52 protein-coding genes, 1 tRNA gene and 1 pseudogene (2 of these 54 running past the window's edge) are annotated in these 56,613 nt (G+C 62.4%); 23 read left to right on the top strand and 31 right to left on the bottom strand.

Annotated features, from left to right (window positions below; translation table 11 throughout):
* The 7 genes from KY465_RS03500 to KY465_RS03530 form a co-directional block, all read left to right on the top strand.
* On the top strand, positions 1–104 hold the end of the coding sequence (locus KY465_RS03500; protein ID WP_219158479.1) for a phage holin family protein. 295 nt of this gene lie to the left of the window's left edge; only the last 104 of its 399 coding nucleotides appear in the window; the start codon falls outside the window, past its left edge; the stop codon is at positions 102–104.
* Positions 94–1,257: a DUF3618 domain-containing protein gene (locus KY465_RS03505; RefSeq protein ID WP_219158481.1), complete on the top strand. Its 1,164-nt coding sequence runs from the start codon at positions 94–96 to the stop codon at positions 1,255–1,257. The genes KY465_RS03500 and KY465_RS03505 overlap by 11 nt, the downstream gene beginning before the upstream one ends.
* Positions 1,258–1,335: 78 nt before the next feature.
* A complete protein-coding gene (locus KY465_RS03510; protein ID WP_219158483.1) occupies positions 1,336–2,205 on the top strand; it encodes a YihY/virulence factor BrkB family protein in 870 nt (289 codons plus the stop codon).
* Between the two features lie 247 nt (positions 2,206–2,452).
* The gene (locus KY465_RS03515) at positions 2,453–2,758 is read left to right on the top strand and encodes a BufA1 family periplasmic bufferin-type metallophore (protein ID WP_219158485.1); all 306 of its coding nucleotides are present in this window, start codon (positions 2,453–2,455) and stop codon (positions 2,756–2,758) included.
* A gap of 98 nt (positions 2,759–2,856) precedes the next feature.
* Positions 2,857–3,792: an MNIO family bufferin maturase gene (bufB, locus tag KY465_RS03520; protein WP_428982921.1), complete on the top strand. Its 936-nt coding sequence runs from the start codon at positions 2,857–2,859 to the stop codon at positions 3,790–3,792.
* Positions 3,793–3,796: 4 nt separating this feature from the next.
* Complete coding sequence (locus KY465_RS03525) at positions 3,797–4,711, top strand: HvfC/BufC N-terminal domain-containing protein (RefSeq protein WP_219158487.1); 915 nt, start codon at positions 3,797–3,799, stop codon at positions 4,709–4,711.
* Positions 4,687–5,283, top strand: a complete 597-nt coding sequence (locus tag KY465_RS03530) for a DoxX family protein (protein ID WP_219158490.1) — start codon at positions 4,687–4,689, stop codon at positions 5,281–5,283. The genes KY465_RS03525 and KY465_RS03530 overlap by 25 nt, the downstream gene beginning before the upstream one ends.
* A gap of 63 nt (positions 5,284–5,346) precedes the next feature.
* Here the strand turns inward: KY465_RS03530 and KY465_RS03535 are convergent, their stop codons facing one another.
* Entirely contained in the window at positions 5,347–5,811 is a 465-nt protein-coding gene (locus tag KY465_RS03535; protein ID WP_219158492.1) for an Hsp20 family protein, read from the bottom strand.
* A 273-nt stretch (positions 5,812–6,084) separates the two neighbouring features.
* On the opposite strand from KY465_RS03535, the pseudogene KY465_RS03540 reads away from it, so the two are divergent.
* Positions 6,085–7,038: pseudogene (locus KY465_RS03540) on the top strand (alpha/beta fold hydrolase); the annotation flags it as partial.
* Positions 7,039–7,456: 418 nt separating this feature from the next.
* On the opposite strand, the gene hisN reads toward KY465_RS03540, so the two are convergent.
* Both hisN and KY465_RS03550 read right to left on the bottom strand, forming a co-directional pair.
* A complete protein-coding gene (gene hisN / locus KY465_RS03545) occupies positions 7,457–8,242 on the bottom strand; it encodes a histidinol-phosphatase (protein ID WP_219158496.1) in 786 nt (261 codons plus the stop codon).
* A gap of 70 nt (positions 8,243–8,312) precedes the next feature.
* On the bottom strand, positions 8,313–9,191 hold the full coding sequence (locus KY465_RS03550; RefSeq protein ID WP_219200756.1) for an N-formylglutamate amidohydrolase: 879 nt from the start codon (positions 9,189–9,191) through the stop codon (positions 8,313–8,315).
* Positions 9,192–9,506: 315 nt separating this feature from the next.
* Between KY465_RS03550 and cpdR the strand changes: the two genes are divergently transcribed.
* From cpdR to KY465_RS03570, 4 genes are all read left to right on the top strand, one after another.
* Positions 9,507–9,872 (top strand): cell cycle two-component system response regulator CpdR, encoded by a 366-nt coding sequence (cpdR, locus tag KY465_RS03555; protein ID WP_219158498.1) that lies wholly within the window; start codon positions 9,507–9,509, stop codon positions 9,870–9,872.
* Positions 9,873–9,955: 83 nt separating this feature from the next.
* Positions 9,956–10,030 (top strand) — tRNA-Val (locus KY465_RS03560).
* Between the two features lie 296 nt (positions 10,031–10,326).
* On the top strand, positions 10,327–11,961 hold the full coding sequence (locus tag KY465_RS03565; RefSeq protein ID WP_219158501.1) for an alpha-D-glucose phosphate-specific phosphoglucomutase: 1,635 nt from the start codon (positions 10,327–10,329) through the stop codon (positions 11,959–11,961).
* Positions 11,962–12,105: 144 nt separating this feature from the next.
* Positions 12,106–12,594 (top strand): MaoC family dehydratase, encoded by a 489-nt coding sequence (locus KY465_RS03570; RefSeq protein ID WP_219158503.1) that lies wholly within the window; start codon positions 12,106–12,108, stop codon positions 12,592–12,594.
* Positions 12,595–12,610: 16 nt separating this feature from the next.
* On the opposite strand, the gene KY465_RS03575 is transcribed toward KY465_RS03570, so the two are convergent.
* The 4 genes from KY465_RS03575 to KY465_RS03590 all read right to left on the bottom strand — a co-directional run bounded on the left by KY465_RS03575 (position 12,611) and on the right by KY465_RS03590 (position 17,816).
* Positions 12,611–13,168, bottom strand: coding sequence for a sarcosine oxidase subunit gamma (locus KY465_RS03575; protein WP_255561419.1), 558 nt, complete (start codon positions 13,166–13,168; stop codon positions 12,611–12,613).
* Positions 13,161–16,172, bottom strand: coding sequence for a sarcosine oxidase subunit alpha family protein (locus KY465_RS03580; RefSeq protein WP_219158505.1), 3,012 nt, complete (start codon positions 16,170–16,172; stop codon positions 13,161–13,163). The genes KY465_RS03575 and KY465_RS03580 overlap by 8 nt, the downstream gene beginning before the upstream one ends.
* Positions 16,169–16,492, bottom strand: coding sequence for a sarcosine oxidase subunit delta (locus KY465_RS03585; RefSeq protein ID WP_219200000.1), 324 nt, complete (start codon positions 16,490–16,492; stop codon positions 16,169–16,171). The genes KY465_RS03580 and KY465_RS03585 overlap by 4 nt, the downstream gene beginning before the upstream one ends.
* Before the next feature lie 70 nt (positions 16,493–16,562).
* Complete coding sequence (locus KY465_RS03590; RefSeq protein ID WP_219200001.1) at positions 16,563–17,816, bottom strand: sarcosine oxidase subunit beta family protein; 1,254 nt, start codon at positions 17,814–17,816, stop codon at positions 16,563–16,565.
* A 308-nt stretch (positions 17,817–18,124) separates the two neighbouring features.
* On the opposite strand from KY465_RS03590, the gene rpsU reads away from it, so the two are divergent.
* On the top strand, positions 18,125–18,349 hold the full coding sequence (rpsU, locus tag KY465_RS03595; protein WP_162653110.1) for a 30S ribosomal protein S21: 225 nt from the start codon (positions 18,125–18,127) through the stop codon (positions 18,347–18,349).
* Between the two features lie 157 nt (positions 18,350–18,506).
* On the top strand, positions 18,507–19,367 hold the full coding sequence (locus KY465_RS03600) for a tetratricopeptide repeat protein (RefSeq protein WP_219200003.1): 861 nt from the start codon (positions 18,507–18,509) through the stop codon (positions 19,365–19,367).
* A 63-nt stretch (positions 19,368–19,430) separates the two neighbouring features.
* Here the strand turns inward: KY465_RS03600 and KY465_RS03605 are convergent, their stop codons facing one another.
* The 8 genes from KY465_RS03605 to KY465_RS03640 form a co-directional block, all read right to left on the bottom strand.
* A complete protein-coding gene (locus tag KY465_RS03605; protein WP_219200004.1) occupies positions 19,431–19,802 on the bottom strand; it encodes a hypothetical protein in 372 nt (123 codons plus the stop codon).
* A gap of 538 nt (positions 19,803–20,340) precedes the next feature.
* Entirely contained in the window at positions 20,341–21,735 is a 1,395-nt protein-coding gene (locus tag KY465_RS03610; RefSeq protein WP_219200005.1) for an NAD(P)(+) transhydrogenase (Re/Si-specific) subunit beta, read from the bottom strand.
* Between the two features lie 10 nt (positions 21,736–21,745).
* Positions 21,746–22,171 (bottom strand): NAD(P) transhydrogenase subunit alpha part 2, encoded by a 426-nt coding sequence (locus KY465_RS03615; protein WP_219200006.1) that lies wholly within the window; start codon positions 22,169–22,171, stop codon positions 21,746–21,748.
* The gene (locus KY465_RS03620; RefSeq protein WP_219200007.1) at positions 22,171–23,322 is read right to left on the bottom strand and encodes a Re/Si-specific NAD(P)(+) transhydrogenase subunit alpha; all 1,152 of its coding nucleotides are present in this window, start codon (positions 23,320–23,322) and stop codon (positions 22,171–22,173) included. The genes KY465_RS03615 and KY465_RS03620 overlap by 1 nt, the downstream gene beginning before the upstream one ends.
* Positions 23,323–23,399: 77 nt before the next feature.
* Positions 23,400–23,624 (bottom strand): aa3-type cytochrome c oxidase subunit IV, encoded by a 225-nt coding sequence (locus KY465_RS03625; RefSeq protein ID WP_219200008.1) that lies wholly within the window; start codon positions 23,622–23,624, stop codon positions 23,400–23,402.
* 169 nt (positions 23,625–23,793) lie between these two features.
* The gene (locus tag KY465_RS03630) at positions 23,794–24,528 is read right to left on the bottom strand and encodes an N-acyl amino acid synthase FeeM domain-containing protein (protein WP_219200009.1); all 735 of its coding nucleotides are present in this window, start codon (positions 24,526–24,528) and stop codon (positions 23,794–23,796) included.
* A gap of 193 nt (positions 24,529–24,721) precedes the next feature.
* Positions 24,722–27,043, bottom strand: a complete 2,322-nt coding sequence (locus KY465_RS03635) for a putative bifunctional diguanylate cyclase/phosphodiesterase (protein ID WP_219200010.1) — start codon at positions 27,041–27,043, stop codon at positions 24,722–24,724.
* A 282-nt stretch (positions 27,044–27,325) separates the two neighbouring features.
* The gene (locus tag KY465_RS03640) at positions 27,326–28,096 is read right to left on the bottom strand and encodes an SDR family NAD(P)-dependent oxidoreductase (RefSeq protein ID WP_219200011.1); all 771 of its coding nucleotides are present in this window, start codon (positions 28,094–28,096) and stop codon (positions 27,326–27,328) included.
* A 231-nt stretch (positions 28,097–28,327) separates the two neighbouring features.
* Here KY465_RS03640 and KY465_RS03645 point away from each other — a divergent pair, with 231 nt between their 5' ends.
* Together KY465_RS03645 and KY465_RS03650 are read left to right on the top strand one after the other, a co-directional pair.
* A complete protein-coding gene (locus tag KY465_RS03645; RefSeq protein ID WP_219200013.1) occupies positions 28,328–28,912 on the top strand; it encodes a TRAP transporter small permease subunit in 585 nt (194 codons plus the stop codon).
* Positions 28,909–30,759 (top strand): TRAP transporter large permease, encoded by a 1,851-nt coding sequence (locus KY465_RS03650; protein WP_219200015.1) that lies wholly within the window; start codon positions 28,909–28,911, stop codon positions 30,757–30,759. Before KY465_RS03645 ends, KY465_RS03650 begins: the two co-directional genes overlap by 4 nt.
* Before the next feature lie 81 nt (positions 30,760–30,840).
* Here KY465_RS03650 and KY465_RS03655 read toward each other — a convergent pair whose 3' ends face one another.
* Positions 30,841–31,947 carry a TRAP transporter substrate-binding protein gene (locus tag KY465_RS03655; RefSeq protein ID WP_219200017.1) on the bottom strand — a complete coding sequence of 369 codons (1,107 nt, stop codon included), beginning with the start codon at positions 31,945–31,947 and terminating at the stop codon, positions 30,841–30,843.
* A gap of 259 nt (positions 31,948–32,206) precedes the next feature.
* The gene (locus KY465_RS03660) at positions 32,207–33,313 is read right to left on the bottom strand and encodes a TRAP transporter substrate-binding protein (RefSeq protein ID WP_219200019.1); all 1,107 of its coding nucleotides are present in this window, start codon (positions 33,311–33,313) and stop codon (positions 32,207–32,209) included.
* 357 nt (positions 33,314–33,670) lie between these two features.
* Here KY465_RS03660 and KY465_RS03665 point away from each other — a divergent pair, with 357 nt between their 5' ends.
* Entirely contained in the window at positions 33,671–34,441 is a 771-nt protein-coding gene (locus KY465_RS03665; RefSeq protein WP_219200020.1) for a gamma-glutamyl-gamma-aminobutyrate hydrolase family protein, read from the top strand.
* A gap of 61 nt (positions 34,442–34,502) precedes the next feature.
* Here KY465_RS03665 and KY465_RS03670 read toward each other — a convergent pair whose 3' ends face one another.
* From KY465_RS03670 to KY465_RS03680, 3 genes are all read right to left on the bottom strand, one after another.
* Positions 34,503–35,474, bottom strand: a complete 972-nt coding sequence (locus tag KY465_RS03670) for a 2-hydroxyacid dehydrogenase (RefSeq protein ID WP_219200022.1) — start codon at positions 35,472–35,474, stop codon at positions 34,503–34,505.
* A 1-nt stretch (position 35,475) separates the two neighbouring features.
* Positions 35,476–36,495: a LacI family DNA-binding transcriptional regulator gene (locus KY465_RS03675; RefSeq protein WP_346432584.1), complete on the bottom strand. Its 1,020-nt coding sequence runs from the start codon at positions 36,493–36,495 to the stop codon at positions 35,476–35,478.
* A gap of 137 nt (positions 36,496–36,632) precedes the next feature.
* Positions 36,633–37,193 (bottom strand): MarR family winged helix-turn-helix transcriptional regulator, encoded by a 561-nt coding sequence (locus tag KY465_RS03680; protein ID WP_219200024.1) that lies wholly within the window; start codon positions 37,191–37,193, stop codon positions 36,633–36,635.
* Positions 37,194–37,393: 200 nt separating this feature from the next.
* On the opposite strand from KY465_RS03680, the gene KY465_RS03685 reads away from it, so the two are divergent.
* A complete protein-coding gene (locus KY465_RS03685) occupies positions 37,394–38,464 on the top strand; it encodes a CobW family GTP-binding protein (protein ID WP_219200025.1) in 1,071 nt (356 codons plus the stop codon).
* Positions 38,464–39,453 (top strand): WD40 repeat domain-containing protein, encoded by a 990-nt coding sequence (locus KY465_RS03690; RefSeq protein WP_219200026.1) that lies wholly within the window; start codon positions 38,464–38,466, stop codon positions 39,451–39,453. Before KY465_RS03685 ends, KY465_RS03690 begins: the two co-directional genes overlap by 1 nt.
* Before the next feature lie 24 nt (positions 39,454–39,477).
* On the opposite strand, the gene KY465_RS03695 is transcribed toward KY465_RS03690, so the two are convergent.
* Positions 39,478–40,560, bottom strand: coding sequence for a helix-turn-helix domain-containing protein (locus tag KY465_RS03695; protein ID WP_219200027.1), 1,083 nt, complete (start codon positions 40,558–40,560; stop codon positions 39,478–39,480).
* Between the two features lie 251 nt (positions 40,561–40,811).
* Between KY465_RS03695 and KY465_RS03700 the strand changes: the two genes are divergently transcribed.
* Complete coding sequence (locus KY465_RS03700) at positions 40,812–41,057, top strand: hypothetical protein (protein ID WP_219200028.1); 246 nt, start codon at positions 40,812–40,814, stop codon at positions 41,055–41,057.
* Positions 41,058–41,176: 119 nt separating this feature from the next.
* Here the strand turns inward: KY465_RS03700 and odc2 are convergent, their stop codons facing one another.
* Entirely contained in the window at positions 41,177–42,310 is a 1,134-nt protein-coding gene (odc2, locus tag KY465_RS03705; RefSeq protein ID WP_219200029.1) for an ornithine/lysine decarboxylase, read from the bottom strand.
* A gap of 661 nt (positions 42,311–42,971) precedes the next feature.
* On the opposite strand from odc2, the gene KY465_RS03710 reads away from it, so the two are divergent.
* Complete coding sequence (locus KY465_RS03710; protein WP_255561420.1) at positions 42,972–43,631, top strand: DUF1007 family protein; 660 nt, start codon at positions 42,972–42,974, stop codon at positions 43,629–43,631.
* Positions 43,628–44,641 (top strand): nickel/cobalt transporter, encoded by a 1,014-nt coding sequence (locus KY465_RS03715; RefSeq protein WP_428982942.1) that lies wholly within the window; start codon positions 43,628–43,630, stop codon positions 44,639–44,641. Before KY465_RS03710 ends, KY465_RS03715 begins: the two co-directional genes overlap by 4 nt.
* A 14-nt stretch (positions 44,642–44,655) precedes the next feature.
* Here the strand turns inward: KY465_RS03715 and KY465_RS03720 are convergent, their stop codons facing one another.
* Entirely contained in the window at positions 44,656–44,892 is a 237-nt protein-coding gene (locus KY465_RS03720) for a hypothetical protein (protein WP_346432585.1), read from the bottom strand.
* Entirely contained in the window at positions 44,873–45,589 is a 717-nt protein-coding gene (locus KY465_RS03725) for a GNAT family N-acetyltransferase (RefSeq protein WP_219200032.1), read from the bottom strand. The genes KY465_RS03720 and KY465_RS03725 overlap by 20 nt, the downstream gene beginning before the upstream one ends.
* A 102-nt stretch (positions 45,590–45,691) precedes the next feature.
* Here KY465_RS03725 and KY465_RS03730 point away from each other — a divergent pair, with 102 nt between their 5' ends.
* Positions 45,692–46,903 carry a pyridoxal phosphate-dependent aminotransferase gene (locus tag KY465_RS03730; RefSeq protein ID WP_219200034.1) on the top strand — a complete coding sequence of 404 codons (1,212 nt, stop codon included), beginning with the start codon at positions 45,692–45,694 and terminating at the stop codon, positions 46,901–46,903.
* A gap of 260 nt (positions 46,904–47,163) precedes the next feature.
* Here KY465_RS03730 and KY465_RS03735 read toward each other — a convergent pair whose 3' ends face one another.
* The 7 genes from KY465_RS03735 to KY465_RS03765 form a co-directional block, all read right to left on the bottom strand.
* On the bottom strand, positions 47,164–48,939 hold the full coding sequence (locus KY465_RS03735) for an SLC13 family permease (RefSeq protein WP_219200760.1): 1,776 nt from the start codon (positions 48,937–48,939) through the stop codon (positions 47,164–47,166).
* A gap of 89 nt (positions 48,940–49,028) precedes the next feature.
* A complete protein-coding gene (locus KY465_RS03740) occupies positions 49,029–50,642 on the bottom strand; it encodes a TRAP transporter large permease (RefSeq protein WP_219200036.1) in 1,614 nt (537 codons plus the stop codon).
* Between the two features lie 5 nt (positions 50,643–50,647).
* Complete coding sequence (locus KY465_RS03745; RefSeq protein WP_219200038.1) at positions 50,648–51,328, bottom strand: TRAP transporter small permease; 681 nt, start codon at positions 51,326–51,328, stop codon at positions 50,648–50,650.
* 92 nt (positions 51,329–51,420) lie between these two features.
* Entirely contained in the window at positions 51,421–52,422 is a 1,002-nt protein-coding gene (locus KY465_RS03750) for a DctP family TRAP transporter solute-binding subunit (RefSeq protein ID WP_219200040.1), read from the bottom strand.
* A 220-nt stretch (positions 52,423–52,642) separates the two neighbouring features.
* Positions 52,643–54,028, bottom strand: a complete 1,386-nt coding sequence (locus tag KY465_RS03755; protein WP_304650918.1) for a sigma-54-dependent transcriptional regulator — start codon at positions 54,026–54,028, stop codon at positions 52,643–52,645.
* 63 nt (positions 54,029–54,091) lie between these two features.
* Positions 54,092–55,894 (bottom strand): sensor histidine kinase, encoded by a 1,803-nt coding sequence (locus KY465_RS03760; protein ID WP_219200041.1) that lies wholly within the window; start codon positions 55,892–55,894, stop codon positions 54,092–54,094.
* An 84-nt stretch (positions 55,895–55,978) separates the two neighbouring features.
* Positions 55,979–56,613, bottom strand: the 3' portion of a protein-coding gene (locus KY465_RS03765) for a tellurite resistance TerB family protein (RefSeq protein ID WP_219200043.1). 70 nt of this gene lie beyond the right edge of the window; 635 of the gene's 705 nt are visible here — the last part of the coding sequence; its start codon lies beyond the right edge, outside the window — the gene reads right to left on this strand; the stop codon is at positions 55,979–55,981.

Here is a 56,613-nt window from a genome sequence, read left to right on the forward strand (position 1 = left end):
AGGGCGCGAACGATCTCAAGCTGCGCAATCTTGCGCCGAGCCGCACCGTCAAGAACGTGAAGCGCGATGCTTCTGCTGCAAAGGAAGCCTACAATGACCAATAATTCCACCCGAACGTCTTCTGAAATCGAACGCGAGATTGAGCGGGAGCGCTCCGAACTGACAGGCACGCTCGATGATCTGCAGAGCCGACTCTCCGTCGAAGGTGTGGCCCGCCAGGTTTCGCAGCACTTCCGCGACAATGGCGGTGACCTCGCACGCTCGGTCTCCGATGCGGTGAAGGCCAATCCGGTGGCTCTGGCGCTGACCGGTGTCGGGCTGGCCTGGCTGATGATGGGTCAGAAGAACGGTCAGCAGGCCCATTCTGCCCCGCCCCGCGACAATCTGGATTCCCGCCACGACACCGCCCATCACGGCCCCGACGGCATCGGTGATGCCCGGGTGCGTGCGACGACGCCCTATTCCGCGTCGCCGCGGCCGACATCCCAGCCATCCTGGGCTCGCCCGGCGCACGATGACGGGCACTCTGGCGACGATGGCAAGGGCCTCGGGAGCCGCCTGCAGTCCGGCGCCGGTCAGGTCTCGGACAAGGTCTCTGGCGCCGCGTCCTCGGTCGGGGATAGCGCCAGCCGTGCCGGCGCGGCAATTTCCGGCCACACGCGCAAGGCGGGTGAAGCGGTGTCTTCGGCTGCACGTTCAGCGCGCGGTTCGGCCCAGGATGCATACCGCTCCGGCAGCCGTCGCGCCGCCGCGGTCCGGGACCGGATCTATGAGGGTACGGAAGCCTTGAGCAAAGAAGCCCGTGCCCGCGTCATCGCAGCCCGCGAACGGGCCCTCGATGCCCGCGACGCCGCCTACGACTACACCAGCAGAGGCCGCGACAAGGCGGTCGATCTCTACGAGGAAAATCCCCTCATTGCCGGTGCCCTGGCCGTTGCCGTCGGAGCGGCGATCGCCGCTGCTCTGCCGCGCACCCGCGTTGAAGACCGCTATGCCGGTGAATATCGCGATAGTCTGTTTGACGAGGCCGAACGCATCTATGCCGAGGAGAAGGAAAAGCTCGCCCGCGTCTCCAGGGCGGCAACTGATGAAGCGCGCGACATTGCCCGCGAAGTCAAGGCCGACGCTGACGCCTCGGCACCGGCAGACACAGCGTCTGATGCCTTGGTGAACAAGGCGAAAGAGTCCGGCAAGCGGGTGGCCGACGCGGCCAAGGCCGAAGCCGACAAGCAGAACCTCGGCAAGCCGACGGCTTGACCTTGCAGATCGGCGGCCCGCTGTATTAACGGCGGGCCGTTATTTTATCGGCTGACGCGCTTTCACAAGGAGACCAGGATGGCAGCCCCTCTTGACGATTCGTCCCCACGCGAAATTCCACCGCGTGGCTGGAAGGCGATTCTGTGGGAGGTGAAGGACGCCATCGGCGCGGATCGCGTCAGCCTCGTCGCCGCCGGTGTTGCCTTTTATGGCCTGCTTGCGATCTTTCCGGCGATCACCGCCCTGATGGCCCTGGCCGGTCTCATCGTCGAGCCGGCGCAGATTGCGCAACAGATCGAAGCAGCTGCCGACATCATGCCGCAAGACGCGGCGCAGATCGTCATCGACCAGGCGAAAGAGGTGGCCGGCTCAAGTGAGGGTGGTCTCGGCCTGGCCTTCGTCATCGGCCTGGTCCTTGCCCTGTACTCTGCATCCAAGGGCATGGGCAGCCTGATGCAGGGCCTGAACATCGCTTATGGCGAAACCGAGGACCGGGGATTCATCGCCCTTCTGCTCACCCGACTTGGTCTGACTGCCGTTGTGATGATCGGCCTGATTCTGGGTCTCGCTGCGACCCTGGCCGTTCCGGCGGCGCTCGCCCTGATACCGATGCCGGAATGGCTGCGTGGCACGCTGTCGATTGGCGGCTGGCTGATCATCACGGTGCTGACGATCCTCGGTCTCGGCGTGTTGTACCGCTACGGCCCCTCGCGCCCGCCGCGCGCCTGGCGCTGGGTGTCTCCCGGCGCCGTTGCCTCCACGATTTTATGGCTTCTGGCATCCATTGCGTTCTCGATCTATGTGCGCAATTTCGGCAGTTACAGCGAGACCTTCGGCAGCCTTGCCGGTGTCGTGCTGTTGTTGATGTGGATGTGGATTTCGGCGTTTGTCATCCTCTTCGGAGCTGAACTCAACGCTGCAACCGAGGAACGCGCCACCGAAGACTGAGAGGCAGCGTTGCATGCGCCGCAACACGGACGCATCACGCGTCCGTTGCCCCCGCGCCGTACGGAGGCTGCTGCTCCCCCCACGCCAGCGTGAGCCGCTGATCACGTGCCGTCACGCGCATGTGATGTCGATAACGCGTGCTTGATTTCCAGTTTATCAGCGTTTTCGCAAAGCTTGTCTGACCGGGCCGATTGGCTGTTCCGGTCAGAAATCGAAAACACAAGCTTAAGATAAACGGGAGAACATCATGCAACACAAAACAGCAATCAGCGCCTCCGCCCTCGCCGGTGCCGTCGCCCTTGCCCTTTCCGGCAGTGCCCTTGTGGCCTCCACGACGGGCGCCAGCGCAGCCACCGAAAAATGCTATGGCGTCTCGATGGCCGGCAAGAACGATTGCGCAGCCGGTCCGGGAACCACCTGCGCTGGCACCTCGAAGGTCGATTACCAGGGCAACGCCTGGAAAAGTGTGGAAGCCGGCACGTGCGAAACCATGGCCCTTGAAGGTGGCCGCATGGGCTCGCTCGAGCCGCTCGACCGCGATCTTCCCGCCTGATCGACGCGCCGCGCTCGGTCCGCCAGCAGCCTTTGTCGATCTGACACTGCTGCCGGCGGGCCGGCCGCCCGATCTCCGAGACCAACCGGGAGGACCCGATGCCGATCCAACCCCCTGCAAGAGCTTCAGCACGCAAGCCTGGCAGCGCCTCCCCTTTGATGAGCGCCAACCCGCTTCCGCCCCGCGCGGGAGTGGGACTGAAAGCCGGCCATGTCGGCGCCATTCTCGATGATCCGTACCGGGTCGGATTTGTCGAGGTGCATGCCGAGAATTATATGGGCGCCGGCGGTCCTGCCCATCGCGCATTGACGGCGGTACGCGAGCGCTTTCCGCTCTCGGTTCACGGCGTCGGACTGTCGATCGGCGCCGAGGCTGGCCTGAACGCCCATCACCTCGAACGACTGGCCGCCGTTGTCGGGCGCTACCAGCCGGCCCAGGTCTCCGAGCATCTGGCCTGGTCGACCCACAGCGACCACTATCTCAATGACCTTTTGCCACTTCCCTATACGGAAGCGACGCTCGCCCGCATCGTGCGTCACATCGATCAGGTGCAGGAACGCCTCAGCCGCCCAATCCTCATCGAAAACCCGGCCACCTATCTCGCATTCGAGCATTCGACGATGGGCGAGACGGAGTTCATCGCCGAGATGGCCGAGAGGTCGGGATGCGGTCTGCTGCTGGACGTCAACAATGTCTTTGTCTCGGCGGTCAATCAGGACTGGAACGCAACGAAATACATCAACGCCTTTCCGCTCGAAAAAGTGGAGGAAATTCATCTCGCCGGCCATGCCGAGGATTGCGACGATGATGGTGACCTGCTGCTGATCGACGCCCATGACCGGCCGGTCAGCGACGCCGTCTGGACCTTGTTCGAAACGGTGATCGCCCGCACCGGCCCGCTGCCAACGCTCATCGAATGGGACAATGACGTCCCCGACTGGCCGGTGCTGCGCGCCGAGGCCATCGCCGCCGAGGCCATTCTCGAGCGTTTTGATCAGCGCGCCGCGCTCGGCAAGCGCCATGCCGCGGGCTAGAGCCATGGCAAACCTGAAAACCCGTCACCCGCACAAGCCGAACGACCGGGAGCCGGCTGCGCAAGAGATCTTTCAGGACGGTTTCGCCCGTGCACTGCGCCAGCCCGACGCCCCGCTGCCACCGGGCCTCATCGGCCCGCATGGCAAAGCCGCCGTCAAACGCTTTGCGGTATACCGCAACAATGTCACCGTCAGCCTGATCAATGCGGTTGCCGAGATTTTCCCCGCCATTCACGATCTGCTCGGCGAAACGGCCTTCAATGACATCGCCCGCCTGTATCTGCGCGCCGAACCGCCCCGCTCTCCGCTGCTGCACCGCTATGGCGAAACTTTTCCCGCCTTTCTCAATGCGCTTCCCGCACTCTCGCGCTATCCCTTTCTTCCGGATCTCGCCCGCCTGGAGCGGGCCTGGCTGACCGCCTTTCACGCTGCCGACGCCGCGCCCCTGGAGCCGTCCTTGCTGCAGGCACTTCCGCCCGACACCCTGGCGGAAAGGCGGTTTGCGCCGCATCCTGCCACAGCGCTCATTGCCAGCGATTACGCCATTTGCACGCTGTTTACGAAATGTCGGGGGCAACAGCCGCTCGACGGCGTGCAGTTGGCGACGCCGGAAGCCGTTCTGCTTTCCCGCCCCGGCAGCTCGGTGATGGTGCATCGGCTGTCGCCGGGCGAACACACATTCTTTGCCATGCTGCTGGACGGTGAAACCCTTGCGGCAGCCGCTGATGCGGCAGCGGCGGCGGCGCCCTCTTTCGACCTCGCCGCGGCCATCTCCACACTGCTTGCGAGCGGCGCCTTTATCTCCGCTGCAGCAGGCAAATCGGCAGGCCGGGCGGCCGACGATGGAACAAAAGCCCGCGACCGGGGCGACACGCGGCCGGCAAAGGAGGCAGCATGCGACATCTCTTCAACGATATAGCCCACCTGCACCGATCGGTTTTCGCCGCGATCGAGCGCGGGGCGGAAGGCTGGTTTCTTGGCCTCGCGGCCCGCTTTGTCTTCGCGGCCGTATTGTGGATCTATTTCCTCAACTCGGCCCGCACCAAGGTCGGTGACGGTCTAGCCGGGTTCTTCACGCTTACCCCTGGCGCCTATTATCAGATCGCCCTGCCGGCAGTGGAAGCCGCGGGTGGTGATGTCGAGCAGGTCGCCTTTCTGCCCTGGGGCCTCATCGTCACGATGGGCACCTATGCCGAGTTTGTATTGCCGCTGTTGATCGTCATCGGGCTGTTCACGCGGATTGCCGCGCTCGGCATGATCGCCTTCATCGCCGTGCAGACGCTGGTCGACATTACCGTTCATCAGATCGGCGCCGAAGCCATTGGCAGCCTGTTCGACCGGTTTCCCGATGCTGCGATCGCCGATCAACGGCTGCTTTGGCTGTTCGTGCTGATCGTCATCGTCCTCAAGGGTCCGGGATGGATCTCGCTCGACGGTGTGCTGGCCGCCGGCCACCGGGAGCCCGCTGGGCGCTTGCGACCGTCCGCCTGACGCACGAAAAAAGGTGCCCGCAAACAGCGGGCACCTCCTCACTTAGCGAAGACACAGAGCCGATCAGGCGGCCGTCGCTTCGATCTGCTTGGCCTTGGAAGTATCGGAACTGATCTCGATCTTCCGCGGCTTCATGGCTTCGGGGATTTCTCGCACCAGGTCCAGATGCAGCAGACCGTTGCGCAATGAGGCGCCGGTCACTTCCACATGTTCAGCCAGTTGGAAGCGGCGCTCGAACGCCCGCTTGGCAATGCCGCGATACAGGAACTCGCTGTCATTCTGTTCCTGCTCGTCGGCCTTTTCGCCCTTGACGGTCAGCGTGTGCTCGCGGGTTTCGATCGCGATCTCGCTTTCGTCAAAACCGGCAACAGCCATGGTGATGCGATAGGTGTTTTCCCCGGTCCGCTCGATATTGTAGGGCGGATAGGTCTGGGTCTGTTCCGGTTGAGCCAGCGTGTCGAGCATGGTCAAAACGCGGTCGAAACCGACGGTGGAACGGTACAGTGGTGCAAAATCAACGTGACGCATGGAAGTCCTCCTTTGAGCGACGTTAGACACGTTTGGCCTTTTCACGCACCCCGTGTCGGCGGTGCGAAAAGCCAGCAGACCCGGCCATCCGGCGCCTGCGAAATGGATGTGGGAATTCTGCATTTGCGGTTCAAGAGTTTTTTGCGCGAAAGCATGACAATTGCCTGCTGCTTTTGCGATACGCTGAAATCTGGCCGCCCGGCCCGCAGGAAAGCAGGCGGCCCCGCCTGATTTCCTTTGATTTTTCAGGTCTCACGCCCTAATCCCAAAAGCATGAGCGAGGCCTTTCCCGATCATCCGCGCCTGTACACCACCGCCGCCAACCCGATTCCGGAACGGCGGCAGGTCGGCTATTTCACCGGCCGGGATGGCAAGCGCATCCGCTATGCGATTTTTCGCTCCAAGGCGCGGGTTGCCAAGGGCACGGTCGTGCTTCTGCAGGGCCGCAACGAGTTCATCGAGAAATATTTCGAGACCATTCGCCATCTCAACGACCGCGGCTTCTGGGTTGCCACCTTTGACTGGCGGGGTCAGGGCGGATCGGAACGCCTCAGCGACCAGCCCCTCAGGGGTCATGTCGCGCAGTTCAGCGACTATGAAGCCGATCTGTCGGTGTTTCTCGAAACGATCGTCCTGCCCGATACCCGTCTGCCCTTCCTGCTCCTCGGCCATTCAATGGGCGGTCTCGTCGCGCTGTCCGCTGCGCCCGACCTGGCCACCCGCATCGACCGCATGGTGGTCGTCGCCCCTTTTGTCGATCTTTCCGGCCAGCCCCTGAGCCAGGGGGTGATTTACTGGACATGCCGCTTGCTGACCCTGTTTGGTTACGGCGAGACACGTTTTGAAAGCGACCGCTTTCCACGGCCGTTCGATGGCAACATGCTGACCTCCGACCGGGCGCGCTACGATCGCAACCAGGGTGTCTACGAAGCATGGCCCCAGCTGCGTCTCGGCCCGCCGACTGCCGGATGGATCGCCACCGTTCTCAAAGCGATTCGCCGCGTCAACCGCGTCAGTCATCTCAGCCGCATCAAGATCCCGACGCTGCTGATTGCCGCCGGATCCGACCGGATCGTCGAGGAATCCGCAATCGAACGCCTCGCCAACCGGTTTCGCGCCGGCCATCACATCACCATCGATCAGGCCCGGCATGAAATTCTTCAGGAAGTGGACCGCTACCGCCTGCCAGCCCTGGCAGCCATCGATGCATTTTTCCTTCCTGCCGAAACGGCACTTTGTGATGTCGAAGCCGCCAGCGACGACGACCCACCGCAGCAGGAGGACTCCGGCGACCCGGTAGCGGCGAGCAGCCGGCCAGCATCCCCCGAAATCAAACCGGCCGGCAAGAACCGCGCCACGCAAGACAGCGACACCGAAGCACAGGACAGGGGCGCGGCGAAATCCTCCGGCAAGCGCGCGGGAAAGACAAAGGCTTCAAGCAAGAAGACCACGAAGAAGGCGACCGAAAAAAAGGCGGCCGAAAAGAAGATAGGGCGCAAGAAATCCGGTGCGGCGAGGGCGGCGTCCGGTTCCGGCAAGAAGGCCGCAGAGGCGCCGAAGCCAGCCAGCTCCGTGAAGATGCCGCGCGCCGAAACACTCGACTGAGAGAGCCTTCAACACGTCGCGCAGGGCGTCATGGCATGTCTCAGCCGCCGGCGCTTCGCATCTGCGCCAGCGCGGCGGCGTGCAGCTCCGCCGATCCGCAGGCAATGATGTTGCCCCCCTGTTCCGGTCGGTTGCCGTCCCAGTCGGTCACCACGCCGCCGGCGCGCTCGATCGGCGCGATCAACCCTGCAATGTCGTAGGGCTGCAGCCCGGCTTCGATGCAGATATCCACATGCCCGGCCGCCACCATCGCGAAGGCGTAGCAATCACAACCGAAGCGCGACAGCTGCACGGCGCCTTCCAGCGCGGCAAAGGCCGGGCGCTCTTTCGCGCTGAACAAGGATGGCGCGGTGGTCATCAGGATCGCGGCTGAAAGCTCCACCCCCTGCCGGGATCGCATCGGCTGGCGCGCCCCGCCATGGCGCGCGAAGAACGCGCCCTCCGTCCCGGCGACAAACCGTTCGCCGGTGAATGGCTGATCCATCAGCCCCATCACGGCGCGTCCCTCGTGGTACAGCCCGATCAGCGTCCCCCACACCGGCAGCCCGGCAATGAACGCCCTTGTTCCATCGATCGGGTCGATCACCCAGCGGAAGGCGCTGTCCGCATTCTCAAGGCCGTGCTCTTCACCGAGGATGCCGTGGTCGGGAAACCGCGCCGCAATGCGGGCGCGAATGGCCGCCTCGGCGGCGCGGTCGGCTTCCGTCACCGGGTCAAAGCCGTTCGCAAGCTTGTTGCTGATGGTACCTCCGATCCGAAAACGCGGCAGCGTTTCCGCCGCCGCCGCGTCCGCCAACTCGTCGAGAAAATCAAGATCGGGCACCATCAGTCATCTCCGCTCTGCTAGGCAGGCGGTTACGGTGCCCGAGCTGGCCCGTCAAGCGCCGGCACAGGCATTACTGCGCTGCAAGCAGCCCGTCATTCAGCGTGGTGCGCCCATATTCCAGCATCTGATCGGCAAAATGCGTCAGATCGATCTGCAACTGCCGGAACCCAGCGGTCAGTTGCAAACTCGTTTCATCAATATACAGGCCGCGGTTGATCTCGATCTGCAAGGCATGCAGACCGCGCGCCGGCCGACCATAATGCTCGGTGATGAAACCGCCCGCATAGGGCTTGTTGCGCGCCACCCGATAGCCAAGGCCAGACAGCACCGCCACGGCCACGCGTGTCAGTTCATGCGAGGCGCTGGAGCCATAGCGGTCGCCGACAATGAAGTCCGGGCGCGCCTGCCCGCTGCCGGACTTGATGCCGGCTGGCATCGAGTGGCAATCGATCAGCACCGCCTGACCGAAGCGCACATGCGTTTGCGCAATCAACCGGCGCAGACAGGCATGATACGGTCGGTAGACGGTTTCGATCCGCCGCAGCGCTTCCCCCACATCGAGCCGGCCCCGGTAGATGTCGACATTCTCCGCCACGAGGCGAGGAATGGTTCCAAGCCCGCCGGTGACGCGCAGTGACGTGGAATTGACATGCGCGGGCAGCGGCGCATCGAACATGCGCGGATCGAGCTCATAGGGCTCGCGATTGACGTCAAGCCAGGCGCGCGGAAAATGCGCCTTCAGCAGCGGCGCTCCCAGCGCCGTGACGCTGGCAAAAAGGTCATCGACATGGTGATCCTCGGAACGCCGGATCGTCTGCCGGTCGAGCCGTGAGGCGGCCAGAAAGTCATCCGTGTACAATCGACCGGAGTGCGGCGAGTTGAAAACCAGGGGGCCGCTTTGACGATCCGGCTGGACAACCTCGAACAGCGGCCTGCCGCAGGCGGACATGGGAACCGTCTTCTGGCGATCGTGCATGCGTGTCCTTCAATTTCCTGCCATTCGGGTCGTCACGACCTCAAAATCGCAGCCACCGCTATCGTTCCGTTTCGCAACCCGGCTGCAACAATCTGCCACCTGCTCCCACCCCTGTCCAGCGGGTTTTCCCGCATGCAAACGGGGCTCGCGATCGCGCTGCGATAATGCTATGCATCGATCCGCCCTGGCGCCGTGCACGGAATCACAGCTCCATTCACCGGATCTTTACGCCGGATGTGCACGCTGCCCGGCAGATGATGTCAACAGCAACCAAGGGTCCGGATAGGGATGATGCCGAAAATTCTTCTCGCGGAAGACGACAATGATATGCGCCGTTTTCTCGTCAAGGCTCTGGAGAAGGCCGGCTATGAGGTTCGGTCCTTCGACAATGGCGCCTCGGCCTATGACCGGTTGCGCGAAGAGCCGTTCACATTGCTTCTGACCGACATCGTCATGCCGGAAATGGACGGCATCGAACTGGCCCGCCGCGCCACGGAACTCGATCCCGATCTCAAGGTGATGTTCATCACCGGCTTTGCTGCCGTGGCTCTGAACCCCGATTCCAAGGCGCCACGTGATGCCAAGGTGCTCTCCAAACCCTTCCATCTCCGTGACCTTGTCGATGAGGTCAACAGGATGCTGACCGCCGCCTGAGGGCGACAGCGTCACCCCGGGAGCGCGACCGGAATTTCATATTGACGGCGCCCCGCGATTGTGGTGTATGCGCCGCATCGGATGGGCGATTAGCTCAGCGGGAGAGCACTTCGTTGACATCGAAGGGGTCACTGGTTCAATCCCAGTATCGCCCACCATCCGGTTCCTCCCACCATCTTTGCCGAACTCCGTTTTTGAGCCGTTAAGCTTCGCGCGCTCCTGCGCGCTCCTGCACCCTCGGCCCTACCGCTGCAAGCGCTGCCAATCACGCCTTCGCACCGGCTGGAATGGGAACGAATGCCGCCGCTTGCCATTATCGCCATGCCGCTCCGGCCCGCTGACAACGCCGCGCCTCGTTGCGCCCGGCCGCATCTCCTGATTGAGTGGCGCTCTGGCGCATCGGTAATACGGTGATGCCGGACCAGTGCATGATGACAATTCGGGACCTGCAGGCATGACGGCCATCGAGACGATATCCATCCGCCCCTTCGAGGATCAGAAACCCGGCACCTCCGGGTTGCGCAAGAAGGTGCCGGTGTTTCGCCAGCCGGGCTATACCGAGGCCTTTATCCAGGCGATCTTCGACAGCATCGAGGGGCATCGCGGCCAGACCCTGGTGCTGGGCGGCGACGGACGCTTTTACAATCGCACCGTCATTCAGACCGTCCTGCGCATGGCGGCGGCCAACGGTTTCGGCCGCGTTCTCGTCGGCCGGGGCGGCATTCTGTCAACGCCGGCGGCCTCGCACCTGATACGCAAGCATGCAGCCTTGGGCGGCATCATCCTTTCCGCCAGCCACAATCCCGGTGGCCCGAACGAGGATTTCGGAATCAAGTACAATATCGGCAATGGCGGACCGGCGCCGGACAACGTCACCTCGGCAATCTATGCCCGCACTCAGACGATCGAGCGCTATCTGATCGCCGGCAGTCCGGACGTCGATATCGACCAGCTCGGCACCCAGCAGATCGGCGACATGCAGATCGACGTCATCGATCCGGTCGCCGACTATGCCGATCTGATGCAGGACCTGTTCGATTTCGACGCCATCCGCGCCCTGATCGCCACCGGCTTCCAGATCACGTTCGATGCGATGCATGCGGTGACCGGTCCCTATGCGAAGGAGATATTCGTCCGCCGTCTCGGTGTCGATGCGGACTTGATCCGCAACGCCGAGCCAAGCGAGACCTTCGGCGGCCATCACCCTGATCCCAATCTCGTGCATGCCGCCGAGCTGTATCAGCGCATGATGAGCGACGATGCGCCGGATTTCGGCGCCGCCTCCGATGGAGACGGAGACCGCAATCTGATCATCGGCAAGGGAATCTTCGTCACCCCCTCCGATTCGCTCGCCATTCTCGCCGCCAATGCCCACCTCGCTCCCGCCTACCGCGCCGGCATTGTCGGGATCGCGCGTTCCATGCCGACCTCCCAGGCCGCCGACCGGGTTGCCGAGGCGCTTGGCATCGAAATGCATGAGACACCGACGGGCTGGAAATATTTCGGCAACCTGCTCGATGCGGGACGTGTCACCCTGTGCGGTGAGGAAAGCGCCGGCACCGGGTCTGACCATGTGCGCGAGAAGGACGGGTTGTGGGCAGTGCTTCTCTGGCTCAATATTCTCGCGGTCCGCCGACAGAGCGTTCACGACATCGTCACGGAGCACTGGGCGCGCTTTGGCCGGACCTTCTACACCCGCCACGATTATGAAAACCTCGATGCCGCCGCTGCCGCTCAGATCATGGACGGGCTTGGCAACCGGCTCGACAGCCTTGCAGGCCAGACCCTGGGCGGGTTGACCATTCAGCAGGCCGATTCCTTCACCTATCGCGATCCCGTTGACGGCTCTGTCGCGGAAAACCAGGGCCTGCGCATATTTTTTGCCGGTGGCGGCCGCATCGTGTTCCGCCTCTCCGGCACGGGCACGAGTGGTGCCACGCTGCGGGTGTATCTCGAACGCCATGAAGCTGATCCAGCGAACCATGACCGCGACCCCCAGGAGGCGCTTGCGCCGTTGATCGAAGCCGCCGAATCGCTGACCGGGATTGCCACCATCACCGGGCGCACCGCACCCGATGTCGTCACCTGAGGCGATTCGCAAATCACCCTTCCGGTAGACCGCCCGGCCGCGTCGGGGATAACCTTCGCCCGGGGATGCATCGCCCGCAAAAACCCGGTATTTTCCCGTGAAGCTCGTTCTTTCGGGAACCGCAACGCAAGATACGGATCCGCCATGCCGCCTGTCGTCACGATTTCACAAGTGCCCTCGCTGATCGGCACCGAGCTTGGTCTTTCTTCCTGGATGGAGATGCCGCAGTCGCGCATCGACGCATTCGCCAATGTCACCGAAGACCACCAGTTCATCCATGTCGACCCAGAGGCGGCTGCCGACACACCGTTTGGCGGCACCATCGCCCACGGCTTTCTCACCCTGTCGATGCTCTCGAAAATGCATGCCGAGTGCGTTCCGCGCATCAAGGAGCAGGTCCTGGGCGTCAATTACGGCTTCAACCGTCTGCGCTTCATGAATCCGGTGCCGTCCGGCGCGCGCATAAGGGGGCGCTTCGAACTGGCGGATGCGCGCCAGCGCGGTGCGGCATTGATGGTGCTGACGCTGGACGTGACCATCGAGATCGAAGGTGCCCGCAAGCCTGCCTTGACCGCCAGTTGGCTGACCCTGTCACAATTTGATCCTGCCCGCTCGGCGGCTGAGGACGTTTAAGGTCTTGCGAACAGGCTCAGGGCCTGGCTGCAAGTGCCGCCTCACTTAAGAACGTCCAGGCGTAATCGGCAAATGACCGCCAGCATTCCAGGCGGAACCGCTCCGGCCCCTCACGCAGCAGCACCACTTCGATCTTGCCGAGCACCGTGCGCGAGCATGCGGCCACCGGAAAGGCCCGTTCGGCGAGATCCTGCGGGCATCCCGCTTCCAGGGTCGCGCGGGCGCGCCGGCCACTGATCGCAAGCGCGACATTGCGATGCGAGATATCGACCGCCGAATGCACAGCCTTGGCCTTCTCCAGATCGATCATCGGGTCCGCCTCGGCGTCGATGATCAGCCACTCATCGGGCCCGAGCCAGAGGGCCTGGCGGCCGGATTTTCCGATCGCGGAGGATTTCGGCGCCACCGGCAGGCCAACGTCGAGCGCTTGCGACAGAGCGCCCACATCGTCTGGCCCCGCCCGCAGTGACACCCGGAAGGCCGGCGGAAGCGGGGTGATGTCCAGGCCCGGGATGGCAAAGCGATGCTCGTTAATGACGCCGTCTCGCGGCGCGGGTGTCATGCCGTCAACCATTGATCCGCTCCCCTGCCCGGTCGAAAAACACCGTCTCCGTGACTTCGACCGCAAGCACCTCTTCGGCCATCGGCACATACAGCGTCTCGCCGATGCGTTGCCGGCCATTCTCGACCAGCGCCAGGGCGATCGGTCCGCCGCAATTCTCCGACCAATAGGCGGAAGTCACATGCCCGATCATCGTCATCGGCACAGATTGATGCGGATCGGCGACAATCTGCGCGCCCTCTTCGAGAACCGTGCGACCGTCGCGGCTGTGCAGTCCGACCAACTGCTTGCGTCCATCGGCCACCAGATCCGGGCGCTTCAGCCCGCGAATGCCGACGAAGTCCGTCTTCTTTTTCGCCACTGCCCAGCCAAGGCCGGCATCACCCGGCGTCACGGTCCCGTCAGTGTCCTGGCCGACGATGATATAGCCCTTCTCAGCGCGCAGCACATGCATGGTCTCGGTGCCATAGCAGCAGGCACCCAGCGCCCTGGCGCGGGTCCACAGCATGTCCCAAACGCTTTTGCCGTAATCGGCCGGAACATTGACTTCGAACCCGGTCTCGCCGGTAAACGACACCCGGAACAGCCGGGCCGCGACGCCGCAGACTTGTCCCTCCCGAACGCTCATATGCGGCATCGCCTCGGCGGAGATATCAATGCCTTCGACGAAGGGTGCAATGATGTCGCGAGCCTTCGGGCCCTGCACGGCAATCACCGCCCATTGATCGGTGGTCGAGGTCAGCCAGACGCGCAGATCGGGATATTCGGTCTGCAGATAGTCTTCCATATGGTGCAGTACGCGCGGTGCTCCGCCGGTCGTCGTGGTGACATGAAAACGATCATTAGCAATGCGCCCGACCACGCCATCATCGAAAATGAACCCGTCCTCGCGCAGCATGATGCCGTATTTGCAGCGCCCCGGTGACAGCTTGTCCCAGCCATTGGTGTAGACGAGATCGAGGAATTTGGCAGCGTCCGGCCCCACGACCTCGATCTTGCCGAGCGTCGAGGCGTCGAACAGGCCCGCCACCTCCCGCACCGTCCGGCACTCGCGGTTGACCGCCGCGGCCATATCCTCGCCAGCCTGCGGGTAGTACCAGGGCCGCTTCCATTGCCCGACATCTTCGAACTCCGCGCCTTGTTGTTCATGCGCCAGGTGCATCGCCGTGCGCCGCGTCGGATCGAACAGCGGGCCGCGGCCGTGATTGACCAGCGCGCCGAAGCTGACCGGCGTATAGGGATGCCGAAACGTTGTCAGCCCGACCTCCGGGATCGGCCGGTCGAGCATCTCGGCGGCAATCGCCAGGCCGTGCAGGTTCGAGGTCTTGCCCTGATCGGTCGCCATGCCGGTCGTCGTGAAGCGCTTGATATGTTCGATCGAGCGCATGCCTTCACGTACCGCCAGCTCAATATCCTTCGCCGTCACATCGTTCTGGAAATCGACAAAGGCTTTGCCGCCCTTCAGCACCTCGCGGCTGCCCGCACCCAGCAAGGCACCGGCGCGGCTCGTCTGCACCGTCAAGTCCGGCCTGGACTGCGATGGCGTGTCGCTAGATGCACCGTCATGCGCCGCGCGTGCGAGCCGGGCCGCCGCCTTTCCCGCCGCCATTGCCTCGTCCGCCAGCGCCGCCGCCTCGTCGGTCCCGTTGCAGGCGCCGATTGTCACCATGTCCTGCACCGGCGGGCCCGGCAAAAAGCGCTGCGTCGCCGCGTCCCACACCACCTTGCCGCGCGACTGCGAATAAAGATGCACCGACGGCGTCCAGCCCGACGACGTGATCAGCGCATCGATCTTCCATTTGCGTTCCGGGCCGCCGGACCGCGGCCGGGCCCGCATGCCGGAGATCCGCAGCGAACCCGCCGTACCGGTCACACAATGGCCGCAGAGAACATCGATGCCGCGCTGCGCGGCTAGTTCGCGCAGGCCCTCATTGACCTCGTCGCGAAAGTCGATGATCGCCAAGATGTTGATCCCGGCATCGGCCAGATCGAAGGCCGCCGCATAGGCCGAATCATTGGCCGTATACACACCGACATTGGCGCCGACCGCCACACCGAAATGATTGAGATAGGTGCGCGCTGCCGAGGCCAGAAGAACCCCCGGCCGGTCATTGCCGGAAAACACCATCGGCCGCTCGATTGCTCCCGTTGCCACGATCACCTGCTTGGCGCGGACCTGCCACAGGCGCTCGCGCGGCTGGTCGCGGGCCGGCGCCGCCACATGCTCGCTGACGCGCTCGACCAGCGCCACCATGTTCTGCGCCTGATAGGAAAAGGCGGTCGTTCGTGTCAGCACACGCACATTGTCCCGGCCTGACAGCGCCTGCGCCGTGGCCTGCGCCCATTCAAATCCTTCTTCGCCGTCAATGCGCGTGTCGATCTCGTGCCATAGCGCACCGCCCACTGCCGGCTGCTCGTCGCAAAGAATGACATCGGCGCCCGCCTCGGCGGCGGCCTGCGCCGCCAGAAGGCCGGCGAGACCGGCCCCGATCACCAGCACGTCGCAATGGATGTAGCGGTTCGCATAACGGTCCGGGTCCGGCTCCTTCGGTGCCACACCAAGTCCGGCCGCAGCACGGATCACCGGCTCGTAAAATCGCGTCCACGCCGCCTTCGGCCACATGAAGGTCTTGTAGTAAAACCCCGCCGGGAACAGCGGCGACAGGAAATTGTTGATGGCGCCGAGATCGAATGTCAGCGACGGCCAGCGGTTCTGCGACCGCGCCACCAGGCCGTCGAACACCTCCTGCACCGGAGCGCGGACATTCGGCGTGTGGGTGTTGCCGCCGCGCGAAACATCGAGCAGCGCATTCGGCTCTTCCGGCCCCGCCGAAAGAATGCCGCGCGGTCGGTGATATTTGAACGACCGTCCCGTCAGATGCACGCCGTTGGCCAGCAGCGCCGAGGCCAGCGTATCGCCGCACAGTGCTTGCATAGCCTGACCATCGAAGGTGAAACCGACACGCCGCGCCGGCACCAGCCGGCCCTTGCCGGCGATGCGCATGGCGCCACTCATCGCTCTTCTCCCTTGAGCTGATAACCGCCCTCATCGTCGCGGACCACCTCGCGCCGGACTTCGCCGGCCTTGTAGGTGGTGATGAACCTGTCCGAGACCGTATCGCGCACGGCATTGAAAAAGCGCCCGCAGCCGTGCACGTGCCGCCAGCGCTCCCAGATCAGACCCTTCGGATTGTCGCGCAGAAAGAAGAAAGCCTCGAAGGCTGCGTCATCGATCTCGGCAATCGGATCGGGGCGCGCCACATGTGCCTCGCCGGCATGACGGAATTCCAGTTCCGGCCGCTCTTCACCGCAATAGGGACAGGCGATCAGCAACATGACACGGCCACTCCGCTCGTTAGATATCTGCGCGGCGTCAAGCTGCCGGCGCTCCCCTGCCCCGCCCGCATCAATGCGCCACCGCCGCAGCGGCGGCCTCATCAATCAACCGGCCGGTGCGAAACCGCTCGAGGTTGAACGGTGCATTGATCGGATGCGGCGCGTCCTGTGCGATCGTGTGGGCAAACACATGCGCCGAACCCGGCGTCGCCTTGAACCCGCCGGTTCCCCAGCCGCAATTGACATAAAGGCCCGCCACAGGTGTCTTCGACAGGATCGGCGAGCGATCCGGCGTCACGTCGACAATGCCGCCCCACGAGCGCAGCATGCGCATGCGCGAGAATGCCGGGAACATTTCGCAGATCGCATCGAGCGTATGCGTCAATACCGGCAGCCCGCCGGTCTGCGAATAGGAGGTGTACTGGTCGGTTCCCGCGCCGATCACCAGTTCGCCCTTGTCGGACTGCGAGATGTAGGCATGCACCGTGTTCGACATCACCACACAGGGAAACACCGGCTTCACCGGCTCGGAGACCAGCGCCTGCAGGGGATAGCTCTCCAGAGGCATGCGCACGCCGGCCATCTCCATCAGCACCGAGCTGTGGCCGGCGGCCACCACCCCGACCTTGTTCGCCGCAATGAAGCCACGGCCCGTGTCCACTCCTTCAACGGCGCCATTGCTGCCGCGCCTGATACCGGTCACGGCACAGTTTTCAATGATGTCGACGCCGAGTGCCGACGCCGCGCGCGCATAGCCCCAGGCGACTGCATCGTGGCGCGCCGTGCCGCCGCGCCGCTGCAGCGCCGCACCCATCACCGGATAGCGAGCGTTGCGCGCAATGTTCAGCGGCGGGCAATAGGCCTTGGCCTCTTCCGGCGTCAGCCATTCATTGTCGACGCCGTTCAGCCGGTTGGCGTGGATGTGCCGCTGAAACACCTGCACGTCGTGCACATTGTGCGCCAGCATCATCACGCCGCGCGGCGAATACATCACATTGTAGTTCAGCTCCTGCGCCAGCCCTTCCCACAGCTTGACCGCATGGTCGTAGAGCGCCGCGCTCTCGTCATACAGATAGTTCGAGCGGATGATCGTCGTGTTGCGGCCGGTATTGCCACCGCCGAGCCAGCCCTTCTCCAGAACCGCGATGTTGCGGACGCCATGCTCCTTGGCAAGATAATAGGCGGTCCCCAGGCCATGCCCGCCGCCGCCGATGATGATCACGTCATAGCGGGATTTCGGCTCCGGCGAGCGCCATTGCTGCTCCCAGCCGCGATGGCCGCGCAGGGCTTCCCGTGCCAGGGCGAAAATGGAGTAATTGCGCATCCGGTCTCCTGTCACCGCCGTCACACGGCCCGCGCCGCGTCGTCCGCTTGATCACTAGATCATCCCATAGACCATATGTCAGCCGCGCGACTTGATCATTTGCGACGTTTGACGCCGCAGCACATCGCAAACTGACCGTCAGAAAGTCCCATGCCGCCATGCACCTTGTGCGCCGGAAGCGCTGGACTTTGCCCGTAAAAACTGTTAATCACCCGCCCAATCGTGACGTCGGCCGACCGAACGACACCCTTTCTGTTTGCTGGCCGATGCTAATTTTTGCTTCAACCGAACGAAGGAACGGGATCAACGTGCAGGTACTTGTCCGCGACAACAATGTCGATCAGGCGCTCCGCGCTCTCAAGAAGAAGATGCAGCGCGAAGGCATTTTCCGTGAAATGAAGATGCGCGACTTTTACGAAAAGCCCTCGCAGAAGCGGGCACGTGAAAAGGCCGAGGCGGTGCGCCGGGTGCGCAAGCTGGCACGTAAGCGCGCCCAGCGCGAAGGTTTGATCGGCGGTCGCTCGGGACGCTGAGCCTGCCGTTTTATTGCCGATATCGGCATGTTAATACGGGGCGGGGACGATTTGCGTCGCCGCCTTTTTTATTGGCATTCCGGCGGCCGGCAGCGGCCCGGCCGGAGCACGCCGCACCACTGCCGGAGGGCTGCAGTTGACAGGATTTCAGGGATCAATGCTGCGGATGACGCCGCGTCACAGCTCTCACGCGCAATCCGCGCCATGGCGCGCCGTGAGCATCATTGCGTTGACCGGCCTCGGTCTCGCTCTCGCCGGTTGCCAGACAGCAGCACCGATCTCCGCCATATCGATCGATGAATCCCAGGGCAGTGAGCAGAACATTGCATCGCTGACGGCGGTGATTCGCAGCAATCCGGGAAATCCTGAAAGTTACAATGTTCGCGGCGCCGCCTATGGCCGGGCCGGCGAATTCCGCAAGGCGCTGGCGGATTTCGACAAGGCCCTGCAGCTCAATCCGCGTTTCTACCAGGCCTACGCCAACCGTGCGCTGATCCATCGCAACACCGGCGACATCACTGCCGCCGCGGCCGATTACAACAAGGCCCTGCAGATCAACCGCAACTACGATGTCGCCTATATCGGCCGCGGCAACCTGTACCGCCAGGCCGGACGGCTCGACGAGGCGATGCGCGACTACGAGCGCGCCATTGCCCTCGACACCACCGATCCGCGCGCCTATCACAATCGCGGCCTGATCCTGCAATTGCGCGGCCGCCACCGAGAAGCCATCGAAGCCTTCTCGACCTCCATCTCATTGTCCTCGGAATCGCCCGAACCCTACAATGGCCGCGGCATCTCCTATGCAGCGCTGAATGATGATGAGAATGCCTTCGCCGACTTCAATCACGCCATCCAGCTTGACCAGTCGGTCGCTGAATCCTGGTCCAACCAGGCGCTGATCTACGAACGCCGCGGCGAGACCGAAAAGGCGATCCGGTCCTATGCGCGTGCCAGCCAGCTCGATCCGGACTACCAGCCGGCCCGCGATGGCCTGTCGCGCCTGCGCAAGAGCTGATCGCGACCCGCTTCCGCCTGGCAGCAGGCTTCAAGACGGCCACCCTCATAAGTCATCATCAGTTCAACGCGGGGGCAACGATTTGACGTCCAGCGGGACGAAGGTTCCGTTTTCCACCTGTCTGTTGATCGCATCGACATGGTCGCGAATGAGTTTGAGATAGGCGTGCATGTCCGTCGCGCATTCCGAGGCCCCGGCATCGCAAACATACATCTTGGCCAGTTCGGCATTGCTGTGATCTTCTGCGAGAATGCGGTCCAGAAAAGCGACGACCACGCGACCGCGCCGCAAGGTTTCGGGCGAACGACCATCGTCGTCCCCCATTGTCTGATAGAGGATGTTGAACAGAACCGGGAACTCAGGAATCTTTTTGAACGGCTCAAACATCTCGCCGACAAGCAGGGAAAATTCCTCCGGAACCTCGATTTGTGGCATTGTCCCTATCTCCTTCGGCTTTCAGCGGGGATCGGAAATGCAGTCAGGACGGAAAATCCCATGCGGCGCTCGGGACTATGCTTGAGCACCACGCGAACCAGGTACAATGTCTTGAAATACGGCTTTACCGGTCGCCCCGTGACTTCTCCCGGACGCAACCCGGACACATAGCCGTATCCCGTCGGTCAACTAAAAAACTTCTCGATTACCGTTTTCTTGACGCGTCCTGATGCAACGGCTTCCACATACGACCGATTTTCTGCTGCGGACAGCGTATTATTGAAAAATATTTTCGCCTAATGAATATTATTAAGGGTTTTATAGACAAATAGCACAGCAACCGCAGGGCAGCGAATCTCGGGTTGATCGCGCTGGCCTCACCGCGCAGCTCCAGCAATTCCGATCGGATCGACATGCAAGCTCCCGTGATGGCAACCGAAACAGTCTACGAGCGGTGCGACGGGAGTGGATGAGGAGCTGAAAAAGAAAGGCCCGCCGCAAGCGGCGAGCCTTGATCATGCTTTAGCGCAGATTGCGCCTATTCGATTGCCTTGACGATGTCGTCGGTCATCTTCTTGGCATCGCCAAGCAGCATCATCGTGCCGTCCTTGTAAAACAGCGTGTTGTCGATGCCGGCATAGCCCGAGCCGAGCGAGCGCTTGACGAACAGGCAGGTCTTCGCCTTGTCGACGTCGAGGATCGGCATGCCGAAGATCGGCGAGGACGGATCGTCGCGCGCCGCCGGATTGGTCACGTCATTGGCCCCGATGACATAGGCGACATCGGCCTGGGCGAATTCCGAATTGATGTCTTCGAGTTCGAAGACCTCATCATAGGGCACATTCGCTTCGGCCAGCAGCACGTTCATGTGGCCGGGCATGCGGCCCGCCACCGGGTGAATGGCGTATTTCACTTCGACCCCGTTGGCTTTCAGCTTGTCGGCCAGTTCCCGGAGCGCGTGCTGTGCCTGCGCCACGGCCATGCCGTAGCCCGGTACGATGATCACCTTCGATGCGTTGGCCATCAGGAAGGCGGCGTCGTCGGCCGAACCCTGCTTGACCGTGCGGTCGTAGTCATCGCCGCTCGCCGCCGCGGCCTCGCCGCCGAAGCCGCCGAGGATCACCGAGATGAAGGAGCGGTTCATCCCCTTGCACATGATGTAGGACAGGATGGCGCCGGACGAGCCGACCAGCGCGCCGGTGATGATCAGCGCCAGATTGCCGAGTGTGAAGCCGATGCCGGCAGCCGCCCAGCCGGAATAGGAGTTGAGCATCGAAACCACCACCGGCATGTCGGCGCCGCCGATCGGAATGATCAGCAACACGCCGAGCGCCAGCGAAGCCAGGACGATCAGCCAGAACACCGTGTAGCTCTCGCTGCCGACCAGCAAGGCGATCAGCACCACGATGGCCAGGAGCAGGCCGCCATTCACAACATGCCGCATCGGCAGCAGGATCGGCTTGCCGGACATCCGCCCGTCAAGTTTCAGGAACGCGATGATCGAGCCGGTGAACGTGATCGCCCCGATCGCCACGCCAAGCGACATCTCGATCAGGGCCTGGCCGTGGATCTGCCCGACTGCGCCGATGCCGAACGACGAGGGCGAGTAAAGCGCCGCCGCCGCCACCAGCACCGCCGCCAGACCGACCAGTGAATGAAAGCCGGCGACAAGCTGCGGCATCGAGGTCATGGCAATCTTGCGCGCCACATAGGCACCGACGCCGCCACCAATACCCAACCCGATGAGGATCAGCACCAGGCCGCCAAACCCTGGCTTGGCAAGCAGCAGCGTTGTCAGAATGGCGATGCCCATGCCGACCATGCCGTAGACATTGCCCTGCCGGCTGGTCGTCGGATGCGACAGGCCGCGCAGCGCCATGATGAACAGGACGCCGGAGACAAGATAGGCGAAAGCCGCGAAATTCTGTGACATCAGGCGGCCCTCACTTCTCTTTTTTCTTGTACATCGCCAGCATTCGCTGGGTGACCAGGAAGCCGCCGAATATATTCACCGAAGCAAGGATCAGGGCGACGAACCCGAAGCCGCTCGCCAGCCCCGACAACGATGTCGCGACGGCCAGCAATGCTCCGACGACGATCACCGAGGAGATCGCGTTGGTCACCGCCATCAGCGGCGTATGCAGCGCCGGCGTGACCGACCAGACCACGTAATAGCCGACAAAGATCGCCAGCACGAAAATCGCCAGCCGGAAGACGAACGGATCGATGGCGCCGCCGCTGGCGGCATGGGCCGTCGCCGCCGCGGTATCGGCCACTTCTGAGAAACGGTCCGAGACGACCGCGGTGTTCAGCGCCTCGACAGCGTTGTTGAGCTGTTCGAGCGCCGCATCGATAGCGGAACCGGCCATCACGCATCCTCCTTCACGGCTGTGCCACCAAAGCCCGGATGGATCAGGGCACCATCGCGCGACAGCGCCGTGGCCTTGACGAGTTCATCATCGAAATCGACTGAAACGGCACCCGTCTCCTTGTCGATCATGGTCTGCAGGAAAGTCAGAAGGTTCTTGGCATAAAGCAGCGACGCGCTTGCCGCGATACGGCCGGCCATGTTGGCAATGCCGATCACCGTGACATCACCGACCTGCACCGTATCACCGGCCACTGAGCCTTCGACATTGCCGCCGCGTTCCACGGCCAGATCGACGACCACCGAACCGCCGCGCATGGAATTCAGCATGTCGCGCGAAATCAGCCGAGGCGCCGGACGCCCTGGAATCAGGGCCGTGGTGATCACCATGTCCTGCTTGCCGATGTGATCGGCAACAAGCGCCGCCTGTTTGTCCTGATAGTCTTTCGACATCTCCTTGGCATATCCGCCCGATGTCTCGGCCGCCTTGAACTCGTCGTCCTCGACCGCAATGAATTTGGCACCGAGCGAAGCCACCTGCTCCTTTGCGGCCGGCCGCACATCCGTCGCCGAGACCGCCGCACCCAGCCGCCGCGCCGTTGCGATCGCCTGCAGGCCGGCAACACCGGCGCCCATCACGAAGGCCTTGGCCGCGGGAACCGTGCCGGCTGCCGTCATCATCATCGGCATCGCCTTGCCGAATGCGTGCGCTGCCTCGATCACCGCCTGGTAGCCGGCAAGGTTGGCCTGGGATGACAACACATCCATCGACTGCGCCCGCGTAATGCGCGGCATCAGTTCCATGGCAAAGGCGGTAACGCCGGCCTTGGCAAAAGCATCGAGGGCCGCCTCGTTGCCATAGGGATCCATCTGCGTCAGCAACAGAGCGCCGGATTTCATCCGTTTCGCCTCGGCTGTCGAAGGTCGCCGGACGCGCAGAACGATATCCGCCGTGCCGACCGCCTTGGCATCAGCGATTGTCGCCCCCGCCGCCGCGAAGTCGCTATCGGCGATCGACGATCCCGCCCCGGCGCCGCTTTCGACGATCACGTCGAGCCCGAGCGCTTTCATTTTCTTGACCGTTTCCGGCGATGCCGCAACGCGGCTCTCCGCCGACTCGGTCTCCTTGCCGACAAATACCTGATCTGCCAATTCGTCCTCCCCGTCCCGCATGAGACGTTGTTACTCTCTTTGGCGGACGAAATCCGCCGCCCCGCCCGTGCCGAGCGTCAGCGCAGCAGATACACGCCGATGGCGCTGAGAATGATGAGCAGGATCAGACTGGAAAAGAAGCCGGCGCCCGTGAAGAAGAACACCGCCATGGCAATCATCAGGGTAACAAGATGCAAGGTGCCGTATTTCGTGGCAGCCAGAAAACCCGCATAGGTTTTCTCGTGCTCGTGATAATCCATTTGCGCACCGGATTCGACCGGTCCTTCGACGTGCTCAGCCATCGATTTGCCTTTCCTGATCAGACCAATGGCCCGATCGATTACACAATGCCTCTCGGCAGCGCAAGGAAACAAACCCCCCTGAGCTGCGCCAATCCGGAGAATAATATTGCCGCGCGCGACAGCTGAGATCGGAAAGAGCGGGCGTTGAGGTCCGCCCGGCAGCGACGGATCAGTGCGCCCGCGCCATCGCAAATCGCGCCGTTGGCCGAACGGTGAGGACCGGCGTCCGGCCGACCGCTACCGGAGCGAACATCATGCGCCGCTCCATCGCCGTCGAGTTGAAGAACCCGAAGCGCTGATAGATTCTCTGCAATTCGCTGTGGGCATCCGAGCCATACAGCTCGACCATGCTGTCGAACCGCTCGAGATAACGCGGCTTTATCAGTGGCTTGGAGTTGAAGATGCGCTGATAGAAGGCCTTGTGGTTCGGCTTGATCACGGACAGGCAGTAATCCGTGGCAAAATAGTCGGTCGCCATCGTTGCGATCCGCAGGGTCAGATAGGGAATGCCCGGCAGCTCCCGCAGCACTTTCGGATCAGCGGCAAATCGCACCGGATCGATGAAGGTGCGCCCGGCGTCGAGCAGCGGGTCCATGACATCGGGGAAACAGGCGGTCGCCAGTCCGGTCCGTTCCTTCTGCGTCACGTGATGCACGCGGATCGTCGAGACCAGCCGCTCGTCATAATAGATGCCAATGACATGCGCGTTGCTGGCGAAGTCTTCCTCGTCGATCATCACCGTGCCGGTTTTCGGAGCCAGTCCGATCTGGTCATAGGCGTTGTAGCGCACCCGCGCCACGGCCTCGAGATCCTCACGCGATTCAATGCGCCGATACTCGACACTGTCGAGCAACCGCATCAGGCGATTCACAAATCCGGAAGAAACCCGACTCTCATCACGCATGGCACATCCACTTTCACTCGGTTAATACAAGCTTAACCTTAATAAAGAGTGAAGCAAGGTGCGAAATGTTACAGACGGCATCTTTCACAAGACATGGTTAATAAAATGCGTCTAAATATCTAGTAAAATTTACTGGATTTCGCGCGATGTTCGCCCGTCGGCCCTAGCGGACGTCACAGGGGCAGCAGCGCCCTCAGCCGCGGCGCGTCGTCGCCGACACATTCACGACAGTTCCGGAGGCGGCTTTCGAGCCGACCCTGTTGCACAGCTCGATGAAGGCATTGGCCGGCATCGGTGCTCCGAAAATGAAACCCTGGATCAGGTCGGCGCAGTCGTTTTCCAGCAACACGGCAAGCTGCGCCTCGGTCTCGACACCTTCGATGACCACGTCAAGGCCCAGCTCGCGCGACAGCGTGACAACGCCGCGCAGCAGCTTGAGTTTCCGCCGATCGTCCGTGATGTTGGCGACAAAGGAGCGGTCGATCTTGACCTTGTTGAGCGGCAGCATGTCGAGATAGCTCAGGCTCGAATAGCCGGTGCCGAAATCGTCAATGGCGATGGTGATGCCCTTGCCGCGCAGCGTCTCCAGAATGCGGCGAACCGACCGCGGGTCATCGACCAGCGCGCTCTCGGTAATCTCCAGATACAGCCGTTCCGGCGCCAGGCCGTAACGGGCGAGCGCGCGTTCAACGACGGCGATGATTTCCGTACTCGCCAGGTCGTGCGCCGAAAGATTGACGGAGACGAACCTGTTGGCCGGCCATGTCACGCAATCGGCAATGGCCCGGTTGATCATGCAGCGGGTAAGATCCGTGACAATGCCCATTTCCTCGGCGAGCGGAATATAGACGGCAGGGGATACCGGTCCGGTTTCCGGGTGGTTCCAGCGTGACAACGCTTCCGCCCCCATGATGCGCGAGCCATCCGGCAGAAAGATCGGCTGATAGGCGATGCTCATCGATTCAGTGCTGATCGCTTCGCGCAGATCATTCTTCAGCTTCTGGCGTTCCGTATATTTCTGGTCCATCGACTCGACGAACAGGGACCAGCGGTTCTTGTCGCGCCGCTTGGCGTCGTAAAGCGCCAGATCAGCCTTGATCTGCATGCCATCGAGCGCCGCGCCGGAGGCCGGTGAAAGCGCCACGCCGCCGCTCACCGTAATGTGCAACTGATGGCCATCAATCTGATAGGGCCCGGCCATGGCGCGGGTGATACGCGCCATCAGCGCGTCGAGCCGGCTGGTGTTCGGCACCTCGGCAAAAAAGATGACGAACTCGTCGCCGCCGAAGCGCGAAATGAGAATATCGTCATGCTGTTGCTTGTCCAGTCGGGCGGCCACTTCCGCCAGCAGCCTGTCGCCGGCGATATGCCCCATCGTGTCGTTGACATGCTTGAAGTCGTCAAGATCGAACACGGCCAGCGCCACCTGGTCGCTTGCTTCGTTGCGCGACAGCCGCTCAGCCACCAATTCGCTGAACCAGCTGCGGTTCGCCAGACCGGTCAGCGTGTCGTAGCGAGCCATCTGCAGGATCTTTTCCTCCTGGCGGATGCGCGCGCTGACGTCTTCGAATATCAGGACGACGCCCTGCGAGCCGCGCAGCCGGGAGGTGAATTCGAGCCAGGTGTCGTCGGCAAAGCGGATCAGCGCCCGGCGCTCGCGCCCCTTGAGAAGGTTTTCCAGACGCGACGAGATCTCCCTCAGGCTCTCGGCGGGCAGGATCCCGTTGCGTGCGCCCATGCGCAGCGCGAGTTTGAGCGACCGGTTGCGCAGGTCGAGCGCCGGATTGATCCGGAAGATTTCGCGAGCCTTATTGTTGAAGACCTCGATCTGACCATCACCATTCAGCATGAACAGCCCGTGTGACATGTTGTTCAGCGCGATGTCGAAGCGCTCCGCAAGTTGCGCCGTTTTTCTCTCGGCCATCACCGTGTTGAACAGAAATTCACGCACGCCGTTGGCCATCGACCGGGTTGTCAGAAATAAGGGCAGCAGCAACAGCGCCAGAACGACCATGTAGGGATCGCGCAGCACCAGAAATCCGCCAAGCAAGGGCAGGCAGGCCGCAAGAATCATCAGATCGACATTGATCCGCGAGCCGAAATTGCGGCCGACCACCGAAATCATGCTGGCAAGGGTGATCGAGACAGAAGCGAGTTCAGCAAAGGAATCGCGGGACACAACCAGGGCATAGGCACACATGATACCCAGCACGAGGGCGCCCGCCACCGGGCCGGCGACATACAGCCGTTCCCATTTCACCGTATCCTGCATGCTGAAGCGGGTCGTGTCGCATCGGTCGAAGGCAAGCATCTTGCCCATTCGCGCCGCCCAGATGCAGATCATCGCCAAGCCGCAATACAGGTAGAAGATGTCCTGCGTGCGCACATAGATCGCCGATGCCGTCACGACATGAGCCACCATACCCGCGAACAATGTCCCGCGCTTGAGATAAAGCGATTTGACGAACGACAGCCGGACTTCCGCGGCGTCGTCGCTCTGATCTGTCGGCAGCATCTTCTGCACCCGTTTCTATATCACGTGCAAATCTAGGCTTCCGACATTAACAAGTTGTATCACCAGAACAGCCAAAAGTTGCAACTCTCAGATGCCAAACGGGAAATTGTATTTCAGATAAACACTTGTCCCATGGCAATGTCCGAAAATATATTGTTGATATAATTTCCGACATAAAAGTATTTATTTGAGATTTGCAGTACATGTCATTAATGCTTGATTCAGGATAAACAGCGGAAATTTCGTTTCTCAGGCTGTTCGCGGCGCTCAGATCGGCAAAAGTCAGCGACCCAGGGTATAGCCGCCGTCTATCGTGATGGACGCACCGGTCATGTAGGCGCTGGCGCGCGAGGCCAGGAAAAGCAAGGCGCCATCAAGGTCGCCGGGCTGTCCCAGGCGCCGCAACGGCACCTGCGCGCGCAACACCTCGCGGCCCGGCCCTTTCAGGAAATCTTCCGTCAGGCGGGTCTCAAACCAACCGGGACGAATTTCATTGACCCGAATCTGGCTGCCGGCCCACTCCAGGGCCATCGTGCGTGTCATCATGCTCAGTGCCGCCTTTGCCGCGCCATAGGCGATGACGGAGCGCATCGGCTGTTTTGCAAGTATGCTTGAGATGTTGATGATCGAGCCGCCGCGTTTGGCCGCCATCAACCGCTTCGCCATGGCCTGGGCGACCAGAAAGGCACCATCGACATTGACCGCCAGGACCGTGTCCAGCTTTTCGCGCGACAGGCGCACGGCCTTGTCGCGATGCACCATCCCGGCATTGTTCACCAGAACTGTCACCGGCCCCGCATCCTCCTCAATTTCGGAAAACAGCGCCGCAAGTTGTCTCTCGTCGGTGACATCCGCTTCGGACCCGCTCACCCGGCCCTCGCACTCCGACAAGGCGTCAACGGTCGCCGCGAGCGCGGCACCATCCTTGTCGGCAATGAAGACGCGGGCACCGTTGTCAGCCAGAACCTTGGCGAACTGGCGTCCGAGACCGGATGCTCCGCCTGTCACGAGCGCGATCTCGCCCGAAATGTCGAATAATGTCTCTGCGCGCAAAGCTGTCTCCTCTCCGTCTCCCGCACCTTGCTTACAGCTTCCCGACCGGGTGCACCATACGCCCCCGGCCCATGCAGGGAAAATCATGCATTGTGCGTTGCACGGCAACACTTGATACTGGTAAGGGAGAGGCCGATTGACCATGCGCGCGCCACTTCCAAGCCCCGCCAAGAGGGCTGTGTATAGAGGCATAGGAGGACCTGCGCCGCCGGTCATTTTGGGGAGGATCTGATGACCGTTTTGTTGGCGTTCAGCCGCGCGATCGACCGTGTAAATGAATTTATCGGCCGCAATGTCGCGTGGCTGATCCTGGCCTCCGTGCTGATTTCGGCCGGCAATGCCATCATGCGCAAGACATTCGACATTTCATCGAATGCCTGGCTCGAAGTGCAATGGTATTTGTACGGCACGGCCTTTCTGTTGGCCGCGGCCTATACATTGAAACGCAACGAGCATGTGCGCATCGATTTCGTCTCCAATATGCTGAGCAAACGGACACGTGACTGGATCGACCTGATCTGTCACTTCATCTTCCTGCTGCCCTTCGTCTTGCTGATCACCTGGCTGTCGATCCCCTGGGTAACCAAGTCGATCCGCTCCGGTGAAATCTCCGCCAATGCCGGCGGCTTGATCCTCTGGCCGGCCAAGATCATGGTGGCGATCGGTTTCACCCTGCTGATCTTTCAGACCTTCTCCGAAATCATCAAGCGTTTCGCCATCATCATCGGGCGCATCCCGGATGAGACGGAGCACCACGATCTGCCTCCCGAGGCAGAGGTGATGGTGGCCACGGCCAGGCAGGAGGCGGGCAAGTGATTGATCTGATCGCCGAAAACCTTGCCCCGATCATGTTCGTCTCCGTGATGGCCATGCTTCTGCTGGGCTATCCCGTTGCCTTCACTCTCGCGGCCGGTGGGCTGGCCTATTTCGTCATCGGCGTCGAGGTCTCGCACCTGTCTCCGGAAATTCGCCTGTTCTGGCCGCTCCTGCAGGCCCACCCCGATCGCATCTACGGCATCATGTACAATGACACGCTGCTGGCGATCCCGTTCTTCACCTTCATGGGGCTGATCCTCGAGCGATCGCGCATGGCCGAGGATCTGCTCGATACGATCGGTCAGCTGTTCGGACCGATCCGTGGCGGTCTCGCCTATGCCGTCATTCTCGTCGGCGCCCTGCTCGCCGCGACCACCGGCGTCGTCGCCGCCTCGGTGATCGCCATGGGCCTGATCTCGCTGCCGATCATGACCCGCTATGGCTACAACCAGTCGGTTGCCACCGGCTCCATCGCCGCGTCCGGTACCTTGGCGCAGATCGTTCCGCCCTCGCTGGTGCTGATCGTCATGGCCGATCAGCTCGGCCGTTCGGTCGGCGACATGTATGTCGGTGCGCTCTACCCGGCCTTGATCATCATCACGGCTTACTGCCTGTATATTTTCTCGCTGACGATCTTCAAGCCGCAATGGGTCCCGGCCCTGCCGGTCGAGGCGCGCACCCTGGGCAGCGGCGTGACGTCACTGGTCGCGGTGGTCGCCGGCGCCATCGCGCTTCACTACATTTGCTATTATTTCGTCTTCGAAGCATTGCGCTACGAAACGCGTTTTGTCTGGTCCGCTGTCAGCGCAGCGAGTGCGGCCCTGCTTCTCAGCCTTGCAAATCGCAAGTTCAATCTCGGCATCCTGTCGCGCTTGACCGAAGAAGTGGTGATCGTGCTGATCCCGCCGCTGGCGCTGATCTTTCTCGTGCTCGGCACGATCTTCCTGGGCATCGCCACACCGACGGAAGGCGGCGCGATGGGCGCTGTCGGCGCACTGGTCCTGGCATTGATCAAGCGCCGGCTCGACCTGAAGACCGTCAAGCAGGCCCTCGATTCCACCACCCGCCTCTCGGCCTTCGTAATGTTCATCCTGATCGGCGCCCGCGTCTTCGGGCTGACCTTTTACGGCATCAATGGCAATGTCTGGATCGAGGAATTGCTGCTCGCCCTGCCAGGTGGCGAACTTGGCTTTCTGGTGGTGGTCACCATCATCGTCTTCATTCTGGGCTGCTTTCTCGATTTCTTCGAGATTGCCTTCATCATGGTTCCGCTGCTCGCCCCGGTCGCCGAGACGCTCGGCATCGATCTGATCTGGTTCGGCATCATTCTCGGCATCAACCTGCAGACGTCATTTCTGACGCCACCCTTCGGTTTCTCCCTGTTCTACCTGCGGTCCATCGCGCCGACCAAGGAATGGACCGATACGGCGACTGGACGGGTCCTGCCCGGCATCAAGACGACGGCGATCTACAAGGGGGCGCTGCCCTTTATCGTCATCCAGTTTCTTGTCATTCTCACCGTCATCCTCTTTCCCGGGCTGGTCACCCACTACAAGGGTGAACCCACGGTGTCCGAGGATATCGAGATCCAGCTGCCAGGCTTTGGAAGCGAGGGCGGCGGCATGACTCTGCCGCCCTTTGGCAGCCCCGCGCAACAGGAGGACGGGTCGTCGCCGGGCGGACTTCCCGGCCTGCCATCTTTTGGCTTGCCAGCCCCCTCTGATCCGCCTGGAGATGCAGATTCGGCTGACGAGACAACGCCGGAGACCTCCGCGGGAGATGGCGCCGATGCGCCGGCGGCCCCGGCACCCTCGATGGATCTGTCGACGCCGCCCTCCTTCAACTGAGGACGGCCCGCCGGCCATCGCAGCACAAAAAACCCCGGAGCGCGGTCTGCGCTCCGGGGTTTTCATCTGAAGTCCGGCCGATCAGATATTGTCGGCGCGCTGCTGCAGCATCATGTAGGTATCGAAGGTGTACTCCGACAGCTGCTGCCACAGATAGGCCTCGCGGGCATAGGCGACCTGCGAATCATAGATCTTCTTGAAGTTCGGGTTGGCCGCCGATTCCTCCTCGTAGACTTCCTTTGCCGCCTTGTAGCAGGCATCGAGAATCTGCTGGTTGAACGGCCGCAGGACGGCGCCGTTATTGACCAGTTCGCGCACCGCCTTCGGGTTCTTGACGTCGTAATTGCCGAGCGTCTCGGTATTGGCCGCCGAGTTGGCGTCGCTCAGAATGGCCTGGTAGTGCTTCGGCAGTTCATTGTACTTCTCGAGATTGACGAAGGAATGCAGCGCCGCGCCGCCTTCCCACCAGCCGGGATAATAATAATACTTGGCTACCTTGTTGAAGCCGAGCTTCTGGTCGTCATACGGCCCGACCCACTCGGTCGCATCGATCGTGCCTTTCTCGAGCGCCGGATAGATGTCACCGCCGGCAATCAGCTGTGGCGACACGCCCAGCTTGGCCAGGATCTTTCCAGCAAAGCCGCCAATGCGCATCTTCAGGCCATCGAGGTCTTCAACGGTGTTGATTTCCTTGCGGAACCAGCCGCCCATCTGCGCCCCGGTATTGCCGCACACAAAGCCGTGCACGCCATTCGAGTTGTAGAACTCATTGAGCATTTCCATGCCGCCACCTGCGGTGAACCAGGCATTCTGCATGCGCGCGTTTAGCGTCAGCGGGGTGGCAGTGCCAAGCTGATAGGCCGTGTCCTTGCCCCAGTAGTAGTAGGAGCAGGTATGGCACATCTCGACGGTGTTTTCAGACACCGCGTCCAGCGCCTGCAGGCCCGGGACGATCTCGCCGGCCGCAAACACCTGGATCTCGAACTTGCCGTCGGTTGCGGCACGGACATGGTCGGCCATCAATTCCGCAGCACCAAAGATCGTATCGAGAGACTTGGGAAATGACGAGGTCAACCGCCAGGTGATCTGTGGGCTTTCCTGCGCCAAAGCCGGAGCCGCCAGCGTCGTGGCGGCCGCAGCGCCAGCGCCAGCCGTGCCGGCTTTTTTGATAAACGAACGACGATCCATGAATTACCTCCCTGTACACGTTGTAAAGCCGGCTGGAGCACCCCAACCGCGCTTCATGCCGAGGGAGAAAATCATCAGTTGCTTGAACTTGCAAGGTACAGGCAGAAAGAAAATATAAGCAAGAAACAGATGGTTAGCGGCGACTTTCCTTTGCCGAACACGCCAGGGTCAATTTGCCGATACTGTTCTCCGGCCACAAAAAACGGGCCGCCTTTTGCAAAGCGGCCCGCCCATGGTCATTCGAGATGGAGCTGTTTGATTACAGCTTGCCGCCGCGCTGCAGCAGCATCATATAGGTGTCGAACGTATACTCCGACAGCTGTTGCCACAGATACGCGCCGCGCGCGTACTCCAGCTGCGATTCATAGACCTTCTTGAACATCTCGTTCTCGGCGCTGACTTCCTCGAACACTTCGAGGGCCTTCTCGCGGCAGGCGTCGAGCACCTGCTGGTTGAATGGCCGCAGCACTGCCCCATCATTGACCAATTGCTTGAGCGCATCCGGGTTCTTGATGTCATAGCGCGCCAGCATCGAGGCGTTGGCGAAGTATGAAGCGTCGGTGAGGATCGCTTGATAATGCTTCGGCAGGGCGTTGAATTTCTCCAGATTGGCAAAGGCATGCAGCGCCGCGCCGCCTTCCCACCAGCCGGGATAGTAATAGTACTTAGCCACCTTGTTGAAGCCGAGCTTCTGGTCATCATACGGGCCGACCCACTCGGTCGCGTCGATCGTGCCTTTTTCGAGCGCCGGATAGATGTCACCGCCGGCAATCTGCTGCGGTGCCACGCCGAGCTTGGCGAGGATCTTGCCGGCAAATCCGCCGATCCGCATCTTCAACCCGTCGAGATCTTCGACCGTGTTGATCTCCTTGCGGAACCATCCACCCATCTGAGCGCCGGTATTGCCGCACGGAATGCCGTGCACCCCTTGGGTGTGATAGAATTCATTCAGCATGTCGGTGCCGCCGCCCTCGATGAACCAGGCGTTCTGCATGCGCGCGTTCATCGTGAACGGCGTCGCCGTACCGAGCTGATAGGTCGCGTCCTTGCCCCAGTAGTAGTAGGAGGCGGTGTGGCACATCTCGACCGTGCCGTCCGCAGCTGCGTCGAGCGCTTGCAGGCCCGGCACGATCTCGCCGCCGGCAAACACCTGGATGGTGAAACGCCCATCCGTGGCTTCCTTGACCCGCTCCGCCAGCGTCTCTGCAGCGCCATAGATGGTATCGAGAGACTTCGGGAACGAAGATGTCAGGCGCCAGGTGATTTCCGGGCTTTCCTGCGCGATGGCCGGTGCCGCCAGCGTTGTGGCAGCGGCCGCACCAGCGCCAGTCGCGCCGGCTTTCTTGATAAACGAACGACGATCCATAAAAACCTCCCTGATATGGAACAACTGTCGGGCCGGGCTCCCTTCCCCGGCCTCGCAGCTGCGTCAAACAAACCACTTTGCGCGGGGCCTTACAAGCATGCGAGACGTACAAAATCGCCAAATGGTCATATTTTCTTTCCACTTGCCGATCACCCGTCTTACTGCCGGTAAACCACCGGTCTCAAGGCAGCGCAAACCCCGTGGCACAACACTGCAAACTTCGGTAATATAAACGCAATTGCCGCTGCGAGCCGCCGGGCTGACAGCTCGAACCGAAGCTGAAGGACGGGCTCTGCGGTATTCTGCGGGGCATCTGACGCCCTTCGTTTTAGACTAAAGGACAATAGGACCTGGGCCATGCAAAACGGTGTCGTTGCCATCCCCGCGGATATTCGCGAATTCGAGGGTTACGTCTGGCAGGCGGCCCCCGAACAATACGTTCAGGCCGCCATTCGCGGTTCCGGAGTACAGCCGCTGATTGTTCCGGCGCTCGAGGTTGGCTTTGACGCCGATCAGGTGCTCGATCGCGTTGACGGTCTGCTGATCAGCGGCTCACGCACCAATGTCCATCCGAGCCATTACGGGATCAAAGCAACAGAGGGGCATGGCCCGTTCGACCCGGCCCGCGATGCAACCAGCATGGCGATGATCCGCCGCGCCATCGAGCGTGGTCTGCCGTTGCTCGCCATCTGCCGCGGCATTCAGGAACTCAATGTGGCGCTCGGGGGCACGCTCGCCAATGAGATCCAGGAGCTGCCCGGCCGCTCTGACCACCGCAAACCCGAGGTCCCCGACCGTGACGAAGCCTTTGCGGTCCGCCATCCGATTGCCGTGCAGCCCGGCGGGTGTCTCGCCGCCATTCTCGAAGATGAAAAGCCGATGGTGAACTCGCTTCACCGGCAGGGAATATCAGACCTCGCGCCGCGCCTGACAGTCGAAGCGCTGGCCGAGGATGAGACGATCGAAGCCGTCAGCGTCATTGATGCGCCCGGTTTCGCGCTCGGTGTGCAATGGCACCCCGAATACTGGGTGGGAACCGATCCCACATCCGACAAGATTTTCCAGGCTTTCGGCGCCGCCGTGCGTCGCTGGCGCCTCGAAGCCCGGCCGATGCAGGCGGCGGAATAGGCGCGGGCCGTGCGCCTTGCCATTTTGGCAATTGGTATCGGACAAACTTGCTCCGCCGGCCTCAGCTGTTGCGGTTCAGGCTGCGTGTCTCGCTGACCGGGGTCAGGGCTGCCCCGCCCGAAAACCAGGAAACGAGATTGTCGACGAGCAGGTCACCCATGGCGTTGCGGGTCGGCACCGAGGCCGAAGCCACATGCGGCAACAGGCACGCATTGTCGAGCGCCATCAGCGCCCGCGGAACCCGCGGTTCATCCGCGAACACATCGAGACCGGCAGCAGCAATCGTTTCGTCTTCGAGCGCCTTGATCAGCGCCGGCTCATCCACCGTGGTGCCGCGTCCGACATTGATGAACACCCCATTCTCCCCCAGCGCCGCGAACACTTCCGCGCCAACCGCTTTTTCCGTACTTTCGCCGCCTGGCACCACGCAAATCAACAGATCCACCGCTTCTGCCAGATCCCGCAACGTTGCGTGATAGGGATAGGCGACATCCGCACGTTGCGTACGGTTGTGATAATGCACCGGAATCCCGAAACCCTCGAGCCGGCGGGCGATCGCAAGCCCAATGCGCCCAAGACCGAAAATTCCCGCCGTGCGTCCGCGCAATGTCAGCGGAGTGAGGGGAAAAGCGCCCTCTTTTAACCAGCGTCCGGACCGCAGCCAGGCCTCCGCTTGCGGCAGACGACGCAGCGTGTTGAGCACGAGGCCGATTGTCGTATCGGCGACCTCATCTGACAGGACGTCGGGTGTATATGTGACCATCACGCCGCGCCTCGCCGCATGCGCGGCATCGACCGCGTCATAGCCGACACCGAAATTGCCGATGATTTCCAATCGATCGAACGCATCGATGAAAGGCGCCGATATTTCGGTCATCGCGGCGATGCCGCGGACCCGCCGGCGATCATGCGGCTGCACCAGCGAGGCATCCGCAGTCTCGATCGAGATGCAATTGAACTCGGATTGCACGCGCTGACGCACATGCGCATTAATCCGTCCCGGGATCAGGATGGTGGGCCTCGCCTCGTCCATGTCAGTCCTTTTTCAACGGCGCCGTCGATTGGCGGATACGCATTTCCGGCTTGATCAGGTGCAAGCCGTTGGCCTCGCTTGAGCCGTTCAGCTTGTCGAGCAGTGCCCGTGCCGCCGAACGACCGACCTCGGCTTGCCCGTTCCACACCGTGGTCAGTGCCGGCGTGGCGATCGCCGCCTCTTCGAGATCGTCATAGCCGGTGACAGAAATATCGCGACCCGCCACAAGCCCCGCTCTTGAGACGCCGTTCATCAGCCCGATGGCGACCAGATCATTCCAGCACACGGCGGCTGTCGGCTTTTGCGGCATTGACAGGAAATTGACCGCCGCCTCGAAGCCACCCTGCTTGGTGCGCGGTCCGGGGATCCTGAGGCCCGGGTCCACTTCGATACCGGCCTTGAGCAGCGCATTGACATAGCCCTGATACCGGTCCCGGCCGGTCGAGGTCTGGTCGGTGCCCCCAATCATGGCAATGACCCGGTGCCCGAGGCTGATCAGATGATTGGTCGCCAGCGCAATCCCGTAGCTGTCATCACCGCGAAACGTCGGAACATCAAGTTCCGGCACCTGCCGCGCGATGAGGATGGCCGGCATGCCATTGTCTTCCGCGAGCTTGATGTCCGCCACCGGTGTGTCGATCGCCGGCGACATGATCACGCCGTCGCCGCCCAGTTGCAGCAGCGTCTCGATAAAATTGCGCTGCTTGTCGACGGAATCGTAATGATTGGAAAGAATGAAGGTCTGCCGGCTGCGATCGAGTTCGGTCTCGATTGCGCGCAGGATCTCGGCATAGAACGGGTTCATGATGTCATGCACGACGACACCGACGATGCCCGAGCGCGAAGTGCGCAGGCTGGCGGCGCGGCGATTGTAGATATAGCCGAGTTCGACAGCCTTTTCCTTGACCCGTTCGCGCGTCGCATCGGCCACCAGCGGGCTATCGCGAAGCGCCAGAGAAACAGTTGCTGTCGACAGGCCGAGCGTTTCCGCGATCGTCGACAGTTTCACCTTTTGCGCCACGCAGGGTCCCCCTGGGCCAGCCTGTGACGGGGGCCCGTTCAACATTTTAAAGTCTGTTTAAAAAATTCAGGGTCGGCTGGCAATCGCGTTGTCAGCCACGCCGTCCCGGCCGTGACGAACACCCGCTCTGCAAATGCTCATGGCGCCCGGCCCGTTTTTTCTGCCTCGCCATCCACTTTCGGCTCAGCCTCTTGCCCTTCTGACCGTATGGATGCGCCCGCCAGATTCATGTCGATCACCGCCAGACTGTCGAGCAGCCGCCTGATGTCCTTATTCTTCAGCCCTGTGAGCGCAAGCGCCGCGGTCTCCTTCTGGGCAGCTTCGATGGCGGAGATTTTCCCTTTGCCCTGCTCCGTCAACTCGATCAGCGTCAAGCGCCCATCCTCGGGCGACACCGCGCGCCGCACCAGTCCCTGGGCGGCGAGGCGTGTTATGCTGCGGGTCAATGTCGGCGCTCTCACGCCGAGCATCTGTGCCAAAGCACCCGCTGTCTGGCTGCCCTTTTGCGCGAGCGCCAGCATCAGTTGATCCTGGCCCGCATAGAGCCCGTGCGCCGAAAGGCACTGGTTCAGCGTCGTGCGGCTGCTGCGCGCCACCTGCGCGATCGCGGCAAGCACGGCGCCCGCGCGCGCATCTCGTCCGGTGTTTATGCCAGCCGTCGCGGCTTTCTTTTCACCGCGCTTCCGGTTCTTCTTCATATCCGCCAATCCCGCTGCCTCCCGCCGCATGCCGTTGCGCCAACACGCCCATCAAATCTGCACCGAAGGCCCGCCCATAAGGACCCGCCAGAAGCGGCTTCGACCTCCTTCGAGCAAAACCGATGCCAGCGCGCTGGCGCAATGCCGGCCCAGACCCTATATGGAAGCGGCAAATTTCCCGTTACCGAGGCAGATCGTTCATGAGCCAAGGCCCCGCCCCTGTTCCCGTCACCGTACTCACCGGCTATCTCGGCGCGGGCAAGACCACGCTTCTCAACCGGATTCTCTCAGCATCGCACGGCAAGCGCTATGCCGTCATCGTCAACGAGTTCGGCGAGATCGGCATCGACAATGATCTCATCATTGAATCCGATGAAGAGATCTACGAGATGAACAATGGCTGCGTCTGCTGCACGGTGCGCGGCGATCTTGTGCGCGTCGTCGAGGGCCTGATGCGCCGGCCCGGCCGCTTCGATGCCATTATCGTCGAGACAACCGGACTCGCCGATCCGGCTCCGGTCGCCCAGACTTTCTTCATGGATGAAGAGGTGCGCGCCAAGACCCGGCTTGATGCCGTCGTGGCGCTTGTCGATGCGCACCACCTGCCCGATCGCTTGCAGGACAGCGCCGAGGCCGAGGATCAGATCGCTTTTGCCGATGTCATCGTTCTCAACAAGACCGACCTCGTCGATTCCGAGAAATTGGCCAGCGTCGAGGCGACCATTCGGGCCATCAACCCCTCGGCCCGCATTCACCACGCCAGCCGCGCCGACGTGCCGCTTGAGGCCGTGCTCGACCGCGGCACCTTCGATCTGCAGCGCGCCCTCGACAATGACCCGCAGTTTCTCGACCATGATGATCCGGGCCACATCTGCGGACCCGCCTGCGAGCATGGAGACGGGCACGATCATCACCACGACCATGATCACCACCACCACGACGGCCACAATCATGCCGAACCGGCAAAGATTCATGACGTCACGGTGCAGTCGATCAGCCTGCGGGCCGGTCCGCTCGATCCGAAAAAGTTCTTTCCGTGGATCGAAAAGATCACCCAGATCGACGGGCCGAAGATCCTGCGGCTGAAGGGGATCATCGCGCTTGACGGCGATGCCGAGCGATATGTCATCCAGGGCGTCCACATGATTGTCGAGGGCGACCATCAGCGGGAGTGGAAAGAGGGTGAAGAGCGCCAGAGCCGCATTGTCTTCATCGGTCGCGATCTCGATCGTGACAAGCTCGAGCGCACCTTCATGGCTTGCCAGGCCTGATGCCGACCGTCGCGCCGCTCGATCTTGACGGCCATGTCCTGGCTGCTGCCTTTCTCGGCGACGTCCCGGTGTACGGGGTGGCCGACGGCACCGTCGTTCGGCTCGACCATGGCATCCACCGGCACGAGCTGCATGATGGTCTCCTGGCCGCTGCCGTCAGCCCGGACGGCGACCGCCTGATCAGCGGCGGCGAGGACGGCAAGGTAATGACCCTTTCGGCCGACGGCATGCTCACCGAGATCCGCGGCCCGGCCCGCAAATGGGTCAATGCCGTCGCTTTCGGGCCCCGTGGCACCGTCGCCTGGTCCGAAGGACGCGCGGCGACGGTGCTGACTGCCGACGGCACACACCGTGAATTCTCGGAGCCGCGCACCATCGAGGGACTGGCCTTCGCGCCGAAGGGGCTGCGCATAGCGCTGGCCCGCTACAACGGCGTGTCGCTGGCCTTCGTCGCCGGCAACGCTGCCCCGCTTGATCTGGAGTGGAAGGGGGCGCATTCGGCGGTCACCTTCAGCCCTGACAATCGTTTCCTCGTCACCACCATGCAGGAAAATGCCCTGCATGGCTGGAAGCTTGACGGCAAGCATGGCGACGAAGCACGCCATATGCGCATGACCGGCTATCCGGCGAAAATCCGCTCCTTTTCCTGGTCAAAAAAGGGGCATTGGCTTGTCACCTCCGGCGCACCCTCGGCGATTGCCTGGCCTTTTCAGGGCAAGGACGGACCGATGGGGAAAGCGCCGATGGAGCTTGGCCTGCGCAGTGACACCATGGTCACTTCGGTCGCCTGTCATCCGCGTGAGGAACTGGTGGCCATCGGCTATGCCGACGGCATGGTGCTCGCCGTGCGGCTTGCCGATTCAAAGGAAGCCTTGCTGCGCCGGCCCGGCAAGGGCGCCATATCGATGCTGGCCTGGAACCCGGCCGGCCGGCTGCTCGCCTTTGCTTCGGAAGCCGGTGATTGCGGCGTCATCGATATTGCCGGCTAAGCACTCCTTGCGCTGGCCGGCGGATCACTCCGCGGCAAGCGGTCCGCGCGCCAAGGCCTGCTCTCGAAATTCACGCGGGCTGATCCCGACCCGTTCGCGAAAGGCCCGGTTGAACGGCGCCAGCGAGGCATAGCCAAGTCGGAAGGCGTGCTGCACGATTTGTTCGCGCGCTTCCTGCGGGTCGGCGAGCCGCCGCTTTGCCTCGTTGATGCGGTAGTCATTCACGAAGGCCGAGAAATTGCGATAGCCGAGACCCTTGTTGATTAGCCGGCGCAAACGGTGTTCCGGGATCTCGAGCCGCTCACCGAGCCCGCCGATGGTCAGGCCGGGTTCGAGATACAGCCCGCTTTCCATCGCCGCCACCACGCTCTCGAGCTCCAACCGATCGGCCGCAGCCAGTTCGGCATCGGCCGGCGTGCGTGCCGTCCCGGTCGGGCGCAGCACCATGGCATGCTTGATGCTCGTCAGCCAGAAACCGAAGCCGACCGCCAGCAGAAAGAAAACCGCGGCATAGCCGGCGCACAGCAGCTCGGCGGCCGCTCCGCCAATATCGACAAGCTCCAGCACGATCACCAGAAGCGTGAATGGCGGCACGGTGAATGACAGGGCGCGCCGGAACGTGCGCCGCGCCGGCACCAGATCGCTGGCCGAGTCCGTCAGCGCCAACCGGATCAAAAGAACGAGCAGAGCCGCATCGAACAGCGCCAAAGCGCCCCCGAATGCCGCGCCGATGCGCTCGCCGCCAAGGGCGAACCCTGCCACCAGCGGCAGCACCACAGCAAGCGGCCACAGGGTCGCCACGCGCCATCGGTAATGGTCATCAAACAGCGCCAGCGCGAACCACCACAGCGCCACGAAGTGGAACTGCTGCAACAAGGCGGCCAGCCAGGCCGGCAGTTCCATCGCGACGGTCGAAGCAGGAATGTTGATCATCGCTTCGATAATGCCGGTGCCACAAAACAGCAGTCCGGCAATGGTCACGGGACTGCGCGGCAAGCGCGTCAGGTGGATGATCAACAGAAGCAGAATAGCGACCGTGCCGCCGCGAAACATCAGATCGGTGAGCGCAACGAGCGAGATCGGCGCGGGCGAAAGGGCTGCATCCATGGCATCCTCCATGCGGCAAGCTCTGGGCGGTGTCACCTATCCGCCGCCTCAGCGCTCCTGTCCAGTCGATCCCGAATTTTATCGATCGATTTCAAAAAAACCGGTCGAATTTTCGAAATCGCGGCGCAATCCCTACCGCATCCGCTCAAATCCACTCATGGCGATCGATGTACGCCGCACGAAACACTCGAAAAAAGGCCGCGCAGCCCGGCCCGACACGGCGTTGCGCTCCTTCGCGAAAGGAACACGACATGACACGCTTGATTTCGACAGCCCTGACCACGGCCTTGCTTGCCGCAAGCCTTGCCGCGCCTGCGCTCGCTGCCACAGACGACACCACGCCTCCGGCATCGATCTGTGCTGAGCAGGATCAGCGCCACACGCAGTCAGCCGACACAGCGATCGACTGTACGGCGACCTCGGCCGTGCCCCAGTCTGGCGACAGCATCGGCTATCCCCCTTCGCCGACATCGATCGGCGGCGGCATCTTTTTCTGATCGCTGTCTGAAGACAGCAAAAAGCCTCGGAAACCCCGAGGCTTTTTCTGTTGCGAAAAACGGACTGACAGGGCCGTCTTGCCCTGCCGGGAGCGGCTACAAGGACCGCCCACGGATGCTCAGATGACGTAGGACTTCAGCGGCTCGAAACCATTGAACGCCACCGCCGAATAGGTGGTGGTGTAAGCGCCCGTCCCCTCGATCAGAACCTCGTCGCCGATGGTCAGCGACACCGGCATCGCATAGGGTGTCTTTTCATAAAGCACATCAGCCGAATCGCAGGTCGGGCCGGCCAGCACGCAGGGCTCGGTGGCCTCGCCATCGCGATCCGTGACGATCGAATAGCGGATCGCCTCGTCCATGGTTTCCGCCAGACCGCCAAATTTGCCGATGTCGAGATACACCCAGCGCACATTGTCGTTGTCGCACTTGCGCGAGGTCAGCACGACTTCCGCCTTGATGACACCGGCATTGCCGACCATGCCCCGGCCCGGCTCGATGATCGTTTCCGGCAACTGGTTGCCGAAATGCCGGCGCAGCGCCGAGGAAATCGCCTGGCCGTAGGCTTCTGCGGTCGGAATGTCTTTCAGATACCGGGTCGGAAAGCCGCCGCCCATATTGACCATCTTCAGCGTAATGCCCTGCTGCAGCAGCTTGTCGAACACGCGCCGGGCGTCCGCCAGCGCGCTGTCCCAGGCATCAAGCTTGGTCATCTGCGAGCCGACATGAAAGGACACACCATGCGAGATCAGTCCGAGTTGATGCGCATACACCAAGACATCCACTGCCATCGCCGGAACGCAGCCGAACTTGCGCGACAGCGGCCATTCAGCCCCCTCGCCATCGGTCAGAACACGGCAGAACACGCGCGCCCCGGGAGCGGCGCGGGCCACCTTCTCCACTTCCTCGTGGCTGTCGACGGCATAGAGGCCGACACCGAGCGCAAACGCCCGCGCGATGTCGCGCTCTTTCTTGATGGTGTTGCCGTAGGAAATCCGGCTCGCATCGGCGCCCGCCTTCAGGGCCATTTCGATTTCCGCCACCGAGGCGCAGTCGAAATTCGAGCCGAGGGCGGCGAGCAGCGCCAGAATTTCCGGAGCCGGGTTGGCTTTCACCGCATAGTAGATTGAACTGTCCGGCAGAGCCTTGCGAAACGTCTGGAAATTGTCGCGGACGACATCAAGGTCGACAACGAGGCAGGGGCCGTCCGGACGTCGTGTACGAATGAAATCGCGAATACGTGCAGTGGTCATCGGGTTCCTCCGATCCGCCCGCGCTTGCGGGGGCGTGTGAAGACAGTGCACCCGTGCCCCACCCAATACCCGCCTTTGGATCGGCCGGAATCGCGGTATGGACGCCGAATGCGTCGAGAACCATCGCCTCATCAGCGACAATTCGGCTCTGTCTGCCTTGGTTTGGAGGGAAAACCCGACCGCACTTCCGGCAATGAAGGTGTGCCTCTTCAGTAACCCCGGCTGTTGGAAAGCCGGCAGACACTAGAAAGGCCCGCACCGTCGTTGCTTCAAGATGTCCTCGCTTGCCCGGTGGGCCGGAAAGCGACTGGAGGGGTTAGTTCCAGGTACCTTGCCGTGATCTCGCCATATCGAGACCCGGCGGACACCCACAGGCACGTGCGACTTTGGGCAGCCGAGAAATAGGATTTCGCGGAATCGGAATCAAGAAAAAAATTTGGCCGGACAGCAAAAAGATCGGGCCGTGCTGCCGCTGCGTCATCCGCAGCCGATCAGCCTCTGGTCATCGGCAGCCAGCACCGCTAAAGATTCGCATGCTGCCAGGCTGCAAGACAGACCGAATCGTGCTGCGCCAACGGGCATTGGCCGGATTTGTGTCGCATTTTCATGCCATCAGCACGGCAACGCTGCGGCGGCACGGAGCGATGGAAAGAGGCTACGCATGTTCAATCGAACGAAGATCACGGCAATGTCCTGCGTTGCAGGCATTTTCAGCATTCTCGCCGCTCCGGCACTCGCTCACCCGCATATATTCGCGCAAGCCCGGCTCGAGGTCGAGACTGCCGCCGATGGAACAATTGTCGAATTGCGCAATGTCTGGCGCTTTGACGAGGTTTTCTCCGCCAGTGTCGTCATGGATTACGACACCAATCGCAATCTGACCCTCGAACCGGAAGAGCTTGCCGAGGTTGGCGCCATCGTCCGCGACTCGCTCGCCGATTTCAATTATTACACCACGCTCATCGACAATGGGGCCGACCTTGCGGTCAAGCGCCCGGCGCAGATCCACGCCGACTACCAGGACGGTCAGCTCTTGCTGATCTTCGCCGTCGAGCCGGAACGCACGCTGGCGCTCGACGGCACGGTCTCGGTCGGCGTCTATGATCCGACCATGTATGCAGCCATCGATTTCGCGACCGATGCCGACCTTGTCGTCACCGGTGCCGCCGCCGACCGCTGCGCCACCAGGATCGTTCGGCCGGACCCCGATCAGGTCATCGCCGAGAACCAGGACAGCCTGACCGAAGCGTTTTACGAAACCGACGGCGCCAACGACCTGTCCAAACTTTTCGCAACGCGGATCGAATTCACATGCGGTTGAAATCTGCGGGACCAGCGTCCCGGACGGTCGCATTTGCGGTGATTGCCTGTGCGGCAATTCTACTCCTGCCCGCGACAGGCCATGCCCAATCGCCCCTCGGCATCGGCAGCGCCGAGCCCTCTGCGATGCCGAGCGGTACCGGCTGGCAGATCCTGGCCTTCATCAATGAACGCCAGCAGGCTTTCTACAGGGCCATGACCGGCGCCCTCAAGGCCATGCGCTCGGACCCTTCGAAACTGGCGCTCCTGATCGGTCTGTCATTTGCCTATGGCGTATTCCACGCCGCCGGCCCCGGCCACGGCAAGGCAGTGATCTCATCTTACATGCTCGCCAACGAGGTGGCGCTGCGCCGCGGTGTCGTGCTTTCATTCGTGTCGGCGCTGTTGCAGGGCGCCACGGCGCTGCTCGTGGTTGCCGCGGCATGGCTGGCTCTGCGCGGCACAGCCGTTTCCATGACCGATGCCACCCACTTCATGGAGCTGGCCAGCTATCTGCTGATCGCCGCCTTCGGTGCCTGGCTGCTGTGGCGCAAGGCTGCGCTTGCCCTCAGGCGCAGTCCTGCCACCCATCACTCTTCGCTATCGGTCGCTGGCCACGCGAGCGACCATTCACATGCGCGCGCGCATCAGCACGACGGCGCTGTGTGCGCCAGTTGCGGCCACGCGCATGCTCCTGACCCAGCCCTCATCAACGGGCGCGATCTGTCTTTGCGGGAGGCCGCGACAGCCGTGATCGCCGTCGGGTTGCGGCCCTGCTCCGGCGCCCTGCTTGTGCTCACCTTTGCCCTGCTCAACGGTCTGTTTCTCGGCGGCGTGTTATCGGTCCTCGCCATGTCCATTGGCACGGCGATCACCGTTTCGATCCTCGCCACCCTTGCGGTCGGCGCCAAGGGCCTTGCCCTGCGCTACGCCGGTGATCGCCGCGCCGCCGGGGTCGGTACGGCAATCGAACTTGCCGGCGCCGCGTTGATCCTGGCACTTGGGCTGGTGCTGTTTACCGCCGCGCTATAACGCTGATTTCAGGGTCAGGACCCGCTTTCATCGCGATCGGATGCGCCGGAACCACGGCGGTAGCGGCCGCGCAGCCAGAATACTGCGAAGAAGGCCAGCACCGCCGCCACACCGGCGGCGATCGCCAGCACCGGCGACACAGCGCCGAGCGAGGTCATGATCCCCGGCATCAGGTAGAAGACCGCGAAGGTAGCAGCAAGAATGGCCGCCGCGGCCAGCAGTGCCGATTTGTCAGACTTGTTCAGCGCCACTGGGTATTCCTTTCCTGTTCGCGTTACCGGCGCGCCGGCAGCTTTCCAATGTCTGCTGCTGCTGCCCGTTGTCATCGAAATTCTCACTGGCCAGCCATTCTTCGAAACCGGCCTGAATCGCTGGCCATTCATGATCCAGCATCGCATACCAGGCCGTATCGCGATTGGCGCCCTTGACAACCATATGTTGCCGGAAAATGCCCTCGAAGCTGAACCCCAGCCGCAGCGCCGAGCGCCGTGATGCCAGATTGAGCGCATCGCACTTCCATTCATAGCGCCGATAGCCCAGCTCGCAAAAGACGTGCTTGGCCAGCAGATAATGCGCTTCGGTCGCCATGGGCGTGCGCGCCATCGCTTTGCCATGCGCCACGGAGCCGATTTCGATCACGCCATGCGTCGGATCGGGCCGCATGTAGGACGCCATGCCGACCACATCTCCCGAGCGCCGCGACCTGAAGACATTGACGATCGTTCCCGCCGCGGCGGTCTCTTCGAGCCAGGCTGCAAGCTGATCGGCCGCCTCGAAAGGCCCGCTGAAGAAATAGCGCAGCAGCGCGTTGACCTCAGCTCCACCAAAGGCGTCCCAAAGGGCGTCGGTATGCACATCGCGCCGGAAAGGCTCGATCATCACATGCCGTCCACTCAACGCCACCGGCTGCGGCGCTGGCCGCCCTGTCCACTTTTCAAGGTCCGTCATTGCCCGTTCCATTTGAATTCACCGGCGCGATAGGACATGAATTTGCGTCACAGCACAACAGGGTCCGGCGGATGAACGCCCCTTACCGAAAAGAGACAGCTTATGCCGAGCCTGAACAACCTTGATGCCAAGGGCCCCGAGCCCATTGCCGCTTTCGCGCGCATGGGTGAGGAAAACGCCTTTGCCGTCCTCGCCCGCGCCACTCAACTTGCCGCGCAGGGGCGTGACATTCTCAATCTCGGCATCGGTCAGCCGGACTTCCAGACGCCACCCCATGTGGTCGAGGCTGCTGTCAAAGCCCTGCGCGACGGGCACCATGGTTACACACCGGCCAATGGATTGCTGCCCACGCGCGAAGCCGTCTGCCGCCGGGTGCACACCATGACCGGCGTCGCGATCTCGCCGGAAACGGTGATGATCACGCCGGGCGGCAAGCCTGCCATGTATGCGGCCATTTCCATGCTTGGCGAACCCGGCGCCGAGATCCTTTATCCTGACCCCGGCTTTCCCATCTATCGGTCGATGATAGATTTCACCGGTGCCAGGGCGGTCCCGGTACCGCTCCGCGAGGACAATGCTTTCGCCTTCTCGGCCGAAGAGACCCTGTCTTTGATCACCGCCGATACCCGGCTTCTGATCATCAACTCCCCCTCCAATCCGACGGGTGCCGTGACGCCGCGTATCGAGATTGAGAAACTGCTCGCCGGCCTTGAAAACCATCCGCACGTCGTCGTGCTTTCCGATGAGATTTACGACGTCATGACCTATGATGGCACCGAGCACACGTCGCTGCTCGCCTTTCCCGAAATTCGCGACCGCCTGATCGTTCTCAATGGCTGGTCAAAGACCTGGGCCATGACCGGCTGGAGACTGGGCTGGTCCATCTGGCCGCCGCACCTCTACGAAGCCATGCGCAAGCTTGCCGTCAACTCCTGGTCCTGCGTCAACGCGCCGGCTCAATGGGCCGGCATAGCCGCCATTGATGGGCCGCAGGATCATGTCCACGACATGCTCGCCGCTTTCGATCGCCGCCGGCAACTGGTCACCGATCTGGCCAACCGCATCGACAATGTCACCTGTGTTCGCCCGAACGGCGCCTTTTACGCCTTCCCCAACATCAAGGCAACCGGGTGGTTCGCAAAGGACCTGTCCCGCGCCGTGCTCGAAAAGGCAGGCGTGGCACTGATCGGCGGCCCTGATTTCGGCGACTTCGGCGAGGGCTATCTGCGCATCTCCTGCGCCAGTTCGGACGTGGCCATTCGCGACGCCTTCGAGCGCATCGATGAGTTTCTGGCGACTGAGCAGCCGGCCTAGAGTCAGGTCCCATTAAACTGGTTGAAATGATCGGAACGTTTGTGCGGAACCAGGGAGCAAGCCTGCAGGAAGTCTCCTGACTTTCAATGGCTTGCGACGATGGAGAGCGTGCGAATACGCCCGATCCGAAGGACAATCGATCCGGCGGCGGCCTACTATGTCAAACCCTTGAGAGGGGACCCATGCTCCGCTCTGCGGGCTTTTCCTTCCAGCCCTTGCCCTATCGAACGCCATTTCAGTCACATTAGTGGGTCCTGACCCTAGCCGAACCACAGATAGATCGCCAGCGTGCTGAATGCGCCGACGACCAGGTTCATCGGCACGCCGATCTTCAGGAAATCGCTGAAGCGATAGTTGGCCGCGCCGTAGACCAGCGTGTTCGTCTGATAGCCGATCGGCGTGGCAAAACTGGCCGAAGCGCCGAACATCACGGCCATCAGAATGGCGCGTACATCGATCCCGAGCGGCTCCGCCAGCCCGATGACCACCGGCGTCAGCACCACCGCCACGGCATTGTTGGTAACGAGTTCGGTCATGATCGAGGCGCCATAATAGATCAGCAGCAACGCCAGAAGCGGCGGCACCGCGGTCAATACCGGCGTCAGGGCGGCGACCACCAGATCGACAGATCCGCTGTTTTCCAGGGCCCGCCCGACAATCAGCATGGCGAAGATCAGCACCAGTATCGAACCGTCCAGCGCCCCCCAGGCTTCGTCGGCGTCGATGCAGCGCAGGATCAGGATCGCCGCGACCGCGATCATCGCCAGCGCGCCGATTTCCATGACGCCAAACGCCGCAAGCGCCACCACCAGCCCCAGGGCAATCAGTGCGATCGGCGCCTTGCCGCGGCGATAGGCCCGTCCCGACGGATGCGTAACCGAGACCAGATCGGTCTCCGTCGACAGCTCCTCGAACCCCTCAGGCGGTCCTTCGATCAGCAATTTGTCGGCCGCCTTCAGGCGTACGGCGCCGAGGTCGGGTCCGGGAATGTGATTGTGCCGATGCGCGCCAAGAACCCGGATACCGAAGCGCCGGCCGAGCGACAGGGCTGAAATCGGCACACCCTGCGTCACCCGCCGCGGCGCCACCACGGCCTCGACGACCATGGTAGTCTCGCTCGGCTTCTGCGCACCGCGCAGACCGACACGCACCCCTTCCAGACTGTTCAGCGTCAGGACTTCGGAGGTCGGCGCGCGCACGATCACCGTATCACCCTTGCGCAGTGCGAAATCCTCAAGGCCGGCCCGCGTCAGCTCCTTGCCGCGCCGGATGCCGGTCACCGTCATGCCGGGCCGGTTGAACTTGGCAATGTCGGCAATTGTCCGCCCTTCTTCACCTTCAGCGGTCAGGGTGACCTCGGTGAGAAATTCGGTCTCGCCAAGCAGCAGGTCCTGTTCGGCATGGCCGCGATCCGGCAACAGGAAACGTCCCATGATGCCGATCGAGATCAAGCCTGAGATCGCCGCGACAATGCCGATGGGCGTGATCTCGAAAATGCCGAACGGCTCGAGTCCCTGCTGCCGCGCCACGCCATCGACGAGAAGGTTGGTCGATGTGCCGACCAGGGTCAGTGTGCCGCCAAGGATACCGATGTAGGACAGGGGAATGAGCAAGCGCGTCGGGGCAACGCCTGCCGTTTTCGCCAGCTTGATGACCACCGGGATCAGAACCAGCACAATCGGCGTGTTGTTGACAAACGCCGAAGCGAGCATGGTCACCAGAATGAAGGCGCCGATCGCAAGGGTCGGATGGTTCTGGGCGCGCGCCACCACCATTTCCGCCAGCGCATCCAGGACGCCGGTGCGCACCAGTGCGCCCGACAGGATGAACATGGCTCCGATGGTGATTGGCGCTGGATTGGAAAAAGCCGCCATCGCCTCGGAGGGCGAGACAAAGCCCAGAACCATGCAAAGGGCTGCGGCGGTCGCTGCGATGACTTCCGGCGGATAGCGTTCCGAGAGGAACCCGGCAAACATCACCGCCAGGACCACCAGTCCGATGATCGCCTGATAGGACTCTATGAACTCCAGATACATATCCGACACGCTTTGCCGCCCCGCCCGCGCACAACCTTTCACAAAGCGCTTTGTTCCCCAAGCGCTTTTCCCGGGAGGCGATGTGGAGACTAGCGGGTCACCAGTTCCGGCCCCATCAGCCCGTAGGGCAGCCAGGTCGACAGCACCGGCACATAGGTCACCAGGATCAGGAACAGGAACAGCACCGCAACGAACGGCAGGGCGGCACGCACCACCTGCACCAGACTCATCCCGGTGATCCCGGATGTCACGAACAGGTTGAGCCCGATCGGCGGCGTGATCATGCCGATTTCCATGTTCACCACCATGATGATGCCGAGATGCACCGGATCGACGCCCAGTTCCATGGCGATCGGAAAGATCACCGGCGCGACGATCAGCAACAGGCCTGACGGCTCCATGAACTGCCCGCCGATCAGCAGCAAGACATTCACCGCGATCAGAAAGGTGAACCAGTTGAAGCCGTAATCGAGCATCACCGTGGTGATCGCGTCGGGAATGCGTTCGGCGGTCAGCGTATGAGCGAAAAGCAAGGCATTGACGATGATGAACATCAACATGATCGTCGTTTTCGAAGCATCGACCATCACCTTGCGGGTATCTTCGTTGAAGAAGGCGCGGCCGGAATTGCGCCCCATCAGGCTGAGATTGCGCCCCCACACCGGCAGACCGGCGATCAGTGCGCCGGGTATGCTGCCCACGCCGCCGCCACGCCACGTCGCATAGGCCAGTCCGGCGAGAATGGCCAAAAGACCGCCCAGCTGTGAGCGCCCGGCCAGGGTGACTCCCTCCCAATCGGCGGTCAGGAAAAAGCTCAGGATCATCCACACGAAGAAGAAGGCGAGCGCATAGACCGTGGCCGAAAAGCCCACGCGGGCGGCGCGGCTGTCAGTGTCTGCCACCCAGTGCACGCCTTTCATCGGACCCATGTCGCGATAGACGAACAGGGCGACCAGAAACGAATAGACGGCTGCCACCGCCGCCGCTTCGGTCGGCGTGAAGACACCGCCATAAATCCCGCCGATGATGATGACGATCAGGAACAGCCCCCAGCCGGACTGCTTGCCGCCTTCGAGGAGTTCGGACACGCCGCGCCACGGCTCGGCCGGCAAATTCTTCCAGCGCGCCGCGATGTAGATGGCGACCATCAGCATCAGTCCGGCAACGATCCCCGGGATCACGCCGGCCAGAAACAGCCGACCGACCGACACATCGGTGGCCGCCGCGTAGACAACCATGACGATCGACGGCGGGATGAGAATGCCGAGCGTACCGGCATTGGCAATGATGCCGGCTGCGAATTCCTTCGTGTATCCGACCTGCCGCATGCCGGCGATGGCGATGGTGCCGATCGCCACCACGGTGGCCGGAGACGAGCCCGACAGCGCGGCAAACAGCATGCAGGCCAGCACGCTGGCCATCGCCAGCCCGCCGCGGAAATGACCGACCGCAGCAATGGCAAAACGGATGATGCGCTTGGCAACGCCCCCTGTCGACATGAACGCCGAGGCGAGAACGAAAAACGGGATGGCCAGCAACGTATAGTTCTGCGAGGCGGTGAACAGCTGGATCGCCACCGAGGACATGGAATCATTGGAAAACAGCGCGATGAGCAGCACCGATGACAGTCCGAGCGACACGGCCACCGGGACGCCGAGAAACAGGAGGCCAATGACCATCACGAAGAGAAGGATCGGTTCCATCGCCATCAATCCTTCAGAAGGTCGCGGTTTTCGGCGACAAGTTCTTCGGCCTCGTGCCCCGCAATGACCATCTCGCGCTCACCGCGCCAGATCGCCACCATCGCCTGCAAGGCGCGGTAGCCGAACAGTCCCAGGCCGACCGGCAGGATCAGATAGGCAATCCAGCGCTGCACCCGCTCTCTGAGGCCGAACGTCTCCTGCATCCATTCCGGCCAGCGCAGGTCATCCAGCCCGATCCCGACCTTGAACATGGTCTGCCAGTAGGCGATGGCGCCGCCCTTCGTATCGATACCGAAGACAGCCAGCCAGCCCGACCACAGAAGAATGGCCGCATACAGAAAGGCACAGAACGCGCCGAAGATCGCCAGGCCGCGAAACAGCCGCGGCGGCAGCAGGCGCAGCACGGCATCGACGCCCAGATGCATGCCCTGTTTCAAGCCATAGCTCATGCCGAACAGGATCATCCAGGCAAACAGGATGCGGGTGAATTCAAGCGCCCCGCCCCAGCCGCTGTTGAAACCGTAGCGGGCGATCACCTGCGAGAACGACACCAGTGTGATCAGCGCCAGGAGGATGGCGAGGACGTTCTCCTCGAACCGCGTCACCCCACGCGGCCAGCGGCGTTCCGCCAGATGCACAATGGCGATCACGATCAGGACGCCCACAAGGGGCCAGAGACTGGTCATGTATTCCCCCTCCGCCGGATCGGCGCATGCGCGCGCCGCCCATGCCCCTCAAAAAGCCGCGCCCGGATGGTGCCGGGCGCGGCCTGTTCCAATCAGCTGCCGTTGGACGAGGCTGCCGCGTCGATCAGGTCCTTGCCGATATCACCTTCAAACTGTTCCCAAACCGGCTTCATGGTCGAGACCCATTCCTGCCGCTGTTCCGGCGACAACTCACGGATTTCGCCGCCCGCCTTGAGGATGTTCTCGCGATTCTCGGCTTCCTTTGCCGCCACATTGCCGTTGGCTTCGGCAGTAACTTCCTCGACCAGTGTGAGGAACTGCTCGCGCACATCATCATCCAGACCGTTGAGCCACTCCGTCGATGTCACGAGGAGATAGGCCAGCACCTGGTGGTTGGTCTCGGTGATACCGTCCTGCACCTCGAAAAACTTCTGCGTGTAGATGTTCGACCAGGTGTTCTCCTGTCCATCGACAACCCCCGTCTGCAGGGCTCCGTAGACTTCCTTGAAGGCAAGCTTCTGCGCCGATGCGCCCATTGCTTCGATCATCGCCACGGCGACGTCGGAGGTCTGCACGCGGAACTTCAGCCCATCCGCGTCGGACGGCACCATCAGCGGCTTGTTGGCCGAAAACTGCTTCAATCCCGACAGCCAGTAGCCGAGGCCGGTATATCCGACATCTTCCATCACCGTCAGCAGCCCCTTGCCCTGCTCGCTGGCCGTAAAGGTGTCGACCGATTGCAGGCTGGAGAAGAGAAACGGCAGGTCGAACAGTCGGTATTTCAGCGTGTAAGCTTCGAACTTCGACAGCGAAGGCGCCGCCAGTTGCAGATCCCCGATCAACAGGGCCTCAAGCGCCTTATCATCGTCGAACAGGGTCGAGTTGGGAAAGACCTCCATGCAGGCCTTGCCATTCATCTCCTCATTGACGCGGTCCGCCAGCATCGTCGCCGCATCACCCTTCGGATGGCCCGATCCGGCGACCACATGGCTGAATTTGATCACGGTCTCACCGTCGTCACACTGCGCCTGAGCCGCTTGCGCGGAAATCATCAGAGCCGCGGCAGACACCGCACCCAAAAGCATTTTCTTCATGTCATTTTCCTCCACTGCCGGCCCCGCGGGCCGGTGAACCCAAGCTTCTTGCTCCCAAGAACCTCATCGACGCCGTGCAATATGCGTGCCAGACCGCATCTTTGTGCCGAAAGGGCGGAAAACCCCGGCTTTTCGGCATTGCGGAACGCGCCGCCCCCTCATCTGCAATCCGGCTACCGGCAGGAATCCACCCATGTGGCATCCCTTGATGTGTCAGTTTCTACCCACCCGGGTCACCGGCCTCGGCCTCGGCCTCGGCGCTGATATCGAGTTTGCGCATCTTGTCGTAAAGCCCCTTGCGGGAAATCTGCAGCGCTTCATAGGTCGGCTTCAACGCCCCGCCATGGCGGGCCAGTTCCGCGACGATCACCGAGCGTTCGAATGCTTCCATCTTGTCCGAAAGGCTGCCCCCGGATGGGCTCGCTTCGCCGTTCACCGCGGTTTCCGCGCCACCCGGCCACATGCCGAGCACGAAGCGATCAGCGACGTTGCGCAGTTCACGCACATTGCCTGGCCAGTCATGCGCCAGAAGCTCGGCTTCAAGCGCCGGCGGAATCTCGGGGATTTCTCTTCGGTAGCGGGCACGCGCCTCGCGCGCCAACTGGAAGAACAGCATCGGGATATCATCCTTGCGCTCACGCAATGCGGGGATTTTCAAGGTGATCACGTTCAGCCGATAGTAGAGATCGCTGCGAAAGCGCGCCGGGTCAGCCGCCAGGTCGGATTTCGTGGCCGCCACGAAACGCACATTCAGGGCCACCTGCCGATTGGAGCCCAGCCGCTCGATGCTGCGCGTCTCGATGGCGCGCAGCAGCTTGGCCTGCAGATCAACCGGCATCGATTCGATCTCGTCAAGAAACACCGTGCCGCCGCTGGCGTGTTCCAGCTTGCCGATGCGCAGTTTCTGGGCGCCGCTGAAGGCCCCCGCCTCGTGACCGAAGAGCTCGGATTCAAAGATCTCTGCCGGAATGGCGGCACAGTTGATTGCAACGAAATTGCCCTTCGATCGTGTCGAAAAGTCATGCAGTGCCCGGGCCGCCACATCCTTGCCGGTCCCGGTCTCCGCCTCGATCAACACGTCGGCATCCGTATCCGCAAGCGCCAGGATCTGGGCGCGCAGATGCTGGATCGCCGGATTGCGCCCGACGAGGCGTGCCGAGAGGGCATCACCGCCTTCCAGCGCATTGCGCAGGATGCGGTTTTCAAGAACCAGCCGGCGCTTCTCGATGGCGCGCTCAACCACCGAGAACAGCCGATTGGCTGCGAACGGCTTCTCGATGAAATCATAAGCGCCGCTGCGCATCGCCTCGACCGCCATCTGCACATCGCCGTGTCCGGTAATCAGGATCACCGGCATTGTCGGGTCGACGGCCAGCACCGATTTCAACACCGCCATGCCGTCGCGTCCCGGCATGCGGATATCGCACACGATCACACCATACAGATCGCGCAGCGGCAGATCATCGATGACTGATGCATCGGCATGCGCAACAACGCTCAAGCCTTCAAGTTCAAGCGATTGGGTCAGGGCGTGGCGCAGATCGGCATCGTCATCCACCAGGTGAACAATGCGGTCTTCCTGGCGCAGCGCCGACATGTGTCGCATTCTGTTCCTCCCCGAAACCGACCGGCACCGCCTGCACCCTGCCGCTTCATTCACGTCCCGAACTCAGACCAAGACCTTCTCGCGCGCCTCAGCATCCCCGCCGGCGTCCTTGCCAGTACCGTCGCCAGTTGCCGCGTCGATCAGGTCGATCGTGAAGATGGCCCCGCCCTCATCGCGGTTGTGCACGGTGATGGTGCCGCCAAAGTCGCGCAGGATGTTGTCAACGATCGACAAGCCGATGCCAATCCCCTCGCCCGGTCCTTTCGTCGTATAAAAGGGATCGAACACACGCTGCAGATCGGCGGAGACGATCCCCGGTCCATTGTCGCTGACAGTGACCTCGACACGGCCGTCGCGCCGCCGGGCTGAGATCCTGACCCAGCCGTCTTCGCGCGTCGCCATCGCATCAACGGCATTGTTGACGAGGTTGACGAACACCTGACCAAGCCGCACCCGGCCGCCGCACACATGCAGATCGGTCAGTTTCTCATCGACAAAAATATCCACACCGGCCGCCCGCGCCCGCGGTCGCGCCAGAAGCAGCGCTTCCTCGATCACCGGTCGCAGCGGCACCGGGCCGATCGTCTGGCCCGGCTTGCGGGCGAACGAAAGCAACGTGCGCGACAGCTCCGCCATCCGATCGACCAGCGCGTTGATGCGGCCGAGATTGTCGCGTGCAGGGCCGGCCTTGCCGAGATCGAGAAAGCGTTGGCCGGTCTCCGAGTAGGAGCGAATGGCCGCCAGTGGCTGGTTGAACTCGTGACTGATGGCGGCCGACATCTGCCCGAGCGCCGCCAGCTTCGCCGATTGCACCAGCTCCGATTGTGCAGCGCGCAGCCGTTCTTCGGCCCGGCGGCGCACCTCGACCTCGTGCGACAGAGAGGTGTTGCTGCGCGACAATTCGCGCGTCCTGTCACGCACCTTGCGTTCGAGGCGCAGGGCTGTCGCCCGGTCGGCGCGATGGCGGATCATGGCGTCCTCACCGCGCCGCAGCAGGATCAACGCCACCAGTCCGAACAGCAGGCAGGCAAGCGTGGCAATCGCCCCGAAAGCGACCCGCGCCACAGTGATCGGCCGTGGGTCGGCAAGCACATGCAACTGCCAGCCGAGCACCGGAAGGTGGCGCGTCAGATCGATTTTGTCGCCGCGTTGCCGGTCCGCGTTCAACCGCAGATATCCGCCGCTGCCCGCGCGGAGCGCATCGACCTGTTGCAAGCGCCAATCGTCGACATTGGCCAAGACGACGGTACCCTGCGCATCGGTCACGAAAATCGGTTTGTTGGACAGCGCCCACGCCGTCTCCACCCGAAAGAAATCGACATAGACGACGACAATGCCGACCAGCTTGTTGTTGCGGCGCACGCCCGAGGAGAAAGCATAGCTGCGCCGCTGCGGATCCAGCCACAGCATCGCCCGCCCCAGCCGCCCCTGCGCGGCCTCGGTAATCAATCCGGAAAGCCCTGTGCGTTGCGCCACAAAGTCGCTGCGCGCATGGCCGAGCAGCCGGCCATCGGGAAAGAAGAAGGCAACATCGAGCGCCGCCGACATGCCGGTCAGCCAGTGCGCCATGCGCCGCGCCGCCAGTTCCTGCGGATTGTCCTGTGCATCAAGAACAAACAGGGACGCCACCGACGACTGGCGCGCCAGCAGCGGCGCCATCAGGCGGTATTTGTCCAGCACGCCCGTCAGGGTCTCGCGCTGCACCGCCAATGTTTCGCCGGCTTCCTGCCGGATCGCCGTCTCGGCCCTGTCCGCCGCCAACTTGACCGTCAAGCCGACAATCAGCGCCGAGGCCACCACCCAGACGATGAACAGGAGGGATCGAGCCTTGCGAAACCGGCTTTCAATGCGGACGCGCGATTGCATCGGCGAAGCTTAGCGGCTTTCCCCGCCGCGTAAACCCGGAACGCGCCGATGCCGTCATCCCGCCGCACGATCGCAAGCGGTCCGTCAGCGCTTGGCTGAGGACACCGTGGCCTCGATATGCTCGATCAGTGCTTCCGGCAGCGCCAGTCGCCCGGCCAGCAGGTCGAGAAAGCCGCGCTCGGCGCGGGTGTCCGGCTCGATGGCCAGCCGCGCTGCAGTGTACATTTCCACTTTCTCCGCATCGCTGTTCGCCTCGGCGATCAGCGCGTCGAGATCGACCGGCCGGCTGAGTTCACTGTCCAGGAAGGTAATGGCCTCGCTTCCGAGCCCGGCTGTCGCCAACTTGTCGCGGATGCGCTGCCGCTCGCTGTCGTCGATATGTCCATCGGCGCGCGCCGCACCAATCATCACGCGCACCAGGGCCAGCGCAAATGGCGTGGCGAGCTGGCCCGAGTCCGCCGCAAACCCCGAATTCAGGGGCGGTGGCTCGGTGGCATTTTGCGTCCGGCTCTCGACCGCTGCCTCCGAGGGCGCCTTGCCGGCCTGGTAATTCTGCCAGGCCCGGTAGCCGAGCCCCGCCACGGCTGCCAGACCGCCGATTTTCAGCGCCGAACCCGTCAGGCTGCGCCCCGCTCCGGTGCCAAGCAGCACTGCCGCCAGAAGACCGGTGGCCAGCGGATTGTCCTTGGCCATCTGGCCGGCCTTTTCCGCCGAGCTGC

The organism is Neohoeflea coraliihabitans (assembly GCF_019334345.1).
In the GTDB taxonomy this organism is placed as follows: domain Bacteria; phylum Pseudomonadota; class Alphaproteobacteria; order Rhizobiales; family Rhizobiaceae; genus Pseudohoeflea; species Pseudohoeflea coraliihabitans.

Excerpts from the sequence above, each read along its gene's own strand:
- KY465_RS03530 (WP_219158490.1), top strand. The coding sequence starts at position 4,687 with ATGCGACATCTCTTCAACGATATAGCCCACCTGCACCGATCGGTTTTC.
- KY465_RS03735 (WP_219200760.1), bottom strand. The coding sequence starts at position 48,939 with ATGTATCTGGAGTTCATAGAGTCCTATCAGGCGATCATCGGACTGGTG.
- KY465_RS03565 (WP_219158501.1), top strand. The coding sequence starts at position 10,327 with ATGACGGCCATCGAGACGATATCCATCCGCCCCTTCGAGGATCAGAAA.
- KY465_RS03665 (WP_219200020.1), top strand. The coding sequence starts at position 33,671 with ATGCAAAACGGTGTCGTTGCCATCCCCGCGGATATTCGCGAATTCGAG.
- KY465_RS03580 (WP_219158505.1), bottom strand. The coding sequence starts at position 16,172 with ATGAGTGGCGCCATGCGCATCGCCGGCAAGGGCCGGCTGGTGCCGGCG.
- KY465_RS03755 (WP_304650918.1), bottom strand. The coding sequence starts at position 54,028 with ATGCGACACATGTCGGCGCTGCGCCAGGAAGACCGCATTGTTCACCTG.
- KY465_RS03610 (WP_219200005.1), bottom strand. The coding sequence starts at position 21,735 with ATGTCACAGAATTTCGCGGCTTTCGCCTATCTTGTCTCCGGCGTCCTG.
- KY465_RS03630 (WP_219200009.1), bottom strand. The coding sequence starts at position 24,528 with ATGCGTGATGAGAGTCGGGTTTCTTCCGGATTTGTGAATCGCCTGATG.
- KY465_RS03605 (WP_219200004.1), bottom strand. The coding sequence starts at position 19,802 with ATGCCACAAATCGAGGTTCCGGAGGAATTTTCCCTGCTTGTCGGCGAG.
- KY465_RS03700 (WP_219200028.1), top strand. The coding sequence starts at position 40,812 with ATGACACGCTTGATTTCGACAGCCCTGACCACGGCCTTGCTTGCCGCA.
- KY465_RS03655 (WP_219200017.1), bottom strand. The coding sequence starts at position 31,947 with ATGGATCGTCGTTCGTTTATCAAAAAAGCCGGCACGGCTGGCGCTGGC.
- KY465_RS03535 (WP_219158492.1), bottom strand. The coding sequence starts at position 5,811 with ATGCGTCACGTTGATTTTGCACCACTGTACCGTTCCACCGTCGGTTTC.
- bufB (WP_428982921.1), top strand. The coding sequence starts at position 2,857 with ATGCCGATCCAACCCCCTGCAAGAGCTTCAGCACGCAAGCCTGGCAGC.
- KY465_RS03625 (WP_219200008.1), bottom strand. The coding sequence starts at position 23,624 with ATGGCTGAGCACGTCGAAGGACCGGTCGAATCCGGTGCGCAAATGGAT.
- KY465_RS03725 (WP_219200032.1), bottom strand. The coding sequence starts at position 45,589 with ATGACGGACCTTGAAAAGTGGACAGGGCGGCCAGCGCCGCAGCCGGTG.
- KY465_RS03750 (WP_219200040.1), bottom strand. The coding sequence starts at position 52,422 with ATGAAGAAAATGCTTTTGGGTGCGGTGTCTGCCGCGGCTCTGATGATT.
- KY465_RS03660 (WP_219200019.1), bottom strand. The coding sequence starts at position 33,313 with ATGGATCGTCGTTCGTTTATCAAGAAAGCCGGCGCGACTGGCGCTGGT.
- KY465_RS03740 (WP_219200036.1), bottom strand. The coding sequence starts at position 50,642 with ATGGAACCGATCCTTCTCTTCGTGATGGTCATTGGCCTCCTGTTTCTC.
- KY465_RS03550 (WP_219200756.1), bottom strand. The coding sequence starts at position 9,191 with ATGTCCGCCTGCGGCAGGCCGCTGTTCGAGGTTGTCCAGCCGGATCGT.
- odc2 (WP_219200029.1), bottom strand. The coding sequence starts at position 42,310 with ATGACCACTGCACGTATTCGCGATTTCATTCGTACACGACGTCCGGAC.
- KY465_RS03600 (WP_219200003.1), top strand. The coding sequence starts at position 18,507 with ATGCTGCGGATGACGCCGCGTCACAGCTCTCACGCGCAATCCGCGCCA.
- KY465_RS03730 (WP_219200034.1), top strand. The coding sequence starts at position 45,692 with ATGCCGAGCCTGAACAACCTTGATGCCAAGGGCCCCGAGCCCATTGCC.
- KY465_RS03685 (WP_219200025.1), top strand. The coding sequence starts at position 37,394 with ATGAGCCAAGGCCCCGCCCCTGTTCCCGTCACCGTACTCACCGGCTAT.
- KY465_RS03515 (WP_219158485.1), top strand. The coding sequence starts at position 2,453 with ATGCAACACAAAACAGCAATCAGCGCCTCCGCCCTCGCCGGTGCCGTC.
- KY465_RS03615 (WP_219200006.1), bottom strand. The coding sequence starts at position 22,171 with ATGGCCGGTTCCGCTATCGATGCGGCGCTCGAACAGCTCAACAACGCT.
- KY465_RS03670 (WP_219200022.1), bottom strand. The coding sequence starts at position 35,474 with ATGGACGAGGCGAGGCCCACCATCCTGATCCCGGGACGGATTAATGCG.
- KY465_RS03645 (WP_219200013.1), top strand. The coding sequence starts at position 28,328 with ATGACCGTTTTGTTGGCGTTCAGCCGCGCGATCGACCGTGTAAATGAA.
- KY465_RS03585 (WP_219200000.1), bottom strand. The coding sequence starts at position 16,492 with ATGTTGCTGATCGCCTGTCCCTATTGCGGTGAAGAGCGGCCGGAACTG.
- hisN (WP_219158496.1), bottom strand. The coding sequence starts at position 8,242 with ATGGTGCCCGATCTTGATTTTCTCGACGAGTTGGCGGACGCGGCGGCG.
- KY465_RS03525 (WP_219158487.1), top strand. The coding sequence starts at position 3,797 with ATGGCAAACCTGAAAACCCGTCACCCGCACAAGCCGAACGACCGGGAG.
- KY465_RS03570 (WP_219158503.1), top strand. The coding sequence starts at position 12,106 with ATGCCGCCTGTCGTCACGATTTCACAAGTGCCCTCGCTGATCGGCACC.
- KY465_RS03680 (WP_219200024.1), bottom strand. The coding sequence starts at position 37,193 with ATGAAGAAGAACCGGAAGCGCGGTGAAAAGAAAGCCGCGACGGCTGGC.
- KY465_RS03510 (WP_219158483.1), top strand. The coding sequence starts at position 1,336 with ATGGCAGCCCCTCTTGACGATTCGTCCCCACGCGAAATTCCACCGCGT.
- KY465_RS03695 (WP_219200027.1), bottom strand. The coding sequence starts at position 40,560 with ATGGATGCAGCCCTTTCGCCCGCGCCGATCTCGCTCGTTGCGCTCACC.
- KY465_RS03590 (WP_219200001.1), bottom strand. The coding sequence starts at position 17,816 with ATGCGCAATTACTCCATTTTCGCCCTGGCACGGGAAGCCCTGCGCGGC.
- KY465_RS03635 (WP_219200010.1), bottom strand. The coding sequence starts at position 27,043 with ATGCTGCCGACAGATCAGAGCGACGACGCCGCGGAAGTCCGGCTGTCG.
- KY465_RS03745 (WP_219200038.1), bottom strand. The coding sequence starts at position 51,328 with ATGACCAGTCTCTGGCCCCTTGTGGGCGTCCTGATCGTGATCGCCATT.
- cpdR (WP_219158498.1), top strand. The coding sequence starts at position 9,507 with ATGATGCCGAAAATTCTTCTCGCGGAAGACGACAATGATATGCGCCGT.
- KY465_RS03760 (WP_219200041.1), bottom strand. The coding sequence starts at position 55,894 with ATGCAATCGCGCGTCCGCATTGAAAGCCGGTTTCGCAAGGCTCGATCC.
- KY465_RS03690 (WP_219200026.1), top strand. The coding sequence starts at position 38,464 with ATGCCGACCGTCGCGCCGCTCGATCTTGACGGCCATGTCCTGGCTGCT.
- KY465_RS03710 (WP_255561420.1), top strand. The coding sequence starts at position 42,972 with ATGTTCAATCGAACGAAGATCACGGCAATGTCCTGCGTTGCAGGCATT.
- KY465_RS03505 (WP_219158481.1), top strand. The coding sequence starts at position 94 with ATGACCAATAATTCCACCCGAACGTCTTCTGAAATCGAACGCGAGATT.
- KY465_RS03575 (WP_255561419.1), bottom strand. The coding sequence starts at position 13,168 with ATGGTTGACGGCATGACACCCGCGCCGCGAGACGGCGTCATTAACGAG.